The organism is Rhodovulum kholense, assembly GCF_003053725.1.
GTDB lineage: Bacteria > Pseudomonadota > Alphaproteobacteria > Rhodobacterales > Rhodobacteraceae > Rhodovulum > Rhodovulum kholense.
Genome location: NZ_QAYC01000010.1, coordinates 111,787 through 166,761, shown reverse-complemented (window position 1 = coordinate 166,761; position 54,975 = coordinate 111,787). Strand labels below are relative to the sequence as shown.

57 protein-coding genes and 1 pseudogene (2 of these 58 cut by a window edge) are annotated in these 54,975 nt (G+C 68.3%); 24 read left to right on the top strand and 34 right to left on the bottom strand.

Translation table 11 applies throughout. The features are described 5' to 3' along the window. The 4 genes from C8N38_RS14130 to C8N38_RS14115 all read left to right on the top strand — a co-directional run. Positions 1-289, top strand: the end of a protein-coding gene (locus tag C8N38_RS14130; protein ID WP_108027811.1) for a glycosyltransferase family 92 protein. 599 nt of this gene lie to the left of the window's left edge; only the last 289 of its 888 coding nucleotides appear in the window; its start codon lies off the left edge, out of view; it ends in the stop codon at positions 287-289. A gap of 95 nt (positions 290-384) precedes the next feature. Continuing rightward, positions 385-1,329, top strand: coding sequence for an ACP S-malonyltransferase (fabD, locus tag C8N38_RS14125; RefSeq protein WP_108027810.1), 945 nt, complete (start codon positions 385-387; stop codon positions 1,327-1,329). 30 nt (positions 1,330-1,359) lie between these two features. Then, the gene (gene fabG / locus C8N38_RS14120; protein WP_108027809.1) at positions 1,360-2,097 is read left to right on the top strand and encodes a 3-oxoacyl-[acyl-carrier-protein] reductase; all 738 of its coding nucleotides are present in this window, start codon (positions 1,360-1,362) and stop codon (positions 2,095-2,097) included. Positions 2,098-2,279: 182 nt separating this feature from the next. Continuing rightward, positions 2,280-2,513 (top strand): acyl carrier protein, encoded by a 234-nt coding sequence (locus C8N38_RS14115; RefSeq protein ID WP_075786557.1) that lies wholly within the window; start codon positions 2,280-2,282, stop codon positions 2,511-2,513. An 886-nt stretch (positions 2,514-3,399) separates the two neighbouring features. On the opposite strand, the gene C8N38_RS14110 is transcribed toward C8N38_RS14115, so the two are convergent. Beyond that, positions 3,400-4,665 carry a PilZ domain-containing protein gene (locus tag C8N38_RS14110; protein WP_146176280.1) on the bottom strand — a complete coding sequence of 422 codons (1,266 nt, stop codon included), beginning with the start codon at positions 4,663-4,665 and terminating at the stop codon, positions 3,400-3,402. 189 nt (positions 4,666-4,854) lie between these two features. Here C8N38_RS14110 and fabF point away from each other — a divergent pair, with 189 nt between their 5' ends. Beyond that, entirely contained in the window at positions 4,855-6,117 is a 1,263-nt protein-coding gene (gene fabF, locus C8N38_RS14105) for a beta-ketoacyl-ACP synthase II (RefSeq protein WP_108027807.1), read from the top strand. Continuing rightward, positions 6,117-7,271, top strand: coding sequence for an endolytic transglycosylase MltG (gene mltG / locus C8N38_RS14100; RefSeq protein ID WP_108027806.1), 1,155 nt, complete (start codon positions 6,117-6,119; stop codon positions 7,269-7,271). Before fabF ends, mltG begins: the two co-directional genes overlap by 1 nt. Positions 7,272-7,341: 70 nt before the next feature. On the opposite strand, the gene recN is transcribed toward mltG, so the two are convergent. The 15 genes from recN to C8N38_RS14025 form a co-directional block, all read right to left on the bottom strand. Continuing rightward, positions 7,342-8,994: a DNA repair protein RecN gene (gene recN, locus C8N38_RS14095; RefSeq protein WP_108027805.1), complete on the bottom strand. Its 1,653-nt coding sequence runs from the start codon at positions 8,992-8,994 to the stop codon at positions 7,342-7,344. Positions 8,995-9,016: 22 nt separating this feature from the next. After that, positions 9,017-9,862 (bottom strand): outer membrane protein assembly factor BamD, encoded by an 846-nt coding sequence (locus C8N38_RS14090; protein WP_108027804.1) that lies wholly within the window; start codon positions 9,860-9,862, stop codon positions 9,017-9,019. Positions 9,863-9,990: 128 nt separating this feature from the next. Further along, the gene (gene lpxC / locus C8N38_RS14085) at positions 9,991-10,908 is read right to left on the bottom strand and encodes a UDP-3-O-acyl-N-acetylglucosamine deacetylase (protein ID WP_108027803.1); all 918 of its coding nucleotides are present in this window, start codon (positions 10,906-10,908) and stop codon (positions 9,991-9,993) included. A gap of 316 nt (positions 10,909-11,224) precedes the next feature. Continuing rightward, entirely contained in the window at positions 11,225-12,841 is a 1,617-nt protein-coding gene (gene ftsZ, locus C8N38_RS14080) for a cell division protein FtsZ (RefSeq protein WP_108027802.1), read from the bottom strand. Positions 12,842-13,017: 176 nt separating this feature from the next. After that, entirely contained in the window at positions 13,018-14,352 is a 1,335-nt protein-coding gene (gene ftsA, locus C8N38_RS14075) for a cell division protein FtsA (protein WP_108027801.1), read from the bottom strand. Beyond that, entirely contained in the window at positions 14,352-15,230 is an 879-nt protein-coding gene (locus tag C8N38_RS14070; protein WP_108027800.1) for a cell division protein FtsQ/DivIB, read from the bottom strand. Before C8N38_RS14070 ends, ftsA begins: the two co-directional genes overlap by 1 nt. After that, a complete protein-coding gene (locus C8N38_RS14065; protein ID WP_245895756.1) occupies positions 15,218-16,096 on the bottom strand; it encodes a D-alanine--D-alanine ligase in 879 nt (292 codons plus the stop codon). The genes C8N38_RS14070 and C8N38_RS14065 overlap by 13 nt, the downstream gene beginning before the upstream one ends. 87 nt (positions 16,097-16,183) lie before the next feature. Then, positions 16,184-17,116 carry a UDP-N-acetylmuramate dehydrogenase gene (gene murB / locus C8N38_RS14060; RefSeq protein ID WP_108027798.1) on the bottom strand — a complete coding sequence of 311 codons (933 nt, stop codon included), beginning with the start codon at positions 17,114-17,116 and terminating at the stop codon, positions 16,184-16,186. Continuing rightward, positions 17,113-17,397 carry a hypothetical protein gene (locus C8N38_RS14055; RefSeq protein WP_108027797.1) on the bottom strand — a complete coding sequence of 95 codons (285 nt, stop codon included), beginning with the start codon at positions 17,395-17,397 and terminating at the stop codon, positions 17,113-17,115. Before C8N38_RS14055 ends, murB begins: the two co-directional genes overlap by 4 nt. Beyond that, positions 17,394-17,651 (bottom strand): DUF2484 family protein, encoded by a 258-nt coding sequence (locus tag C8N38_RS14050; protein ID WP_108027796.1) that lies wholly within the window; start codon positions 17,649-17,651, stop codon positions 17,394-17,396. Before C8N38_RS14050 ends, C8N38_RS14055 begins: the two co-directional genes overlap by 4 nt. A 190-nt stretch (positions 17,652-17,841) precedes the next feature. Further along, positions 17,842-18,129, bottom strand: a complete 288-nt coding sequence (locus C8N38_RS14045) for a hypothetical protein (RefSeq protein WP_108027795.1) — start codon at positions 18,127-18,129, stop codon at positions 17,842-17,844. Beyond that, positions 18,126-19,544, bottom strand: a complete 1,419-nt coding sequence (gene murC / locus C8N38_RS14040) for a UDP-N-acetylmuramate--L-alanine ligase (RefSeq protein ID WP_108027794.1) — start codon at positions 19,542-19,544, stop codon at positions 18,126-18,128. The genes C8N38_RS14045 and murC overlap by 4 nt, the downstream gene beginning before the upstream one ends. Continuing rightward, entirely contained in the window at positions 19,544-20,638 is a 1,095-nt protein-coding gene (locus tag C8N38_RS14035; RefSeq protein WP_108027793.1) for a UDP-N-acetylglucosamine--N-acetylmuramyl-(pentapeptide) pyrophosphoryl-undecaprenol N-acetylglucosamine transferase, read from the bottom strand. Before C8N38_RS14035 ends, murC begins: the two co-directional genes overlap by 1 nt. Then, the gene (locus C8N38_RS14030) at positions 20,635-21,804 is read right to left on the bottom strand and encodes a peptidoglycan glycosyltransferase FtsW (RefSeq protein WP_108027792.1); all 1,170 of its coding nucleotides are present in this window, start codon (positions 21,802-21,804) and stop codon (positions 20,635-20,637) included. The genes C8N38_RS14035 and C8N38_RS14030 overlap by 4 nt, the downstream gene beginning before the upstream one ends. Positions 21,805-22,044: 240 nt before the next feature. Then, positions 22,045-23,418: an FAD-binding oxidoreductase gene (locus C8N38_RS14025; RefSeq protein ID WP_108027791.1), complete on the bottom strand. Its 1,374-nt coding sequence runs from the start codon at positions 23,416-23,418 to the stop codon at positions 22,045-22,047. A 168-nt stretch (positions 23,419-23,586) separates the two neighbouring features. On the opposite strand from C8N38_RS14025, the gene C8N38_RS14020 reads away from it, so the two are divergent. After that, positions 23,587-25,206 (top strand): chloride channel protein, encoded by a 1,620-nt coding sequence (locus C8N38_RS14020; RefSeq protein WP_108027790.1) that lies wholly within the window; start codon positions 23,587-23,589, stop codon positions 25,204-25,206. 28 nt (positions 25,207-25,234) lie between these two features. Here the strand turns inward: C8N38_RS14020 and C8N38_RS14015 are convergent, their stop codons facing one another. The 7 genes from C8N38_RS14015 to cobS form a co-directional block, all read right to left on the bottom strand. Continuing rightward, positions 25,235-25,576, bottom strand: a complete 342-nt coding sequence (locus C8N38_RS14015; RefSeq protein WP_075786538.1) for a DUF427 domain-containing protein — start codon at positions 25,574-25,576, stop codon at positions 25,235-25,237. Between the two features lie 143 nt (positions 25,577-25,719). Beyond that, positions 25,720-27,525, bottom strand: a complete 1,806-nt coding sequence (locus C8N38_RS14010) for an aminopeptidase P family protein (protein WP_108027789.1) — start codon at positions 27,523-27,525, stop codon at positions 25,720-25,722. Continuing rightward, positions 27,526-29,400, bottom strand: a complete 1,875-nt coding sequence (gene cobT, locus C8N38_RS14005) for a cobaltochelatase subunit CobT (RefSeq protein WP_108027788.1) — start codon at positions 29,398-29,400, stop codon at positions 27,526-27,528. Positions 29,401-29,491: 91 nt separating this feature from the next. Further along, positions 29,492-29,914, bottom strand: a complete 423-nt coding sequence (locus C8N38_RS14000; RefSeq protein WP_108027787.1) for a hypothetical protein — start codon at positions 29,912-29,914, stop codon at positions 29,492-29,494. 109 nt (positions 29,915-30,023) lie between these two features. After that, positions 30,024-30,401, bottom strand: coding sequence for a hypothetical protein (locus tag C8N38_RS13995; protein ID WP_146176279.1), 378 nt, complete (start codon positions 30,399-30,401; stop codon positions 30,024-30,026). 31 nt (positions 30,402-30,432) lie between these two features. Continuing rightward, the gene (locus tag C8N38_RS13990) at positions 30,433-31,128 is read right to left on the bottom strand and encodes an aspartate/glutamate racemase family protein (protein WP_108027785.1); all 696 of its coding nucleotides are present in this window, start codon (positions 31,126-31,128) and stop codon (positions 30,433-30,435) included. Positions 31,129-31,132: 4 nt separating this feature from the next. Continuing rightward, on the bottom strand, positions 31,133-32,104 hold the full coding sequence (cobS, locus tag C8N38_RS13985) for a cobaltochelatase subunit CobS (RefSeq protein ID WP_108027784.1): 972 nt from the start codon (positions 32,102-32,104) through the stop codon (positions 31,133-31,135). Between the two features lie 209 nt (positions 32,105-32,313). Here cobS and msrB point away from each other — a divergent pair, with 209 nt between their 5' ends. After that, the gene (msrB, locus tag C8N38_RS13980; RefSeq protein ID WP_108027783.1) at positions 32,314-32,787 is read left to right on the top strand and encodes a peptide-methionine (R)-S-oxide reductase MsrB; all 474 of its coding nucleotides are present in this window, start codon (positions 32,314-32,316) and stop codon (positions 32,785-32,787) included. Here msrB and C8N38_RS13975 read toward each other — a convergent pair. After that, positions 32,784-33,410, bottom strand: coding sequence for a J domain-containing protein (locus C8N38_RS13975; protein WP_108027782.1), 627 nt, complete (start codon positions 33,408-33,410; stop codon positions 32,784-32,786). The two genes, msrB and C8N38_RS13975, sit on opposite strands and share 4 nt — an antisense overlap. Positions 33,411-33,483: 73 nt before the next feature. Here C8N38_RS13975 and C8N38_RS13970 point away from each other — a divergent pair, with 73 nt between their 5' ends. Beyond that, complete coding sequence (locus C8N38_RS13970; protein ID WP_108027781.1) at positions 33,484-33,741, top strand: BolA family protein; 258 nt, start codon at positions 33,484-33,486, stop codon at positions 33,739-33,741. Positions 33,742-33,775: 34 nt separating this feature from the next. Here the strand turns inward: C8N38_RS13970 and C8N38_RS13965 are convergent, their stop codons facing one another. Next, complete coding sequence (locus C8N38_RS13965; protein ID WP_108027780.1) at positions 33,776-34,201, bottom strand: DUF4177 domain-containing protein; 426 nt, start codon at positions 34,199-34,201, stop codon at positions 33,776-33,778. 3 nt (positions 34,202-34,204) lie between these two features. Further along, positions 34,205-35,713, bottom strand: a complete 1,509-nt coding sequence (gatB, locus tag C8N38_RS13960) for an Asp-tRNA(Asn)/Glu-tRNA(Gln) amidotransferase subunit GatB (protein ID WP_108027779.1) — start codon at positions 35,711-35,713, stop codon at positions 34,205-34,207. Positions 35,714-35,946: 233 nt separating this feature from the next. On the opposite strand from gatB, the gene C8N38_RS13955 reads away from it, so the two are divergent. The 3 genes from C8N38_RS13955 to C8N38_RS13945 all read left to right on the top strand — a co-directional run bounded on the left by C8N38_RS13955 (position 35,947) and on the right by C8N38_RS13945 (position 38,469). Then, the gene (locus C8N38_RS13955; protein WP_108027778.1) at positions 35,947-36,588 is read left to right on the top strand and encodes a DJ-1/PfpI family protein; all 642 of its coding nucleotides are present in this window, start codon (positions 35,947-35,949) and stop codon (positions 36,586-36,588) included. A gap of 27 nt (positions 36,589-36,615) precedes the next feature. Continuing rightward, the gene (locus tag C8N38_RS13950; protein WP_108027777.1) at positions 36,616-37,194 is read left to right on the top strand and encodes a transglycosylase SLT domain-containing protein; all 579 of its coding nucleotides are present in this window, start codon (positions 36,616-36,618) and stop codon (positions 37,192-37,194) included. A 183-nt stretch (positions 37,195-37,377) separates the two neighbouring features. Beyond that, on the top strand, positions 37,378-38,469 hold the full coding sequence (locus C8N38_RS13945) for an ABC transporter ATP-binding protein (RefSeq protein WP_108027776.1): 1,092 nt from the start codon (positions 37,378-37,380) through the stop codon (positions 38,467-38,469). A 46-nt stretch (positions 38,470-38,515) separates the two neighbouring features. On the opposite strand, the gene C8N38_RS13940 is transcribed toward C8N38_RS13945, so the two are convergent. Beyond that, on the bottom strand, positions 38,516-38,902 hold the full coding sequence (locus C8N38_RS13940; protein WP_108027775.1) for a rhodanese-like domain-containing protein: 387 nt from the start codon (positions 38,900-38,902) through the stop codon (positions 38,516-38,518). A 233-nt stretch (positions 38,903-39,135) separates the two neighbouring features. Here C8N38_RS13940 and tatA point away from each other — a divergent pair, with 233 nt between their 5' ends. Genes tatA through C8N38_RS13920 form a run of 4 tightly spaced genes read left to right on the top strand, consistent with a single transcriptional unit; the run spans position 39,136 to position 41,578 of the window. Then, positions 39,136-39,348, top strand: a complete 213-nt coding sequence (tatA, locus tag C8N38_RS13935; protein WP_108027774.1) for a twin-arginine translocase TatA/TatE family subunit — start codon at positions 39,136-39,138, stop codon at positions 39,346-39,348. Positions 39,349-39,372: 24 nt separating this feature from the next. Continuing rightward, complete coding sequence (gene tatB / locus C8N38_RS13930) at positions 39,373-39,852, top strand: Sec-independent protein translocase protein TatB (RefSeq protein WP_108027773.1); 480 nt, start codon at positions 39,373-39,375, stop codon at positions 39,850-39,852. After that, complete coding sequence (gene tatC, locus C8N38_RS13925; RefSeq protein WP_108027772.1) at positions 39,849-40,721, top strand: twin-arginine translocase subunit TatC; 873 nt, start codon at positions 39,849-39,851, stop codon at positions 40,719-40,721. The genes tatB and tatC overlap by 4 nt, the downstream gene beginning before the upstream one ends. Continuing rightward, positions 40,718-41,578 carry an ATP-binding protein gene (locus tag C8N38_RS13920; protein ID WP_245895754.1) on the top strand — a complete coding sequence of 287 codons (861 nt, stop codon included), beginning with the start codon at positions 40,718-40,720 and terminating at the stop codon, positions 41,576-41,578. The genes tatC and C8N38_RS13920 overlap by 4 nt, the downstream gene beginning before the upstream one ends. Positions 41,579-41,705: 127 nt before the next feature. Here the strand turns inward: C8N38_RS13920 and C8N38_RS13915 are convergent, their stop codons facing one another. The 7 genes from C8N38_RS13915 to radA form a co-directional block, all read right to left on the bottom strand. Next, positions 41,706-42,905 (bottom strand): LysM peptidoglycan-binding domain-containing M23 family metallopeptidase, encoded by a 1,200-nt coding sequence (locus C8N38_RS13915; protein ID WP_108027771.1) that lies wholly within the window; start codon positions 42,903-42,905, stop codon positions 41,706-41,708. 139 nt (positions 42,906-43,044) lie between these two features. Continuing rightward, a complete protein-coding gene (locus C8N38_RS13910; RefSeq protein ID WP_108027770.1) occupies positions 43,045-43,695 on the bottom strand; it encodes a protein-L-isoaspartate(D-aspartate) O-methyltransferase in 651 nt (216 codons plus the stop codon). Continuing rightward, a complete protein-coding gene (gene surE, locus C8N38_RS13905) occupies positions 43,692-44,477 on the bottom strand; it encodes a 5'/3'-nucleotidase SurE (RefSeq protein ID WP_108027769.1) in 786 nt (261 codons plus the stop codon). Before surE ends, C8N38_RS13910 begins: the two co-directional genes overlap by 4 nt. A 165-nt stretch (positions 44,478-44,642) precedes the next feature. Next, on the bottom strand, positions 44,643-45,305 hold the full coding sequence (locus tag C8N38_RS13900) for an SDR family NAD(P)-dependent oxidoreductase (RefSeq protein WP_108027768.1): 663 nt from the start codon (positions 45,303-45,305) through the stop codon (positions 44,643-44,645). Positions 45,306-45,390: 85 nt separating this feature from the next. After that, positions 45,391-46,848 (bottom strand): amidophosphoribosyltransferase, encoded by a 1,458-nt coding sequence (purF, locus tag C8N38_RS13895; protein ID WP_108027825.1) that lies wholly within the window; start codon positions 46,846-46,848, stop codon positions 45,391-45,393. Positions 46,849-47,020: 172 nt separating this feature from the next. Next, complete coding sequence (locus tag C8N38_RS13890; RefSeq protein WP_108027767.1) at positions 47,021-47,581, bottom strand: CvpA family protein; 561 nt, start codon at positions 47,579-47,581, stop codon at positions 47,021-47,023. Positions 47,582-47,601: 20 nt separating this feature from the next. After that, positions 47,602-48,969: a DNA repair protein RadA gene (radA, locus tag C8N38_RS13885; RefSeq protein WP_108027766.1), complete on the bottom strand. Its 1,368-nt coding sequence runs from the start codon at positions 48,967-48,969 to the stop codon at positions 47,602-47,604. Positions 48,970-49,084: 115 nt separating this feature from the next. Between radA and C8N38_RS13880 the strand changes: the two genes are divergently transcribed. The 8 genes and pseudogenes from C8N38_RS13880 to C8N38_RS13845 form a co-directional block, all read left to right on the top strand. Then, positions 49,085-49,879 carry a crotonase/enoyl-CoA hydratase family protein gene (locus C8N38_RS13880; protein WP_108027765.1) on the top strand — a complete coding sequence of 265 codons (795 nt, stop codon included), beginning with the start codon at positions 49,085-49,087 and terminating at the stop codon, positions 49,877-49,879. 308 nt (positions 49,880-50,187) lie between these two features. Next, positions 50,188-50,505 (top strand): NADH-quinone oxidoreductase subunit A, encoded by a 318-nt coding sequence (locus C8N38_RS13875; protein WP_237399721.1) that lies wholly within the window; start codon positions 50,188-50,190, stop codon positions 50,503-50,505. Next, complete coding sequence (locus C8N38_RS13870; protein ID WP_215731153.1) at positions 50,496-51,029, top strand: NuoB/complex I 20 kDa subunit family protein; 534 nt, start codon at positions 50,496-50,498, stop codon at positions 51,027-51,029. The genes C8N38_RS13875 and C8N38_RS13870 overlap by 10 nt, the downstream gene beginning before the upstream one ends. 3 nt (positions 51,030-51,032) lie before the next feature. Further along, complete coding sequence (locus C8N38_RS13865; RefSeq protein ID WP_108027764.1) at positions 51,033-51,635, top strand: NADH-quinone oxidoreductase subunit C; 603 nt, start codon at positions 51,033-51,035, stop codon at positions 51,633-51,635. Continuing rightward, on the top strand, positions 51,635-52,486 hold the full coding sequence (locus C8N38_RS13860) for a sulfotransferase (RefSeq protein ID WP_108027763.1): 852 nt from the start codon (positions 51,635-51,637) through the stop codon (positions 52,484-52,486). Before C8N38_RS13865 ends, C8N38_RS13860 begins: the two co-directional genes overlap by 1 nt. 1 nt (position 52,487) lies before the next feature. Next, positions 52,488-53,699: an NADH-quinone oxidoreductase subunit D gene (locus C8N38_RS13855; protein WP_108027762.1), complete on the top strand. Its 1,212-nt coding sequence runs from the start codon at positions 52,488-52,490 to the stop codon at positions 53,697-53,699. 43 nt (positions 53,700-53,742) lie between these two features. Beyond that, positions 53,743-54,450 (top strand): annotated as a pseudogene (gene nuoE / locus C8N38_RS13850) (NADH-quinone oxidoreductase subunit NuoE); the annotation flags it as partial. An 85-nt stretch (positions 54,451-54,535) separates the two neighbouring features. After that, positions 54,536-54,975 carry the 5' portion of a hypothetical protein gene (locus C8N38_RS13845; protein WP_108027760.1) on the top strand. The gene runs 244 nt beyond the window's last position, so 440 of the gene's 684 nt are visible here — the first part of the coding sequence; its start codon is at positions 54,536-54,538; the stop codon falls past the right edge of the window.

Genomic DNA, 54,975 nt, shown 5'->3' with positions numbered 1-54,975 from the left:
GGTGCACAGCGTCTGGATCGGCGGGAAAGCCGTCACCTGGAACGACCGGGGCGAGCAGACCGACCACAAGGGCCGCGCCGATCCGGCCTTCTATTCGGCCGATCACCTGCAGCTCAATCACTACTATACGCGTTCGGAACAGGAACTGGCGGCCAAGATCGCGCGCGGCTCGAACCAGTCGGTCGAGGCCCGCCGCCACGCCGCCCGGGTCCGGCGCAACGTCGCCAATATCGAGGCCCGCGAGGTCGAGGATCTGTGCGGCCCCGACTTCCTTGCCCGCCGCGGCTGATCGGCGCGAGGCGCCCTCGCGGTCCGCGCGCGCTTGGCAAGCCCGGTCCAAGCCGTTAGATCGACGCCCAGACAAGTGAGGGCAAGGGGCATTCGATGCGTGCATTCGTATTTCCGGGCCAGGGGGCGCAGACGATCGGCATGGGCAAGGCCCTGGCCGACGCCTATCCGCAGGCCCGGGCCGTGTTCGAAGAGGTCGACGAGGCACTGGGCGAAAGCCTCTCGGCGCTGATCTGGCAGGGCGATCAGGCCGAGTTGACGCTGACCCGCAATGCGCAACCGGCGTTGATGGCGACCTCGATGGCGGCGATGGCGGCGCTTGGTGCCGAGGGCGTGTCGGTGACGGCCGCGTCCTTCGTGGCGGGCCATTCGCTGGGCGAATATTCGGCGCTGTGCGCGGCGGGCGCGATCAGCCTCGCGGATACCGCGCGGCTTCTGCGGCTGCGCGGCGAGGCGATGCAGGCGGCGGTGCCGGTCGGCGAGGGCGCGATGGCGGCGCTGCTGGGGCTCGATCTGGCTGCGGTGCGCGAGATCGCGGCCGAGGCGGCGGCGGGGCAGGTGGTGCAGGCCGCCAATGACAACGACCCGGCCCAGGTGGTGATTTCGGGCCATGCGGCGGCGGTCGAGCGTGCGGTCGAGCTGGCCAAGGCGCGCGGCGCCAAGCGTGCGGTGATGCTGCCGGTCTCGGCGCCCTTCCACTGCGCGCTGATGGCGCCGGCGGCGACCGCCATGGCCGAGGCGCTGGACGATGTCGAGATCGAGACCCCGCTGGTGCCGGTCGTGGCCAATGTGCGCGCCTGCGGCGAGACCGATCCGGCGATGATCCGGGCGCTGCTGGTCGAGCAGGTGACCGGCGCCGTCCGCTGGCGCGAATCCGTCGCCTGGATGGCCGGGCAGGGCGTCACGGACATCTGGGAAATCGGCGCGGGCAAGGCGCTGTCGGGCATGGTCAAGCGCATCGCGCGCGAGGTCGCGACCCGGCAGGTCGGCTCGCCCGAAGAGGTGACCGCGGCCGTCGACAGCATGAACGCGGCGGCTTGAACGCCGCGGCCTGAACGGAGGAAAGACCACATGTTCGATCTGACCGGAAAGACCGCGCTGGTGACCGGCGCCTCGGGCGGCATCGGCGGCGCCATCGCGCGCGCGCTGCATGCCCAGGGCGCGACCGTTGGCCTGTCGGGCACCCGCGAGGCACCGCTGGCCGAGCTGGCGGCCGATCTCGGCGAGCGCGCCCATGTGCTGCCCTGCAACCTCTCGGACCCCGAGGCCGTCGAGGCGTTGCCGAAGGCCGCCGCCGAGGCCATGGGCGGGCTCGACATCCTTGTGAACAATGCCGGCATCACCCGCGACATGCTGTTCATGCGGCTCAAGGACGAGGACTGGCAGTCGGTGCTGGACGTCAACCTGACGGCGGCGATGCGGCTGTGCCGGGGCGCGATGCGCGGCATGATGAAGGCGCGCTGGGGCCGGATCGTCAACATCACCTCGGTCGTCGGCACCACCGGCAATCCGGGGCAGGCGAACTACTGCGCGGCCAAGGCCGGTCTTGTGGGCCTGTCGAAGTCGCTGGCGCACGAGCTGGCCTCGCGCGGGGTCACGGTCAACTGCGTGGCGCCCGGCTTCATCGAGACCGCGATGACCGACAAGCTGACCGACGAGCAGAAGTCGGGAATCCTCGGCGCGGTGCCGATGGGACGCATGGGCACCCCCGAAGAGATTGCCGCCGCCGTGGTCTATCTGGCCAGCCCCGAGGCGGGCTATGTCACCGGCGCGACAGTTCATGTGAATGGCGGGATGGTGATGGTCTGACCCCGCCGCCGCCTGCGACGCGAAAGCGTTTGCGTCGTGTAAACGATGTGTTATAGGCGGCGCAGTTTTTGCCGGGGGGCACCCCGCGCGTTGCATCTCCCGCGCCCGCGCGGGGAAAAGGGCCTCTCCTGGCCAACAGCATCAAGACGGGCTCGCTGCCTGAGCAAATGTGAGGAATGGAAATGAGCGACATCGCGGACCGCGTGAAAAAGATCGTCGTCGAGCATCTGGGCGTCGAGGAAGACAAGGTGACCGAGAACGCCTCGTTCATCGACGATCTGGGCGCGGACAGCCTTGACACCGTGGAACTGGTCATGGCCTTCGAGGAAGAATTCGGGATCGAGATCCCGGACGACGCGGCCGAAACCATCCAGACCTTCGGCGACGCGGTGAAGTTCATCCAGGACGCCGCCTGAGCGGCTCCGATCCTCTGACGGATCAGAAGGCGGTGCCCCCGGGGCGCCGCCTTTTTCATGTGAGACAGACCGCGATCTGTCCGCCCCTGTATGCCCGGGCGCGGCATTTCGCCGGGGCAGATCCGGGGCCTCCGTCCGGCGTGACCTCTGCGGCCGGGCGGCCGCCCCGGGGGAAGGTTTCTTCGCAATCTCGTCCTGGCATGCGGCATCCGCCGACCTCGCGGTTGCACGTCCGTCAAAGCCGGGGCGGTGGTCTGGCCGGTTTGGCGGTCTCCCTGCAAGGCCCGTCCGGCCACAGGCGCGTGAGGCGGCTCGAGGGCCGGAACGACGTCCCCCAGACCGAATCCGGACTTTCGGCGACGGCCCTTCCGATCGAACGGATCGGACCGAGTAAGGGGGCTGTCCGGTCGCGAGCCTGGATCGGGTCGCCCCCGGAAGGCCGGTGGGCAGGCTCGGCAGTGACGGGGCCGGGCCGTTGGGCCGGTGCCGGGATGGCTTCCGGCAGGCCCGACCCGTCTCTGCCCAAGCGAAAGCGCGGCGGCCGCCATGCGACGCCGGGCGCTCTTCGCGAAGACCGTCCGTCACGGCGCCTTTGCCGGACAGGGTGGGTCGTTGGTCGGCGGCAGAGCCAGGACAGGCCACCCCAGGACCTCCGGGACGGTCTCCGCAGGGAACTCGGCTGACAGAGAACGTCCCGTTCGGCGCCTTCGGGGCGCGCGTGACGGTACGGCTGAGCGGCCGGAGTGGGGCCCTCCCTTCGGAGTGCGACGCCTGGCCCTGGCCCGGCCCAAATCCCCGGAGCGCCAATCCTGACGATGGTTCTTCCGGCGGACCAGCGGGTGGCCGGTCGATGCTTTGTCGGCGGCAAGGAAGGCGGCCGAGATGCCTATGCCTTGAGCGGACGGCCGCCCCCGGCGGAACCCGTCGCGGCGGCCGGGGCACCGCCAGGCGATCTGGCCGGCGCTTCGGCGCGCGTCGGGGTCTTTGCCTGACCCGGCTTGTCGGTTTCAATGGCATTGTCCCAGCGGTGCCAGTGCAACAGGGTTTCGAACTCGGCCTTCTCAAGAGTGCGCAGAAAGACCAGCCCGACGAAGAAATGAGTCGACCAGGCGATGCGGCAAGGCACCTCGACACCGCTGAGTTCCAGCGTGCCCCGCAAGCCGGGTTCGGGTTCGGTCGTGAGATTGAGCTTGGCACCGTTCGGGCTGATGTCGACGGCAACGGTCGGGCAACGGCTGTCGGGCAGGCGCAGCACCGCGTTCATGTGGCAGGCCGTGCGCGGTGCCTTGCGTCGAAGCCGGGCGCGCAGCACCAGCACCGTTCCGGCTATCGCGGCCAGAATGGCGAGCCCGACGCCGCCCATCAGGAACCAGCGCAACGGCCCGGCGGCCGCGGGCTGTTTCAGCATCGACGGCAGACGAGTGCCGACCTGACCGTCGCTGATGGCGTCTTCGGAGAAGCCGGGCTTGGCTTTCAGGGCCTCGGTGCTGGTGGCGGCACCGCCACGGGAGGCGGACGGAGCCTCCAGTTCGTTGTCAGGAGACGTCTCGGGTGGCGTCGCGGGCTCGGCCCCCTGCGCAGAATGCTCTGGCGTGGCCGCCACGGCATGCGCCGCGGACGGGGCGTCCTCGGCATCGGGTGCGCCCTCCGCGCCTTCGGACAGCACGCCGGCCGCTTGCACCGGCCGGGCTTCGGTCCCGGGCGGGCCGGTCTCGGGCAGGGTCAGATCGGCCCGCCAGCCGGGATCGGCCCCGCACCGCAGGTCCTGCAGATAGCCCTGCATGCGCTGCGCCACCTCCTGGGTGTCCGGTTCGGGAGGCGCGAAGCTCAGCCGCTGACCCACCAGCCCGACATAATCGGCGACCACCGGCAACCCGTCGTCCAGACCGACCTTGCCCATCAGGCGCGACAGGCGTTCGGTATCGGCGCTTTTGACCGCCCCGGACAGCTTCAGCGCGTGATCCAGCCGGATCAGCCCGGCTCCGTCGCGGCCGAGGGTTTCGCCTTCGACATAGATCCAGACCAGCCAGTCATGCATCGGGCAGGGCGGCGCCGCGCGCAGCGCGCTGCCGCCGGTCAGACCCCCGGTCAGCAGGAAAAGCGCGGTCAGCGCGATGAGCGGCAAGACAGACATGGCGCGACCGGGTCCCATGGCGCGTGTCATCCTTTGTCGGCGAGCAGAGCGAAGTATTGCGGCAATCCGTTGACGAATGTTTGCCATCGCCGCGGTGGCTTGCCGAAAACGCCGCTGGGACAGCCGCTCCCTTGCCCATTACGCCCAAACCGCTGTATCAGATCGCCGGAATGGGCCTGGGCCGGGGCCAAGAGCGAGGAGAGGCATATGCGTCGTGTGGTTGTCACCGGGCTGGGGATGGTGTCCCCGCTGGCCTGTGGGGTTGAGGAAACCTGGAAGCGCCTGCTGGCGGGACAGTCGGGCATCGGCCCGATCACTCGCTTCGATGCAAGCCGCGTGGTCACGACCTATGCCGCCGAGATCCCGTTCGGCGACGGCTCGAACGGCACCTTCAACCCCGATGAATGGATGGAGCCGAAAGAGCGTCGGAAGGTCGACGATTTCATCCTTTATGCGATGGCCGCGGCGACCCAGGCGGTGGCCGATTCCGGCTGGGCGCCCGAGACCGACGCCGAGCGCGAGCGCACGGGCGTGATGATCGGCTCGGGCATCGGCGGGCTCAACGCCATCGCCGATACGGCCGTGCTGATTCAGGAAAAGGGGCCGCGCCGGGTGTCGCCCTTCTTCATTCCCTCGGCGCTGATCAACCTCGCTTCGGGTCAGGTCTCGATCCGCTTCGGTTTCAAGGGGCCGAACCACGCGGTGGTGACCGCCTGCTCGACCGGGGCGCATGCCATCGGCGACGCTGCGCGTCTGATCCAGTGGGGGGATGCCGACGTGATGGTCGCGGGCGGCACCGAAAGCCCGATTTCCGAGATCGGCATCGCGGGCTTCAACGCCTGCAAGGCGCTGTCGACCAAGCGCGCCGATGCGCCCGAGACCGCCTCGCGGCCCTGGGACGCCGAGCGCGACGGCTTCGTGATGGGCGAGGGCGCTGGCGTGGTGATCCTCGAGGAGATGGAACACGCGAAGGCGCGCGGCGCGAAGATCTATGCCGAGGTGCTGGGCTACGGGCTGTCGGGCGATGCCTATCACATCACCGCGCCGGCGGAGGATGGCGATGGCGGCTTCCGCTCGATGCAGGCGGCTCTGAAACGCGCAGGGCTGAACCCGGCCGATATCGACTACATCAACGCCCATGGCACCTCGACCATGGCCGACACCATCGAGCTGGGCGCTGTCGAGCGGCTGCTGGGCGAGACGGCAGGGGCCACCACCATGTCCTCGACCAAATCCTCGATCGGCCACCTGCTGGGGGCCGCGGGCGCGGTCGAGGCGATCTTCTGCATCCTCGCGCTGCGCGACCAGGTGGCGCCGCCCACGCTGAACCTCGACACGCCGCCCGAGGGGGCGCGGATCGACCTTGCGCCCAAGGCGGCGGTCCGGCGCGAGATCGGCGTCGCGCTGTCGAATTCCTTCGGCTTCGGCGGCACGAATGCGTCGCTCGTGATGGGCCGCGGGGACCGCTGATGTGGAAGGCTGTCGCCTCGAACGCGCTGACGCTGTTCATCGTGGTGCTGCTGCTGGCGGGCGGCCTGGTGATCTGGGCCAAGCAGAAATATGCCGCGCCGGGACCGCTTGAGACCGCGATCTGCCTGCGGGTCGAGCCGGGCTCGACCATGGCCGGGGTGTCGCGCGATCTGGGCGGCGAGGGGGCCGTCAGCCATCCGCTGATCTTCCGGCTCGGGGCGCGCTATGCGGGCAAGGATGCCGAATTGAAGGCCGGCAGCTTCCTGCTGCCGGCCCAGTCCTCGATGGAAGAGATCGTCGATCTGGTGACCCGCGCGGGCCGCTCGACCTGCGGCACGGATGTCAATTTCCGGATCGGCATCGCCAGCGCCGAGCTGCAGGTCCGGACGCTTGATCCGGCGACCGGGCGCTATGAGGAGGTGCTGGCCTTCGACCCCCGGGCGGGCGAGGTGCCCGAGGGCTATGACGCGCTGATGGCCGAACCCGATCTGCGCTACCGGGTGACGCTGGCCGAGGGCGTGACCAGCTGGCAGGTGGTCGAGGAACTGAAACAGGCGGCGTTTCTCAAGGGCGAGATTGCCGAGCTTCCGGCAGAGGGCAGCCTTGCCCCGGACAGCTACGAGGTGACGCCCGGGATGGACCGGGGGACCCTTCTGGTCGAGATGGCGGAGCGGCAAAGCGCGCTTCTGGACCGGCTCTGGGAGACGCGCGCCGAGGGGCTGCCGCTGGCCAGCAAGGAAGAGGCGCTGGTTCTGGCCTCGATCGTCGAGAAGGAGACCGGCGTGCCGGACGAGCGCCGCCGGGTCGCGAGTGTCTTCGTGAACCGGCTGGAACGGGGCATCCGGCTGCAGACCGATCCGACCGTGATCTACGGGCTGACGGACGGCAAGGCCCCGCTCGGCCGCGGCATCCGGCAAAGCGAACTGGCGCGGCAGACACCTTACAATACCTATCTGATCGACGGCCTGCCGCCGACGCCCATCGCCAATCCGGGCCGCGCCTCGATCGAGGCCACTCTGAACCCGGAAACCACGGACTATCTCTATTTCGTGGCCGACGGGACGGGCGGCCATGCCTTCGCCCAGACCCTCGACGAGCATAATCGCAACGTCGCGCGCTGGCGCAAGATCGAGGCCGGGCAGGGCGGTAACTGACCGCACGCGCCCGCGCGCCCTGGCCCCGATTTTTCGCAGAAAAATCGCGCCTGGCCCGGGCCTTTGACTCTCAAGAGGACAAAAGCGCCCGCGCCGCGGCCCGCGCCGCATCGGTCACGGTGTCGCCCGACATCATCCGGGCGATTTCATCGACCCGCGCCGCGGCATCGAGGGGCGTCACGGTCGACAGCGTCACGTTCCCCTCGACACGCTTTTCCACACGCCAGTGATGATCGCCTTGCGCGGCGACCTGGGGCGAATGGGTCACGACCAGCACCTGGGCCGAGCCCGCCAGGGCTGCCAGCCTCCGGCCAACCGCATCGGCCGTGGCCCCGCCGACACCGCGGTCGATCTCGTCGAAGATAAGCGTCAGCGGGCTTGCCCCCCGCACGAGGCAGACCTTCAGCGCCAGCAGGAACCGGGACAGCTCGCCCCCGGACGCGATCCGGTTCAGCGGTCCCGCAGGGGCGCCCGGATTGGTCGCCACGGTGAAGGCCACCGCATCGCGACCCTCCGGGCCGGGCTCGGCCTCGGCGATCCCGGTCGAAAAGATGGCCCGTTCCATTTTGAGCGGCGCAAGCTCGCCCGCCATCGCCGCGTCGAGCCGCACCGCCGCCGCGCGGCGGGCCTCGCTCAGCGCCGCCGCCGCCGCGTCAAAGGCCGCCCGCGCGGTTTCTGCGGCCCGTCGCAGCCCGGCCAGATCGCCCTCGCCGGCATCGAGCGCCGTCAACCGGGTCTGAAGGTCCTCGGCCAGACGGCCCAGATCGTCGGGCAGAACGCCATGCTTGCGCGCCAGCGCCCGGATCGCGAAAAGCCGCTCTTCCGTCGTTTCCAGCGCGCCCGGATCGAACTCGAGCGCCTCGAGGCAGTCCTCCACCCCCTGCACCGCCTCGCCAAGCTCGATCAGCGCGCGCGAGAGCGCGGCCAGCGGCGCCTCGAGCCGTCCTTCGGCCCGGTCCGCCGCCCCCTCGAGCCAGCGCAGCGCGTCGCCCATCCGCCCCTCGGCGCCCTCGCCGGTGCCGAGGGCGGCATGGGCGCGGGCGATATCCTCGCGGATGCGCTCGGCCGCCTGCATGGTCCGGCGGCGGGCGTCGAGTTCGGCCTCTTCGCCGGGCTCGGGCGCCAAAGCGGTCATCTCGGCGACCGCGTGGCGCAGGAAATCCTCTTCGGCGCGGAGCGCGGCTAGCCGCGCTTCGGCCTCGGCGACCGCGCGGTCGGCACGGGAGCGGGCGCGCCAGGCGGCCCGCACGGCGTCAAGCTGGGCGTCGAGTCCGCCGAAGGCATCCAGCAGCTGACGGTGGCCGCGCGGATTGAGAAGCCCGCGGTCATCCTGCTGGCCGTGCAATTCCACAAGCGTGTCCGACAGTGCCCGCAGAACCTCGCCCGAGACCCGTCGGTCGTTGACCCAGGCGGTCTTGCGGCCTTCGGCGCTGTTGACCCGGCGCAGGATCAGCTCGTCCCCGGCCTCGAGCCCGACCTCGGCCAGAACCGCGCGGGCCGGGTGTCCGGCGGGCAGCTCGAACACTGCCACGACCTCGCCCTGGGCGGCGCCGGTGCGCACCAGATCGGCGCGGCCGCGCCAGCCCAGAACGAAGCCCAGGGAATCGAGAAGGATCGACTTGCCAGCGCCGGTCTCGCCGGTCAGCACGTTCAGCCCCGGCCGGAACGCAAGCTCCAGCCGGTCGATGATCAGCATGTCCCGGATGTCGAGACTGCGCAGCATCACCCCAGGTCCCGCGCTCGGATCAGAGCCACTCGCCCTTGATCATCTGCCGGTAGATCGTGCTGAGCCAGCCGTCGCCCTTGGCCTCGGGTTCCAGACCCTTGGCCTGCAGCAGCTTGTAGCCGTCCGCGTACCAGTCGGTGCTCTGGAAGTTGTGACCGAGGATCGCGCCGGCCGTCTGCGCTTCGCTGTCGAGCCCCAGCGCCAGATAGGCCTCGATCAGCCGGTACAGCGCCTCGGCGGTGTGGGTGGTGGTCTGGAAGTCCTCGACCACGACCCGGAACCGGTTGACCGCCGCCGCATAGTTCTTTCTTTTCAGATAGAACCGGCCGACTTCCATCTCTTTCGCCGCCAGATGGTTGAAGGCGAGGTCGAACTTGAGGATCGCGGACTGGGCATATTCGCTGTCCGGATAGCGCTCGATCACGGTCCGAAGCGCCTGCAGCGCCTGGAAGGTCAGGCCCTGGTCGCGGCCCACGAGGTCGATCTGGTCATAATAGCTCAGCGCCAGCAGATACTGGGCATAGGCCGCATCCTCGTCGGCCGGATAGAAGTCGATATAGCGCTGCGCCGAGGCGCGGGCGTTCTCGTAATCCTTGGCCTGATGATAGGTATAGGCCTGCATGATGAGAGCGCGCTTAGCCCATTCCGAATAGGGATAAAGCCGTTCGACCTCGCCATAAAGGCGCGCGGCCTCCTCGAGGTCGCGATCCTTCTCCAGCTTGGTCTCGGCCATCTGGAAGATGGTGGGCGCATCGTAGGATTCGAGCGGCGGCGGCTTGCGCGACCCGATCGGGTCGCAGGCCGCCGTGAGCGAAAGCACCAAGATTGCCGCTACCGCTCCGATGCGCCTGCTGCCTGTCGCCATCTGCCCGTTACCCCGTCCTCAAACGCTGCCCGCGACCGGTGCTTGATGCGCACTCCTTCCGGGCCTTGGGGCTGTCCTAGCACAGAAAAATCCGGTGCAAAACGCCTTTGGCGCGGAAACTGCAGCGCTCAGGCAACGGCCTTCAGATCGGCGGAATTGACGCCGAAGCCGGGCAGGACCGCGCCCTGGTCGGGCGAACAGGTTTCCAGCCGGAACGCCCCGGGCTGCGAAAAAAGCGCGCGCAGCAGACGGTTGGTCAGCGCATGCCCAGCGCGTTCGCCGCGATAACGCCCCAGGATCGGGGCGCCGGCGAGCGCCAGATCGCCCAGCGCATCCAGCATCTTGTGGCGCACGGGTTCGTCGCGGTGACGCAGCCCGCCGGGGCTCAGGACCTTGTCGCCATCGAACACGACGGCATTGTCGAAGGTGCCGCCCAGCGCCAGACCGGCCGCACGCATCGCCTCGACATCGGCGTTGCGGCAGAAGGTGCGGCTGTCGCACAGCTCGCGCACGAAGGCGCCGTTGGCCATGTTCAGCCGCCGGGCCTGATGGCCGATGGCGGTATCGGCGAAGGTGATCTCGAAGTCGATCTCGAACGTCTCGGCCGGGCCGAGGCTGGCGCGGGCGTCGCCCTCGGCGACTTCGACATGTTCGAGGATGCGCAGCACGCGGACAGGGGCCGCGAGGCGGCGCAGGCCGCGCGACAGGATGCCCTGCACGAAGGGCGCGGAGGATCCGTCCATCACCGGCACTTCGGGGCCGTCGATCTCGATCAGCGCGTTATGCACGCCGCAGCCGGCAAGCGCCGCCATCAGGTGTTCGACCGTCATCACCGAGGCCCGCCCATTGGCCAGCTTGGTGCACAGCCGCGACGGCTCGACCGCATCCCAGCGCGCCGGGATCAGCGCATCGGGCCCGTCGATATCGGTGCGGCGGAACCACAATCCGTATTCGGCAGAGGCAGGATGGATCGTCAGGCGCACCGGACGCCCGGTGTGAAGGCCGGTGCCCGTGAAGGTGATCGGGGATTTCAGCGTCGTCTGCATTTCGGACCTGCTCTCGGTTGATCCGGGCTTCGCACGTCCCGGCATCTTGGATGTAGAGGCCCGCCCCGGTCTGCTCAATTCAAACATTGCAACGGTCTGAAACAACGGCCCGGCCTGGTCGGCGAGAACTCGCCTGCCTTGCAGGGACTTGAAATGAAATGGAAAATTCTGCACCCCTGATGGCGTGCCTCAATCCGACGTAGCGTCACTTCCGCACGAACACGCGAGGGGGCGAAACGAAAACGGGGCCGGCGAACCGGCCCCTGTCTCGCAATCTGCCGAGCTGCGCCCATGGCGCCCCCCGGGCGGGCGGCGGTCAGTTGGCCTGACGCCGCAGGAAGGCCGGGATCTCGATCCGTTCCTGATCGGGGTCCAGATCCTCTTCTTCCTGATAGGCCGCCGGCCCGCGGCTATAAAGCGGCGGCTGCTGGCGGTAGGTGTGGGGGCTCCGCTCGGGTTGCTCCGGCGCATGGCCCGACATCCGGTTGATGAGCGACCCGATGCCGAACCGGCCCTTGTCACCCCGCTGATCGTCCGGCTGCCCGGCCGTCATCGTCGCCTGAACCGGCTGGCGGGCCGGGGTCTTGGCGACGGCCGCGCGCAGGCGGGCCAGCGTCTCGGGGGTCGGCTCGCCCGGAGACCGCGGACGCGGCGCGACGAAGCTTTCGGCTTCGGGCTCCTCGGCCGGCTGGTAGGCGGGCGGGGGCAGATCGGCGCCGCCGCGGGCCGTCTCGACCAGATCCTCGGCGTTCGGCCCGGCATTGGCCGGATCGAAGCTCGAGAAGAGCGAGGGTTCCTCGACCGGCTCCTGAACCACCGGCTCGCGCACGGCGGCAACGGCGGCGGGACGCTGGGCCGGGGCCTGCACATGTGCGGGCTGGGCGGCGGCCGGGGCGTCCTGCACCTCGGCGCGGCGCAGCGGCTCGCGCATCGGGCGGCGCGGCAGCGGAATGTCCTCGGTCCGCGCGGCGGCGTCGATGCCGGTCGCCACGACCGACACGCGCATCCGCCCGTCCATGTCCGGATCGAGGGTCGAGCCGACGATGATGTTGGCATCGGGATCGACCACGTCGCGGATGCGGTTCGCGGCCTCGTCCAGTTCGAACAGCGTCAGGTCGTAGCCGCCGGTGATGTTGATCAGCACGCCCTTGGCGCCGTTGAGGCTGATTTCGTCCAGCAGCGGGTTGGCGATCGCCGCCTCGGCGGCCTGGATCGCGCGATCCTCGCCATCGGCCTCGCCGGTGCCCATCATCGCCTTGCCCATCTCGTCCATCACCGCGCGCACGTCGGCGAAGTCGAGGTTGATCAGGCCCGGACGGACCATCAGGTCGGTCACGCCCTTCACGCCCTGATAAAGCACGTCATCGGCCATCGAGAAGGCCTCGGTGAAGGTGGTCTTCTCGTTGGCCAGCCGGAACAGGTTCTGGTTGGGGATGATGATCAGCGTGTCGACGACCTTTTGCAGGTTCTCGACGCCGTCCTCGGCCTGACGCATCCGCTTGGAGCCCTCGAACTGGAAGGGCTTGGTCACCACGCCGACGGTCAGAACCCCCAGCTCGCGCGCCGCCTGGGCGATGATCGGAGCAGCCCCGGTGCCGGTGCCGCCGCCCATCCCGGCGGTGATGAAGCACATATGCGCGCCCGCCAGATGATCGACGATCTGCTCGATCGATTCCTCGGCCGCAGCCGCGCCCACCGTCGGACGGGCCCCGGCGCCGAGACCCTCGGTCACCTTCACGCCCATCTGGATCCGGGCCTGCGCATTCGATTGCTGAAGCGCCTGGGCATCGGTGTTCGCCACCACGAACTCGACGCCTTCCAGACGCTTCTCGATCATGTTGTTGACGGCGTTGCCCCCGGCGCCACCGACGCCGAACACCGTGATCCGCGGCTTGAGCTCTTCCTGCTCAGGCATGGTGAGGTTTAGTGCCATAGGTTTGGTCCGCCTGCTGTTTTCTTTGTGGCCCGGGGGCCGTTCTACGCAAAATCTAGTCTTATCCTACGCAACTAGTGCGTGATCGTCACGGAAAAAACGCTTTAATACCACAAAATCCATATGCGGCTTGACAGCTGTCCGCGAGATTTTGCCGATCACCCGATATCTTGCGTTCACCAGTTTTCCTTGAACCATCTGACGGCCCTTTTCAGCGATCGGGCCGGATACCGATCCATCGGCATCTCGAAATCCCACCATTCGTCCTGCGGCTGCGCGGCGAAAAGGCACAAGCCCACCAGCGCCGCGAATCCGGGGCCGGTCGCCGATTGCGGCAGCCCGTGCACCCGAAGCGGCCGGCCGAGCCGGACCTGGTTGCCGAGGATTCGCGCGGCCAGTCCGTCAAGTCCCGGGATCTGGCTGCCGCCCCCGGTCAAGACGATCCGCTGGCTCGGCAGATGCTCGAAGCCCGCGGCGTCGAGACGCGCGCGCACCTCTTCGAGGATCTCCTCGACCCGGGGGCGCATGATCCCGATCAGCTCGGCCCGGCTGACCGAGCGGCTGTCGGTCTCGTAATCGCCGCTGTCGCCGCCCAGATCGATCATCTCGCGGTCGTCCATGCCGGTCGCGACCACGCCGCCATAAAGCGTCTTGATCCGCTCGGCGGTCGACAGCGGCACATGCAGCCCCTTCGAAATGTCCGAGGTCACATGTTCGCCGCCCATCCGCACGCTGTCGGCATAGATCATGTGCTTCTTGATGAAGATCGAGATCCCGGTCGCGCCGCCGCCCAGGTCGATGCAGGCCGCACCCAGTTCCTGTTCGTCCTCGACCAGCGCCGAGATGCCTGCGGCATAGGCCGACGAGGCCAGCCCCGCCGGTTCCAGATCGCAGCGCTTGATGCAATGGACGAGGTTCTGCACCGCGCCGCCATCGACCGTCAGCATATGCATGTCGCAGGCCAGCCGGTGGCCGACCTGACCGCGCGGATCGACAAGGCCCGAACGGTGGTCGAGCGCGAAATTCACCGGCTGGGCATGCAGCACCTCGCGGTTCGCGCCGATCTCGGGCATGTCGCAGGCAGCCAAGACCCGGGCGACGTCCTGTTCGGCGACCGCATCGTCCAGCACCGTGACCTGACCGTCGAGACCGTAGGAGCGAGGCTCGCCGCCCGAGAAGCAGGCGATCACCTGATCGACGCGCACCTGCGCCATCTTCTGGGCTGCCTGCAGCGCCGTGCGGATCGCGCGTTCGGCCTCGTTCATGCCGTGGATCTCGCCAAAGCGGATCCCGCGCGAGCGGGTTGTGGCGGCACCGATCACCCGGAACCGCGACTGCCCGGCCAGCGCGCCCATCTGCTCGACCCCGCCGCGCGGCGCGATGCCGTCGAAGCGCAGCACCAGACAGGCGACTTTCGAGCTGCCCACGTCGAGGATGGCGATCACGCCCCGGTCCATCGCCAGCTTGCGCATCCGCCGCATCGCCCGCTGCGAGTGATAGAGGTCCGTCATCAATTCACCGCTCCTGCCTGTGTTGTCTGGATTTTCCGGAAGTCTTCGATGGCGGCCGGTGCCAGCCTCAGCGTCGGCCGCGACGGGTTGCGCAGGTCGACCGCGACGATGTCGCGCGCCAGCATGCCCGACACGTCCTCAAGCGCGATCACCCGTTCCAGCGCCGCGACCGCGCCGGTTTCGGGCAGAAGGATGCGCTGGTCGCGGTCCAGAACCACGTCCCAGCGGCGTTCGCCCATGCGCACGAGCCCGCGCACCCGTTCGGAGATCGGTGCGGCGGCGGCGAACAGCGCCATCGCCTCGGGCGCGGCCGTTTCGGCACCATCGCCCGCGATCAGGGGCAGGTCGGCGCGGGATTCGCGGCTGTCGAGCGCGGCAACGCGGCGGCCTTCGGCATCGAGCAGGCTCAGCCCGTCGCGGCTGCGCCAGACAAGCGCCGCCTCGCGCTGCTGGATCTTCATTTCCAGCACGCCGCCGGACCGGATCCGCAGCTCGGCCGATTTCACGGCATCGAGCGCGGTGACCGCCTGCCGCATCGCCTCGAGGTCCAGATCGAAGGACGAGGCGGGCAGGTTCAGCGGCACGGTGGCGCGGATCTCGCGGTCGATCGGCGCCGAGGCGCCCTCGATGACCAGAAGCTTGACCATGAATTCGGGCCGGGTCTCGATGTCCCGGCGGAACTCGGCAAGGCTGTCGCCGATGGCGGCGCGGCGGTCGGCATCGGCCAGCCAGATCGCCGGGATCGCGGCCAGCACCACCAGCGGCAGCCCCTTCAGCACCGCCTTGCGGACGAAGGGCGTCAGCCACAGCCGCTGGGCGCGATAGGCCCAGCGCGACGGCGCGGGATCGCGGAACGAGGGCGGGCTCAGCGGTCGCATGAGGCGTCCTCCACCAGCCAGCGGCAGAGCTGGCCGAAGGAAATCCCGCACTGCGCGGCCTGTTCGGGCGCCAGCGAGGTGGGGGTCATCCCGGGTTGGGTATTGGTTTCCAGCAGGATCAGCCCGTCGAGCCCGCGGCTGTCGTCCCAGCGGAAATCGGTCCGGCTGACGCCCCGGCAGCCCAGCGCGTCATGGGCGCGCAGCGCGAAGTCGAGGCAGGCCTCGAAGATCTCGCCGGGCAGATCGGCGGGCACCACATGGCGCGAGCCGCCCTGCGCGTATTTGGCGTGATAGTCATACCAGCCGTCTGTCAGGATGTCGGTCACGGTCAGCGCCCGGTCGCCCATCACCGTGGTCGTCAGCTCGCGGCCCGGCGCATAGGTTTCGACCATGACGATCTCGGGCATCTCGGCGCCAAGCTGGGGCGGGGTGTTGGCGGCCTCATGGACGATATGGATGCCGACCGACGAGCCCTCGTTGTTGGGCTTGACCACATAGGGGGGCGCGATGACATGGCGCGCCGAGACCTCGGCCTTGCAGGCCAGACGGCTTTCGACCACCGGCAGCCCGGCGGAGCGATAGGCCTCTTTCGACCGCTGCTTGTCCATCGCCAGGGCCGAGGCCAGCACGCCCGAATGGGTATAGGGAAGGCGCAGCCATTCCAGCAGGCCCTGGACGCAGCCATCCTCGCCCCAGCGGCCATGCAATGCATTGAAGACGACATCGGGCGCGACCACGCGCAGCTGCTCGGGCAGGTCCTGCCCGGCATCCACCTCGATCACGTCGAAGCCTTCCCCTCGCAGGGCGATGGCGCATTCGCGCCCGGACGACAGCGACACCTCGCGTTCCGACGAGGGGCCACCCATCAATACCGCCACACGGGGGGCTGTCCTGCTCGACTCGCCCGCCACTGGTGCTGCCTCGTGTTGCGCGGGCCTTTTCGCTCCGCGCGCTTATGGTTCGACCGGGGCCGGTTCGCCGACCCTCAGTACCTCCCATTCTAGCTGTATTCCCGAGGATTGAAAAACCCTTTTTCGGACGTCCTCGCCAAGCCCTTCCAGATCCGCCGCCGTTGCGCCGCCAGTGTTGATCAGGAAATTCGAATGCTTTTCAGATATTTGCGCGCCGCCCTTGCGAAGCCCCCTTAAGCCCGCAGCATCGATCAGGCTCCAGGCTTTCAGCTCGTGGGTGTCATCTGCCGCACCGGTCGAGCTGTGGCCAACCGGGTTGCGGAAGGTCGATCCGGCGGTTCGCTCTTTGGTGGGCTGCGAGGCGTCGCGGCGCGCCAGCTGGTCCGCCATTCGCGCCGCCAGCGCCTCGGGATCGCCCGGGGGCCCGGCCAGCACGGCTTCGGCGATGACCCAGCCCTCGGGCAGGTCGGTCTGCCGGTAGCGGAAGTTCAGGTCTTCGGCCGTCAGCGTCACGATCTCGCCCTGGCGCGTGACCGCGCGGGCCGAGACGAAGACATCTGCGAGATAGCGCCCATAGCAGCCCGCATTCATCCGCACCGCGCCGCCGATGGCGCCCGGAATGGTGCGCAGGAAGCTCAGGTCGACCCCCGCCGCCGCCGCCTGACGCGCCACGAAGGAATCGAGCGCCGCAGCCCCGGCCGTCACCTGCCCACCCGCGACCGAGATCGCGTTGAAGCCGCGGCCGAGCCGGATCACGACCCCCCTTAGCCCGCCGTCGCGCACGATCAGGTTCGAGCCAACGCCCATCGGAAAGACCGGGATCTCGGGCGGCAGGGCGGCAAGGAAGGCGGCCAGATCCTCGATATCGGCGGGCTGGAACAGCCAGTCGGCCGGGCCGCCGACGCGCAGCCAAGTCAGGTCGGCCAGGCTCCGGCCGGGGGTGAGCGTGCCGCGGGTCGCGGGCATTGGGGTCATTCGCCGTCTCCGATCCATGCGCCGAGCGCATATAACAGCGCTGACAGCACCGCAACGCCCCCCCAGGGCGCCAGCACCGCGATGGGGGCGAGACCGCCGCCGCCGTCGGCCTTCTGAAGCTGCAAGCCGCCCCAGATCAGCCAGACGGCGGTGGTGTAAAGGCCGAAGAGCACGGTGAACCCGATGGCGCTGCGCTTGAGCCCGTGGCCGAGTGCTGCATAGGCCACGACGGGACCGACGGCCCAACTGGCATAGGCCAGAAGGAGCGTCGGCCCGGTCATTCGCCGGTATGGCTGCGCCTGCGCTTGGTCAGGCTGCGGCCCAGATAGATCAGCGGCCAGCGCAAGATGGACACCCCCGCCGCCAGGGCGATGAGGCCCCAGACCGGGCCGCTCTGGTAGGTCACGAAGCCCACCAGCGGGATGCCGGTGGCGATCAGGGCATAGGCGCCTGGCCAGTGGAGCTTTTCGGGCAAAAGGCCGACCGCGGTCGCGACCAGCACCCAGAGACAGGCGAGAATCAGCGAGAGGGTCATTTCGGGGCCTTTCGGACCGAGGTGGCGGGACTGTCGGGCCGTGCCCGGTGGCGAGGACTGGCGGGGCGACTGGCGGATGGCGTGCCGCCGGTCGCGCGTACGGCCAGAGGCGGGGCGGACGGAGGCGGGGCGGACGGAGGCGGGGCGGACGGGCGGGCCGGGACGGTGTGGCCCCTGACCCTGCGCGCGATCATTCTGCGCCGCCTTCGGACCGGTTGTCGCCCGAGAGTGCCCCGAGCGCGCCGCCGATGCCCGCGGGCAGGTCGATCAGCAACGTGGCGGATTCGCGGAACGGCCCGGCCAAGGCGGCCTCGGGGCCGAAGAGATCGCCGGTCGGAACCAGCGAGACCGCGACCACCGCCGCCGTCAGCAGGACCGCCGCGGTGATCGAGGGCGAGGTGCGTCTCAGCGCCCGCAGGCCCAGCACGCCCGCCACCAGCGCCGCACCGCAGATTGCTATGACCAGATAGGGAATCATGCCGCTCCGTCCGCTCCCTTATCCCTCAGCCGCGCGGGCAGGTTGTTGGCCCAGGCGCTGATCGTGCCCGCGCCGAGGCAGACCACCATGTCGCCCGGCCCGGCCTGCTCGCGCACCAGCCGTTCAAGATCGTCTTCGCAAAGGATGGCCCGGGCATGGCGATGGCCGTGCCGGATCAGCCCGGCGACCAGATCGTCGCGGGTCGCGCCCGGGATCGGGTCCTCGCCCGCGCCATAGACTTCGGCAATGCCCACCACATCGGCCTCGTTGAAACAGGTGCAGAAATCGTCGAACAGCGAATGCAGCCGCGTGTAGCGGTGCGGTTGATGTACGGCGATGACGCGCCCTTCCGTCGCTTGCCGCGCGGCTTTCAGCACGGCGGCGATTTCCACCGGGTGGTGGCCGTAATCGTCGATGATGGCGATCCCGTTGGCCTCGCCCACCTTGGTAAAGCGCCGGTTGACCCCGCCGAAGGCCGCCAACGCGCCGCGGATCTCGTCGGCCTTCAGCCCCAGATGGCGGGCGACCGCCACCGCGCCGAGCGCGTTCGAGACGTTGTGATCGCCGGGCATCGGCAGGGTGCAGCCCTCGATCAGCATGTCTTCGGTCTGCAGCGCGATGTCGAATTCGGCCTGGCCCGCGCGATAGCGCAGGTTCACCGCGCGCACATCGGCCTGGGCGTTGAAGCCGAAGGTCACCACCTTGCGGTCGGTCACCCGGCCGACCAGCGCTTGCACCTCGGGATGATCGGTGCAGCAGACCGCAAGCCCGTAGAACGGGATGTTCGACACGAAGTCGTAAAAGCCCTGCCGCAGTGCCTCGAAACTGCCCCAGTGCTCCATGTGTTCGGGGTCGATATTGGTCACGACCGCGATGGTCGCGGGCAGCCGGTTGAAGGTGCCGTCGGATTCGTCGGCCTCGACCACCATCCATTCGCCTGCGCCCATCCGGGCGTTCGAGCCATAGGCATGGATGATGCCGCCGTTGATGACGGTGGGATCGAGCCCGCCCGCATCGAGAAGCGTCGCCACCATCGTCGTCGTGGTGGTCTTGCCATGGGTGCCCGCGATCGCGACGTTCGATTTCAGCCGCATCAGCTCGGCCAGCATCTCGGCCCGGCGCACGATGGGCAGGCCGCGCCGCCGCGCCGCGTCAAGCTCGGGGTTGCCGGGCTTGATGGCCGAGGAAATCACCACGACCTCGGCGTTTTCCAGGTTTTCCTCGCGCTGGCCCTCGAAGACGGTCGCGCCAAGGCCCGCCAGCCGGTCGGTGATCTTGCTCGATTTCAGGTCCGAGCCCTGCACCCGGTAGCCGAGGTTCAACAGCACCTCGGCAATGCCCGACATGCCGATGCCTCCGATCCCGACGAAATGGATCGGCCCCACATCGGTCGGCAGCTTTGTCGCCGCGTTCATCATTTTCCTTCTCCGCCCAGTGCCTCGACGATCTCGGCCAGCCCGTCGACGGCATCGGGTTTGCCGCAGCGCATCGCCGCCACGGCCATCTGCATCGCCCCCTTGGGCTGGCCCAGAACCGTGGCGATCTGGTCTGAAAGCGCGGCCGGGTCAAGGGCGGATTCGGGGATCAGGATCGCGGCCCCCGCCGCGACCAGGCCACGCGCATTGGCGGTCTGGTGATCGCCCGCGGCATGCGGGTAGGGGATCAGGATCGCGGGCCGCCCGATGGCGGCTATATCGGCCACCGACGACGCGCCCGAGCGGCTGATCACCAGCTGCGCCTCGGCCAGCCGGGCGGGAATGTCGTCGAAAAAGGGCCGGACCTCGGCCGTGACGCCCGCGGCGTCATAGGCCGCGATCACGCGGTCCAGATCCTCCTCGCGGGCCTGATGCGACACCCTGAGATAGCCGCGCATCTCGGCGGGCAGGGCGGCGATGGCTGCGGGCACGCTGTCCGACAGCGCCCGTGCGCCCTGGCTGCCGCCGATGGCAACGAGGCTCATCGGATAGTCGCCGGGCGGGATATAGGGGGCGCCCGCGCGTTCGCGCACGGCGGCCCGGATCGGGTTGCCGGTATGGAAGGCCTCGACCCCCTCGGGCAGCTCGGTCGGCCAGACCCCGCAGGCGACCGCATGGACCTTGGGCGCGAACAGCCGGTTGACCTTGCCCAGCACGCCGTTCTGTTCGTGGATCATCCGAGGCCGCTTGAGCAGCGTCGCCGCCGTCAGGGCCGGGAAGGAGGGATAGCCGCCGAAGCCCGCGACGACGGCCGGCTTGTCGCGCAGCATCCGCCACAGCATCGCGGCGACGCCAGCGCCCAGCCGAATGGGCGAGGCCGCGCGTGCCACAAGACCGCCCCGGTCGGGGCTGTCGGCGGCGATGGTCTCGATCTCGACCGCGTCGGGAAAGCCGCCCGCATAGCGCGCGCCGCGCGCATCGGTCGACAGCTTCACGCGCCAGCCGCGCGCCAGCATCGTCTCGGCTAGTGCCTGGGCCGGGAACATGTGCCCGCCGGTGCCCCCGGCGGCGATGACCAGAAGCGGGGCGCTCATTCGCGGGTCCTCCGGCGCAGAAGGTCGGTGATCTCACCCTGGGGCCGGTTCCGGGTCAGGGCCAGCAGCATGCCGACCATGATACCGCCCGCGATCAGCGACGAGCCGCCATAGCTGACGAAGGGCAGGGTCATGCCCTTGGCGGGCAACAACTTGACGGCGACGCCCATGTTGATCAGCGCCTGCACGCCGAAGGTGCAGGCAAGCCCGGTGCCCGCGATCCGGATGAAGGGATCGCGCTCTTTCAGCAGCCGGAAGAGCGACCGGATCACGATGGCGCAGTACAGCGCGATGATGACAGCGACCAGCACGAGGCCGTATTCCTCGGCCGCGACCGCGATGATGAAGTCGGTATGCGCATCGGGCAGAGACCATTTCACCTGGCCTTCGCCCACGCCGACCCCGAAGAAGCCGCCCTCGCGGATCGCGTTGGTGGCATAGCCAAGCTGGGTGCGCGGGTCGATCTCGGGGTTCAGGAAGCCGTCGATCCGGCGCGCGAAGTGGTCTGAATTCTCATAGGCGATGGTGCCTGCGAAGACGACGCCGCCAGCCACCGCCACCAGGATCATGAAAGGGGCGCCCGCCACGAAATACATCACCCCCCAGGCAAAGAGGATCAGCGCCGCCTGTCCGAAATCGGGCTGCAGGGCCAGAAAGCTCACGACGACCACGGCCAGCGCCAGCGACATGGTCTTGCCGGGCGGGCCCTCGACCTCCTGCGCCGCCGCCATCAGCCAGGCGGTCAGGATTATGAAGCCGGGCTTGAGGAATTCCGAAGGCTGGACCGAACCGAATCCCAGCGAATACCAGCGCACCGCGCCCTTGCCGAAATCGGTGCCGAAGACCGGCAGGAACACCAGCGCCAGCAGCGCCGCACCGCAGCCGATGACCCCGAGCCGCCGCACCTGTGTCGGCGAGAACATCGAGACGATCAGCATCGTGCAGAGCGCGAGCCCGCCATAGACCGCCTGACGTTCCACGTAATAGAAGGGAGGAAAGCCGTTTTTCTCGGCCAGCGGCGGCGAGGCCGCAAGGCCCAGCAACATGCCCACGCCGAACAGCAACAGCACGCAGGACATCGCCCACTTGTCTACCGTCCGCCACCAGCGCGGCAGGACGGGTTCACCCGCCCGTATGGGCGCGGTGCCATAGACCATCTCCGTCATGGGCCACTGCCTCGATCAGCCTCTGTCAATGCCCGTTTTCCGGGTCTGGTGGGCAGTGTAGCGGCAAAACCTCATCGGCACCAGTGCGGAAAGGCGGATCGCTGCGTTTCGCAAGGCCATCCGGGCGGGGCACCGCCTGCCATCGGGGCCTGTCTGTCCGTTGCGCCGGGGGCCGCGCAAGGGGCGGCCCCGCGCCTGCGGGCGGCGGGAACCGGACCTGGCTGCCCGAAGGTCAGCTGGTCAGTTCCCGGGCACCATCTTGCCGGGGTTCATCAGCGCCGAGGGGTCGAGGACGCGCTTGATCTGGCCCATCACCTCCCAGGCCTGGCCGTGTTCTTCTTCCATGTAGCCGAGCTTGCCCATGCCGATGCCATGTTCGCCGGTGACCGTGCCGCCCAGGCGCAGCGCCCGCTCGACCATGCGGTGGGCCAGCGCCTTGGCCTCGGCCAGTTCGGCCGCGTTGCCGGGCTCGACCAGCAGGATCGCGTGGAAGTTGCCGTCGCCCACATGGCCGAGGATCGGCCCGGGGATCGAGGACCGGGCGATGTCGGCGCGGGTCTCTTCGACCGCCTCGGCCAGCCGCGAGATCGGCACGCACATGTCGGTGACCAGCGCGGTCGCGCCGGGGCGCAGCCCCAGACAGGCGTAATAGGCGTTGTGGCGCATGGTCCAGAGGGCCGTGCGGTCCTCGGGACGCGACGACCAGCTGAACCCGTCGCCGCCATTGTCGGCAACGATCTGTCCGAAGCTTTCGGCCTGTTCCGCCACCGCCGAGGCCGACCCGTGAAACTCGATCATCAGATGCGGTTTCTCGGGCATCTCTGCGCCCGCATAGGAATTGAAGGCGGCGGCGGTCGCGGCATCGACGAACTCGATCCGGGCCATCGGGATGCCCAGCTGGATGGTCTGGATCACGGTATCGACGGCCGGGCCGATTTCGTCGAAGGCGCAGACCGCGGCCGAAATCGCCTCGGGCTGACCATGCAGTTTCAGCGTCAGTTCGGTGATGAGCCCCAGCGTGCCTTCCGAGCCCACGAACAGCCCGGTCAGATCATAACCCGCCGCCGATTTCCGCGCCCGCGTCCCGGTGCGGATCACCCGCCCGTCCGCCAGCACGACCTCAAGCCCCAGGACGTTCTCGCGCATGGTGCCGTAGCGCACCGCCGTGGTGCCCGAGGCCCGGGTCGAGGCCATGCCGCCCAGCGAGGCATTGGCGCCGGGATCGACCGGGAAGAAAAGCCCGGTCGCGCGCAGCTCGCGGTTCAGCTCCTCGCGGGTCAGCCCGGGCTGAACCACCACGTCCATATCCTCGGGATGGACCTTCAGCACCCGGTTCATCCGGCTGAAATCGACCGAAATCCCGCCCTTCAGCGCCAGCGCGTGCCCTTCCAGCGACGTGCCCCGGCCCCAGCCGGTCAGCGGCACCCCGTGCGCCGCGCAGATCCGCACGATCTTTGCGACCTCTTCGGTCGTCTCGGGATAGACGACGGCCTCGGGCGGCAGGAAGGGGAAATAGGTCTCGTTCCGCCCGTGAAGATCCAGATCGGACTTGGAGCGGCTGAAGCGATCGCCTAGCATTTCCCCGAGTTCGGTGAGGGCGTCCGGTTTCGACATCGGGGTACTCCATACGGTTCCAGCGGCGGGCACCCTAGGCGAGAGCGGCGGCCGGGAAAAGCCTCGGCAAATCTACGCGGCCAAAAGAGGCGAAATGCCGGGCAGGACGGGGTGAAAAGGCGGAAATCGACAACTCTCGGTGGCTTTTTCCGCCTGTTGAATGACGCAATGCGTGTGCTGCGCGTCCATGGGCCGACCCAGGTCCAATTCTGGTTCATTGCTGCGGCCATCGGTGTGGCGGCGGGATTCGCGGCGCTTGGCTTTCGTCTGGGGATCGATGCGCTGCAGGGCGCGCTTTACGGCGTCGAGGACCCGCACCGGCTGCACAGCTTTGCCGAGACCGTGCACTGGGCCTGGATCCTGCTGATCCCGGCCTGCGGCGGCCTGGTGGTCGGGCTGGTGCTGCACCGCTTTACCCCCGATGCGCGGGTGCGCTCGGTTGCCGACGTCATCGAGGGCGCCGCGCTGAACGAGGGCCGGGTCGAGGTCAAGGCGGGGATCGCCTCGGCGCTGGCCTCGCTGATCACGCTGTCCTCGGGCGGCTCGACCGGGCGCGAGGGGCCGGTGGTGCATATGGCGGGCGTGGTCGCGACCTGGGTGTCGAACCGCATCCATGCCGACGGCATCACCGGGCGCGACCTTCTGGGCTGCGCCGTCGCGGCCGCCGTCTCGGCCTCGTTCAACGCGCCGATCGCGGGCACGCTCTTCGCGCTCGAGGTCGTCTTGCGGCATTTCGCGGTCCATGCCTTCGCGCCCATCACCGTGGCGGCGGTGGCGGGCACGGTCATCAACCGGCTTGAATTCGGCGGCGTGCCGGAATTCACCCTGCCGCAGGACGACCGGCTGGCCTTTTATGGCGAACTGCCCGCCTTTCTGCTGCTGGGGCTGGTCTGCGGTCTGGTCGCGGTGATCCTGATGCGGTCGATCTTCTGGGCCGAGGGGATCGGCGACGCGGTCCAGCGCAAGACCCGGATGCCGCGCTGGCTGCGGCCTGCGGTCTCGGGGCTGGGCCTCGGCGCGATGGCGATCTGGTTTCCGCATATCATCGGCGTCGGGTACGAGACCACCTCGGCCGCGCTGACGGGCACGCTGATCTTTCACGAGGCGGTGGTGTTCTGCCTGCTGAAATGCGTGGCCGTGTCGCTGACCATGGCCGGACGGATGGGCGGCGGCGTGTTCTCGCCCTCGCTGATGGTGGGGGCGCTGACCGGGCTCGCCTTCGGTTATGTCGCGACCGCGGCCTTTCCCAATGTCTCGGGGGCCGAGACGCTGTATGCGCTGGCGGGCATGGGGGCGGTCGCGGCGGCGGTGCTGGGCGCGCCGATCTCGACCACGATGATCGTCTTCGAGATGACGGGCGACTGGCAGACGGGGCTGGCGGTCATGGTGGCGGTCTCGCTGTCGACCGCTTTGGCCAGCCGCCTCGTCAACCGGTCCTTCTTCCTGACCCAGCTGGAACGGCGCGGCAAGCGGCTGGCGGCGGGGCCGCAATCCTATCTGCTGGCTGCCTTTACCGCAGGCGTGCTGATGCGCGCGAAGGACAGCGCCGGCGCGCCGTCAGAGGCGGCCTGCGCGGAACTGATCGGGCAGGGGGTGATGTTCGAGGCGGACGCGACCCTGGTCGAGGCGCTGCCGGTCTTCGAGAAATGGGGCCACGGCTTCGTGCCGGTGGTGGCCCGCCCCGCCGACGGGGGCGAGCCTGCGCTGTTGGGCGCGCTTTTCCATGTCGATGCGCTGCGCGCCTATTCGCGGGCGCTGGCGATGACCGCCGCCGAGGAGCATTCCTGAGCGGCAGGTGTCCCTGTGGCGAACGGGCCTAAAGCTGTTCGACCGTCACCTTGTCGGCATAGAAGGCCAGATGCCCCGCGATGCGTTCGAGGCCCGGTTTCGGATCCTCGTAGGACCAGGCCGCGTCCTCGATGTCGTAGCTTTTTGCGCGCAGGGTGAAATAGCTGGCCACGCCCTTGTGCGGGCAGGTGGTCCGGCTGTCCGAGCGGTCGAGGAAGGCCATCGCCACATCCTCGCGCGGGAAGTAGATGACGGGCTTCAGGCTGCCCTCGGACAGTTCCAGTGCGTTCCGGCTTTCGGCGATCACCGCGCCTCCGGCCCGGACCACCCAGGCCCCCTCGGCCTTGTGGATCGTGATATGGTCGGACATGCGTGTTCTCCCTCGGTCCTGTCGGATGCCTCACGGCGGCAGGTTTTGCGCCGCCGTTCTGTCATGCTTGGCTTTGTCTTGTCCAGTTCCGCCCGGGCCCGCGGTCTCTTCGACCGGTCGGACGGGGCCGGTCGGGCCGCCGGTCAGATCGGCAGCGTCGCCCCGGTCAGCCAGGCCCGCGCCCGGTCCGAGAGATCCGGCCCGGCCCGGTGCGCGACCTCGGCGTGATAGGCGTCGAGCCAGGCGCGCTCGCCCGCATCCAGCATCTCGGGGGCGATCAGCCGACGGTCGATGGGCACCCAGGTCAGCGTCTCGAAGGACAGCATCCGCCGGTCGTCGCCGCCCGACAGCGCCGGGGCCTCCTCGACCGCGATCAGGTTCTCGATCCGGATGCCGAAGGCGCCCTCGCGGTAATAGCCAGGTTCGTTCGACAGGATCATCCCGGGCTCCAGCGGCACGGTCGAGATCCGGGCGATGCGCTGCGGCCCTTCATGGACGCACAGATAGGCGCCGACGCCATGGCCGGTGCCATGGTCGTAATCCTGCCCGGCCTGCCAGAGCGCATTGCGCGCCAGCGCATCGAGATCGCGGCCCGCGAGCCCCTTGGGGAACCGCGCCCGCGAGATCGCGATCATGCCCTTCAGCACCCTGGTAAAGGGCGCCTTCGCATCTTCGGGCACCGGGCCCACGGCCACGGTGCGGGTGATGTCGGTGGTCCCGTCGAGATATTGCCCGCCCGAATCGACCAGCAGCAGATCGCCGGGCGCGACGCGGCGGTTGGTGGCCTCGGTCACCCGGTAATGCACGATGGCGCCATTCGGCCCCGCGCCCGCGATGGTCTCGAAGCTGATGTCGCGAAGCTTGCCGGTCGCGGCGCGGAACTCTTCCAGCCCGCGCACCACGTCGATCTCGGTCAGCCCGCCCTTGGGCGCCTCGGCGTCGATCCAGGCCAGGAACTCGATCATCGCGACGGCGTCGCGGGCATGGGCGGCGCGCGCGCCCGCCAGCTCGGCGGCGGTCTTGCGCGCCTTGGGCAGGATACAGGGATCTTCGGCCAGCGCGACCTCTACGCCCGCATCCTCGAGCTGGCGCAGCACCCACAGCGGCGCCGAAGCCGGATCGACCCGGACCTTGCCCGGAAGGCTGCGCAGACCCGGCCCGAAGGCGCCTGCGGGGCGCAAAGTGATCTCGGGGCCCAGATGGACCTTCAGCGCGTCGGTCACCTTGGCCGGGTCGGCATAAAGCGTCACCCGCCCGTCGTCATGCAGGATCGCGAAGGCATGGGGCACCGGGTTGCGCGGAATGTCCGCGCCGCGCACGTTCAGCAGCCAGGCGATGGAATCGGGCAGGGTCAGCACGGCCGCACTCTGCCCTGCCTCGGCCAGCAGCCGCCCGATCCGGGCGCGCTTGTCGGCGTGGGATTCGCCCGCCAGATCCTCGGGATAGGGCGCGATCGGGCCTTGCGGCGGGGCGGGCTGGTCGGCCCAGATCCGGTCGACCAGATTGGGCGTCTCGCGGATCGAGACCTGGGTGCCCGCCAGCGCCTCGGTCAGCGCGTCCAGCTCTTTCGGCGTGTGCAGCCAGGGGTCGATCCCGACCGCGCCGCCCTGCGGCAGCGCCGCCTTCAGCCAGTCGCCGGGTTTCGTCTCGGGCCAGGGCACCGGCGTGAAATGCGCCAGATCGACCTGCGCCTTGACCTGTACCCGATAGCGCCCGTCGATGAAGACACCGGCGCGGTCCATCAGGATGCAGGCGATCCCGGCCGAGCCGGTGAAGCCCGTCAGCCAGGCCAGACGGTCGTCATGGGGCGCCACATATTCGCCCTGATGGGCATCGGCGCGGGGCACCAGAAAACCCGTCAGCCCCTCGCGGGCCATTTCCTCGCGCAGGCGGGCCAGCCGGACCGGGCCGTCCTCGGGACGGGTGCTGCTGTCGAAGCTCTGGAACATCTAGCTTGCCTTCCTGATCCCGAACATCCGCGCGCGGGCGCGGGGGTCCTTGTCGAACAGCGCGGCCAGCTGTTCGGTCATCGCGCCCGCCAGCTGTTCGACATCGGTGATGGTCACGGCGCGCTGATAATAGCGCGTCACGTCATGGCCGATGCCGATGGCGATCAGCTCGACCGCCTTGCGGCGTTCGACCATGGCGATCACGTCGCGCAGGTGCTTTTCAAGGTAATTGGCGGCATTGACCGACAGGGTCGAATCGTCCACCGGCGCGCCGTCCGAGATCACCATCAGGATCTTGCGCGCCTCGGGCCGCACCAGCATCCGCCTGTGCGCCCATTCCAGCGCCTCGCCGTCGATATTTTCCTTCAGCAGGCCCTCTTTCATCATCAGACCCAGATTTTCGCGCGCCCGCCGCCAGGGCGCATCGGCATTCTTGTAGACGATGTGGCGCAGGTCGTTCAGGCGGCCCGGGCCTTGCGGACGGCCCTCGGCCAGCCATTGTTCGCGCGATTGCCCGCCCTTCCAGGCGCGGGTGGTAAAGCCAAGGATCTCGACCTTGACCTGACAGCGTTCAAGCGTGCGCGCCAGCACATCGGCGCAGATCGCGGCGATCGAGATCGGCCGCCCGCGCATCGAGCCCGAATTGTCCAGAAGCAGCGTCACCACGGTATCGCGGAACTCGGTATCCTTCTCGACCTTGAAGCTGAGCGGCGTCGTCGGGTTCGCCACGACGCGGGCCAGCCGTCCGGCATCGAGAATGCCTTCCTCGCGGTCGAATTCCCAGCTGCGGTTCTGCTGGGCTTGCAGCCGCCGCTGCAGCTTGTTGGCAAGACGGCCGACCGCGCCCTTCAGCGGGTCGAGCTGTTGATCCAGATAGGCGCGCAGCCGTTCCAGCTCGGCCGGTTCCGCCAGATCCTGGGCGCCGATCTCTTCGTCGAAGGCGGCGGTGAAGACCTTGTATTCGGGATCGGCCTCGGAATGGGGCGCGGGCGGCGGAGGTTCCAGCGGCGCCTCGCCCTCGGGCAGCTCGGTCTCTTCGCCCATCTCCATGTCACTGACATCGTCAGGATTGACATGGGCCTGGGCGGCGTCCTGCAGGTCGTCCTGGGACTGCTCGGGGCTGGCATCGGCCTCGTCGCTGTCCTGGCTTTCCTCCTCGCCATATTCCTCGGGCGCGTCTTCCTCGGTCTCGGCCGAACTGTCCTCGTCGTCGTTCTGATCGGCGTCGGGGTCGTCGCCCAGCTGATCGGCATAGCCCAGATCGGCGATCACCTTGCGGGACAGCCGCGCAAAGGCCGCCTGATCGGCCAGCGCATGGTCGAGCCCGTCCAGCGCCGCGCCGGCCTGCTCCTCGATGAACCCGCGCCACAGTTCCATGGCCTGATCGGCGCCCTTGGGCAGCGGGCGGCCGGTCGCCAGATGGCGCACCATATAGGCCGCCGCGACCGGCAGCGGCACTTCGCTTGCCTCGCGGGCCTGGGCATAGCCCTTCTTCGCGGCCTCGGCGCCGATCATCGCGTCGATATTGCTGGCGGTGCCGGGCATGACGCGCGCGCCCACCGCCTCGCAGCGGGCCATCTCCATCGCCTCGTAGAGATCCCGCGCCATCTGCCCCGAGGGGCGATAGCGCGAATGGGTGGCGCTGTCGTGATACTTGTGGCGCAGCGCAAAGGCGTCGGCCGTGCCGCGCGCCAGCAGCACCTCGTCGCGGGTCATTCGGCGCGAGACCTGCGGCAGCCGCACCGCGTCGTCGGTCAGCCCCGGCGGGTCCACCGAATAGCTGATGCCAAGATCGGGGTCGTCGGCCATGACCTTGGTGGCCTCGGCCAGCGCCTTCTTGAACGGATCGGCGGGATTGTCGGTGGGTTTGGTCATGGGGCAGGGTCCGCGTGGCTTGCGGAGGTCAATCTAGAAAGGTTGACCGGAATTGGCCAGTGGCCGCGCGGGGAAAGACGGTCGTTCCGGCTCAGCCGCCCAGAAGCAGCCCGGTGCAATCCGACATCCGGTCGGCCAGCGCCGCGCGTGCCCGGTCGGCGCGGCCGCTGTCGAAGCTGTAGGCGATATCGGCCAGAAGGCCCGCCATCTCGGTCCAGCCGGCCGAGCGCCACAGCACGGGTTCGTCCTTCGGCACGCCGAAGCGGATCGCCTCGGGCAGGGTCGCCTCGAGCATCAGGTTGAACATGTCGCGCTGGTCCATCGTGCGGGGCCAGGCCGGATCGTCGACCGCCTGCTGGCGCGCCGACACGGCCGCAAGGCGGCCCGAGCAGGTGGCGAACAGCTCGGCCCGCTTCCAGGGGGTGCCGGGCGTCGCGGGGCGGGCAGCCGCGGCGGTGGCCGCCAGCGCCAGAATTAGGGCGATTCCCGCTATGCGTGTGCCTGCCTTTTCCATATGACAATGGTATGACAGATCGACGCTGCGTCAAGATGTATATACGAGTGATGTAAACATGCTGTCATGGCCCGGGGCCATCCGCCTTGTCGGCAAGGGACGGGCCGGCCTATCGGTCCGGAACCCGGTGGCCGGGCAGGGCCTTCTCGCGGCCGAAATCGTCGCAGAGGCCCGACAGGCGGACATACTGGTCGCGTGCGCGGCGATTCCCGTCCAGGATGTATCGCCTCATCAGCAGCAGGTAGATCGGGCGCAGCTTGTCGATGCGCGCATCGACTGCCGCCTCCGGGTCGTCCGTAAGCGCGACGCCCGCGTCGCGAAAGGCGCGGGCCATGGCGCGGGCCTCGTCAGGCGACCCTTCGGCCAGCGCGTAGCGGGCGCGGAAATCGGCGGTGGCGTACCAGAGCGCGGCACAGTCGATAGCGGGAAAGGCCGGGTCGGCGGTCCGGGCCGGGGCAGGGGCGACGGCGGCGAGACAGGCGGTCAACGCCGCCGCCGCGATGCGAAGCGGGCGCGGCTCAGGCCGCCACATCGGACAGCGCGACAGCACCCGCCGCAAGCTGCGCCAGCAGCGCCACATGCACGTCGAGCGCGTCGATCACCGGATAGCCCGGATCGGTGCCGTCGAAGGCGAGGTTGAGATCGGTGCCCGCCAGCACGATGGCCTCGGCGCCCAGATCCTCGACCATGCGCCGCCCGGCGTCCAGCAGCACCCGGCGCCGGTCGGGATCGCACTGCCCCGCGACCGCGATCTCGCGATAGGTCCGGCCCAGCGCCTCGGCCTCGGCATCGAGCGCGACGGCCTCGGTGCGGCGCAACTGGCCGTAAAGCCGGGTCTCCATCACCACCTGCGTGCCCAGAAGACCCACCCGGCGCAGCCCCCGCGCCGCGAACTCGTCGTCAAGCGGCGCGACGCCCGACACCAGCGGCAGCACACCCCGCTGGTTCAACTCGTCAAAGCAGAAATGCGCGCCTAGCGAGGTCAGCGCGGCACAGTCGCAGCCCGCGCCCTTCAGCCCGGCCAGCCGGTCCGCGAAGATCGCGGCCTGAGCCTCGCGCGCATCGTCCAGATTGTTGCGGATCAGGCTGTGGATGTCGCCATGGCTGATGGTCAGCCGCAGGGGCACCCCGAGCCGGTCGGCGGCGGCGGTCAGGCGCTGGTAGTAGACCACCGTCGCCGCGACACCGATCCCGCCGATCAGCCCGATATGCACGGTCTTACCCCAGGCTCATGCTCGCGGCACTTTCGGGCAGTTCCTCGTCGAACAGGCGCTGATAGAACTCGGCCACGGTCTGGCGTTCAAGCTCGTCGCATTTGTTCAGGAAGGTCACCCGGAAGGCAAAGCCCACGCTGCGGAAGATCTCGGCGTTCTGCGCCCAGGCGATCACCGTCCGCGGGCTCATCACCGTCGAGAGATCGCCGTTCATGAAGGCGGTCCGGGTCAGATCGGCCACGGTCACCATATGGCCGATCTGCTTGCGGCCCTTGTCGGTGTTGTAATGCGGGCATTTGGCCAGAACGATCGCGGTCTCGGCGTCATGGGACAGGTAGTTCAGCGTTGCGACCAGCGACCAGCGGTCCATCTGGCCCTGGTTGATCTGCTGGGTGCCGTGATAAAGCCCGGTCGTGTCGCCCAGCCCCACGGTGTTCGCCGTCGCGAACAGCCGGAAATAGGGGTGGGGGGTGATCACCTGGTTCTGGTCCAGAAGCGTCAGCTTGCCGTCGACCTCCAGCACCCGCTGGATCACGAACATCACATCGGCGCGGCCGGCGTCGTATTCGTCGAAGACGATGGCGCAGGGATTGCGCAGCGCCCAGGGCAGGATGCCCTCCTGGAACTCGGTGACCTGGACCCCGTCCTTGAGCTTGATCGCATCCTTGCCGATCAGGTCGATCCGGCTGATATGGCTGTCGAGGTTGACCCGCACGCAGGGCCAGTTCAGCCGCGCCGCGACCTGCTCGATATGGGTCGACTTGCCGGTGCCGTGATAGCCCTGGATCATCACCCGGCGGTTATGGGTAAAGCCCGCAAGGATCGCCAGCGTGGTGTCGGGATCGAACTTGTAGGTCGGGTCGAGATCGGGCACCCGGTCGGTCGGCGTCTCGAACCCCTTCACGATCATGTCGGTGTCGATGCCGAAGACCTCGCGAACCGAGATCTCTTCGGTGGGTTTCACTGCACTGGTCATCCTGGCCCCGTCGGATTGGCGTCGTCTCCCGCCGTCTTGGAACATATCTCGGGGGGGTGCAAGGGGCAGGACCCCATGGCCGCCCGGACCGCAGGCCGGATCGGGGGCTGCGCCGGGCCGCCGATCGTGACTTCTCTTGAGCTTGCCCCGCGCGGCGGCCGCGCCAGCTATGCCAGGGGACGTTGGACGAACACCAAGGGGAGGAAAGGATGTTCCGCCGCCTATTTCTGGGCCGGGTTCTGCTGGGCGCCGCCGGGGCGGCGCTGGTTCGCCCGGCCGCCGCCGCCGAAGAGCGGTTCGAGGTGATGCGCAGCGAGGCCGAGTGGCGGGCACGGCTCGGCCCGCTCGAATACAGGGTGATGCGCGAGGAGGGCACCGAGCGCGCCTTCACCAGCCCGCTGAACGACGAACACCGCGACGGAGTCTTCCACTGCAAGGGCTGCGATCTGCCGCTTTATGCATCAAAGGACAAGTTCGACAGCGGCACCGGCTGGCCGAGCTTCACCCGGTCCTTGCCAGACGCCGTCCGCACCCGGCCGGACCGCAGCTTCTTCATGGTCCGGACCGAGGTCCATTGCCGCCGCTGCGGCAGCCATCTGGGGCATGTCTTCGATGACGGGCCGCCGCCCACCGGCAAGCGGCACTGCATCAACGGGGTCAGCCTGACCTTCGCGCCTGCCTAGCGGAAACTGCGGCTGTCCTTGATCTGGTCCCAGGCCCAGACGACCTCTTGCAGGCGTTCCTCGTCGGCGCGGTTGCCGCCGTTCATGTCGGGGTGCAGGTCCTTGACCAGCGACTTGTACTGCTTGCGGATCTCGGCCTTGGTCCAGCTGTCCTGCGCCTCGAGGATTTCCAGCGCCTTGCGCTCGGTCGGCGGCAGCCGCCGGGTCGTGGTGCCGGTCTTGCCGGGGTTGCGGGTCGCGTTCTCGCCCAGCACCTGATGCGGGTCGTCGACCCCGAGCCGCGCCCAGGCGCGCTGTTCGTCGCGATTGCCGAAGGGCTGGGTCTCGCGCTCCCAGACCCGGTCCTTGTCGATCTGGGCGTCGAATTCCTCTTCGGTGGCGCCGTTGAAGAAGTTCCACTTGAGGTTGTATTCGCGCACATGGTCCTTGCAGAACCAGAAATACTCGTCGAGCTGGTCGGGCGATTTCGGCGCGCGGTACTGGCCGTCGAGGTCGCAGCCGGGATGCTCGCATTTGCGCCGTGAGGTCTCGAAGGCGCCCGACATGCCCCGGCGGCCCCGGGTGCGCCGCTTCTTGTCGGCCGATACGGAAATGTCGAACCCGAAGGGATCGGTCTTGGTCATGGCAGCACCTTTTCGACTCGGACCCGAGAGTTTAGTCACTTGAAGATGAGAATGAAGGGGGCGATGGAGAAAAATGGGCCGAGCCGATCAAATCCGCGACAGCCTGGAACGCGCGTTCCAGCCGACGCAGCTTGAAGTGCTGGACGAAAGCGAACGCCACCGCCATCACGCGGGGTATCAGGAGGGCGGCGAAAGCCATTTCCGCGTGAAGATCGCGGCCCCGGCCTTCGCGCCGATGTCGCGCGTGGCGCGGGAACGCGCGGTCCACAAGGCGCTTGGCCCCGATCTGATGGGCCGGATCCACGCGCTGGCGCTGGAAATCGCCGTCTAGACGCGGCGTCCCGGTCTTTCCCGACACAAGGGGCTCAGTCCTCGTCGTTCCAGGGCCGGGCGCCGCCAAGCGGCCGGTCGGGCCGGGGCACCGGCCCGCGCGAAGGCGCGCCGAGCGGCGGGTAGGTCCGTTCCGGCAGGGCGTGGACCGAGGCGGCCGCGGCCGTCGCGATCTCTTCGGGGCTGCCATGGCGGAAGGCTGCGTCCTGTCCCGCGCCCGCGCCGCGCGGGCGTCGGAAGACCAGCACGTTGCGCACGGTCCGGCTGCTGCCGCTGAAAAGCCCCTGGCGTTCTTCCGAGGGCAGGCTTTCGGCCCGGACATATTCCCAGCCCTCGGCCGCCATCTCGTTCATGGCGTCTTCCAGGGCATGGGCAAAGCGTTCTGCCGGGCCCTTGGCGCCCCGCACGCGGCGGCCGCGCTCGGGGGCCGGAAGGACCCGGTACTCATAAAGGACGGGCATGGATCACCCCAGTTTCCGGGCCACGATCTCGTTCACGGCCTGAGGGTTGGCCTTGCCCCCGGTGGCCTTCAGCACCTGACCGACGAACCAGCCCGCGAGTTTCGGGTTGGCCTTGGCCTTCTCGACCTGGGCGGGGTTCGCGGCGATGATTTCGTCGACGGCCTTCTCGATGGCGCCCAGATCGGTGACCTGCTTCATCCCGCGCGCCGCCACGATCTCGGCCGGGTCGCCGCCTTCGGTATAGACGATCTCGAACAGGTCCTTGGCGATCTTGCCCGAGATGTCGCCCGCCGCGATCAGATCGAGGATGCCGCCCAGCTGGGCCGGGCTGACCGGGCTGTCGGTGATGTCGCGGTCGTCCTTCTTCAGGCGGCCGAACAGTTCGTTGATGACCCAGTTGGCGGCCGCCTTGCCGTCGCGGCCCTGCGCAACCGCCTCGAAATAGGCGGCGGATTCGACCTCGGCCGTCAGCACGCTGGCATCGTATTCGGTCAGCCCGAATTCGGTGACGAAACGCGCCTTCTTGGCGTCGGGCAGCTCGGGCAGCGAGGCCGCGATCTCGTCGACCCAGGCCTGCTCGATTTCCAGCGGCAGCAGGTCGGGGCAGGGGAAGTAGCGGTAGTCATGCGCCTCTTCCTTCGAGCGCATCGAGCGCGTCTCGCCCTTGTCGGGATCGTAAAGCCGGGTTTCCTGATCGACGGTGCCGCCATCCTCGACGATGGCGATCTGGCGCCGGGCCTCGTACTCGATCGCGGCCTGGATGAAGCGCATCGAGTTCATGTTCTTGATCTCGCAGCGCGTGCCCAGAAACGACGGATCGCCGGTCTCGCGGAATTTCTCGTAGGCGCCGGGCTGGCAGATCGAGACGTTCACATCGGCGCGCAGGTTGCCGTTCTGCATGTTGCCGTCGCAGGTGCCCAGATAGCGCAGGATCTGGCGCAGCTTGCCGACATAGGCGGCCGCCTCTTCGGGGCCTCGGATATCGGGGCGCGAGACGATCTCCATCAGCGCGACGCCGGTCCGGTTCAGGTCGACGAAGGACATGTTCGGGTCCATGTCGTGGATCGACTTGCCCGCGTCCTGTTCCAGATGGATGCGTTCGATCCGCACCCGGCGGGCGATGCCCGGCCCCATGTCGACGATCACCTCGCCCTCGCCCACGATGGGGTGGTAAAGCTGGCTGATCTGATAGCCCTGCGGCAGGTCGGGATAGAAGTAGTTCTTGCGGTCGAATGCCGAAAAGAGATTGATCTCGGCCTTCAGCCCCAGCCCCGTGCGCACCGCCTGCGCCACGCAGAATTCGTTGATCACGGGCAGCATGCCCGGCATCGCCGCGTCGACGAAGGCGACATGCGAATTCGGCTCGGCGCCGAAGCCGGTCGAGGCGCCCGAAAACAGCTTGGAGTTCGAGGCCACCTGGGCATGGACCTCGAGGCCGATCACCAGTTCCCATTCGGCCTTGGCGCCGGAAATCACCTTGGGTTTGGGGGGCTCGAAGGTCAGGTCAAGCATGGCGGCATCCTCATCTGCGGCAGGGCGCATGTTTAGGGCAGGGGACGGGCGCGGGCAAGGGGATGATCCGGCCGCCCGGCCGCAGCAGGCGGGCGATTTAAAGTGATAGGCTCTGGTCCGTCGCGAGGGTTACGCTACGTTAACCTATGTGCTAGATTGGCGCACTGGTCGTTTTGGCCACCGGGTGTCGCGCGTGCCGCCGACCGGACCTCTTTAACCGACAGGAGAATACAATGAAATCGGCCGCAGTGCTCGTCCTCGCCACCGACGGGGTCGAGCACGGGGAACTGGAAGCGGCGGTGACCGGCTTGCGCGACATGGGCGCGCGGGTCGATATTGCGACCCCCGGAGGGGCCAGCGTCACCAGCTGGAGAGACGGCAACTGGTTTGCTGAAATCGAGGCAACGATGCCGCTGACCCATGTCGACGCCGACGAGTACGACGGCCTCGTCCTGCCCGGCGGTCAGCTCAATTCCGGGGCGCTGCGGACGAGTTTCGCGGCGGTGCGGCTGGTGAACCAGTTCCTGTCCGGCGGCCGGATGGTCGCCGCGATCTGCCATGCGCCCTGGCTGCTGGTCGAGGTTGGGGCCATCTCGGGCGTCGCGGTGACCTCCCATCCCGCGATCCGGACCGATCTTGAAAATGCCGGGGCCAGATGGACCGGACGCCCGGTCATGCGTAGTGGCGGGATCATCACCGCGCGGTCCCTGGAGGATCTCGACAGCTTCATCGAGGAGATCGCGCGAGAGCTGGAGAGCCGGGGGAAATGGCTCCGGCGGCGGGAACTCGCCACTGTTTCGGCGGGCATCCGCGCAGATTATGCCCAATTTGTTGCCCCGCAGGACGATCCCGAGGATAAGGAAACGCCGGACTGAAGGACCGGCGTATCCTCCGGAGTTCCGATGCGTCTGTTCCTGCTTGTGTGCCTTCTCGCGCTGACCGCCGCCTGTGATCAGTCCGATATCGCGGACCGGGGGCGCAGTCTCCCCTCGATGCGGTGGGACCACATGCCGGAAGCGACGGACTGGACACGGGCAAGCCTCGACGCGCTGACGCTGTATGGCGGCGGGCTGACCGAGACCGTTCCCGCCGATATCGATGCCTGGTGCCCGGCCTATGCCAAGGCCCGTCCGGCGCAGCGCCGCGCCTTCTGGGCGGGGCTCTTCTCGGCGCTGGCCAAGCATGAAAGCACCTGGAACGAGGCCGCGGTCGGCGGCGGCGGCCGCTGGTTCGGGCTCTTGCAGATCTCGCCCGCGACCGCGCGCTATCATGGCTGCGCCGCGACCAGCGGGTCCGCCCTGACCGATGGCGAGGCCAATCTGCGCTGTGCCGTGCGGATCGCCGCCAGCGCGGTCGCCCGCGACGGCGTGGTCGCCGCCTCCGGCCGCGGTGTCGCCGCCGACTGGGGGCCGATGGCGGTCTCGTCCAAGCGCGAGGAAATCGCCGCCTGGACCCGGTCGCAATCCTACTGCCGCGGCTGAGCGCGCGGCGCATTTCGGTCCGCCGACACCTTCGCCGACAGCGATCCGGCCCGCACGCGGCCCTTTGACCAATCCGGGCATTGCCAGCACAGGGGCAAATCCGATAGTTTCCATCGGAAATAGCGCGAGGCCCCTGTGACGCTGCAGACCGCCCGTCCGACCCCGGACCCGAACCCGACAAATATGATCCCGAGGCTCGATATCCGCCGCATCGACCGTGTCTTCGGCGGGCGCAAGGTGGTCGACGATGTCAGTCTGACTGTGCTGCCGGGGCAGGTCACCTGCCTTCTGGGGCCCTCGGGCTGCGGCAAGTCGACGACGCTGCGGATCATCGCGGGCGTCGACCGGCAGGACGCGGGCGAGATCCGGATCGACGGGCAACTGGTCTGCGACACCGTCTTTCGCCTGCCGCCCGAGCGCCGCTCGGTCGGGCTGATGTTCCAGGACTTCGCGCTCTTTCCGCATCTCAGCGTGGCCGAGAACGTGGCCTTCGGGCTGACCGGACCCAAGGCCGCGCGGCGGGCACGGGTTGAGGATCTGCTGGACCGGGTCGCGCTTGGCCGGTTCATCGACGCCTATCCGCACGAATTGTCGGGCGGCGAACAGCAGCGCGTGGCGCTGGCCCGCGCGCTGGCGCCCCGGCCCAAGATCATGCTGATGGACGAACCCTTTTCGGGGCTCGATAACCGGCTGCGCGACGAAATTCGCGACCAGACGCTGCAGGTGCTGAAGGACGAGGGCGCGGCGGTTCTTCTGGTCACCCACGAGCCCGACGAAGCGATGCGGATGGCCGACGAGATCGCGCTGATGCGCGGCGGGCGGATCGTCCAGCAGGGCGCGCCTTACAATATATACAACGCGCCCGTCGACCGGGCGGCGGCCGCCTTCTTCAGCGACATCAACGTGATCCGGGGGCGCGTCCAGAACCTTCTGACGGAAACGCCTTTCGGCAAGTTCCTGACCCCCGGCATGGCCGATGGCGCCGAGGTCGACATCATCATCCGGCCGCAGCATCTGCGGATCGACTTCGACCGCAACGGCCGCGGACCGAATCCCACCGCCGAAGAGGGGGTGGCGGCGCGCGCCTGCGTCGAACGCGCCCGTTTCATGGGGTCGGAAAGCCTGGTCGAGTTCCGCATGGACCATGACGGATCGGCGCTGCGCGCCACGGTGCCCGCGGTCTTCCTGCCGCAGCCCGGCACGCCCATGTGGCTGACGATCCGTCGCGACCGCTGTTTCGTCTTTCCCCGAGAGGGCGGGGGCCGTGCCGCCTGATGCCGGTCGGCCCCGGTGCCTGGGGTGTCGGGTTCTGCGGCCGGGCTCAGCCGGCCTTCACATTCACCGGTACCGGCGCGCCGGTGGCCATGTCGGTGCCGACATAGGGCTTGAGCGCGGCCTTCCAGGCGGCGAATCCGCCTTCCAGATGCGCGACTCGGTCATGACCCGCGGCCAGCCAGGCCTCGGCCACCTTGCGCGAGCGCACGCCCGAGCCGCAATGGAACACCAGCCGCTTGTCGCCGCCCTCGGGCAGGAAGGCCGGATCGAACCCCGACAGCGGCAGCAGCAGGGCGCCCTTGATATGTTCGAACATGTATTCCTGCGGCGTTCTCACATCGATCGTCACGACCTCGCCCGCGGCCATTGCCGCCTGCAGGTCGTCGCAGTTCCAGTGTTCCAGAACCTTGCCGTTCACGTCTTCGCTGTGCATCCGGTCGTCTCCATCCGCTTGCCGTGGGCCCCTCTGCCACGCCCGCGAGAGTGGAAGGATTCCCCGCTCGCCCGCAAGGGGGCCGACGCGCGCAGGTCCCTCTGGCATCGGAGACGGCGGGGGCAAATAATCGCGGCCAACCGGGCGAATGGGTCTTTGAACCGGCGGCAAGACTCAATAGATGTGTGACACCTGTGTCGCTGGAGGGGCGGTGCGCCCCGAGGGAGAAGACCATGCTGAATAATATCGGCCTTCCCGGCCTGCTTCTGATCGCCGTCGTCGTGCTGGTGCTGTTCGGGCGCGGCAAGATCTCGTCGCTGATGGGCGAGGTCGGCAAGGGCATCACAGCCTTCAAGAAGGGCGTCAAGGAAGAGACCGACGAGGCCCAGAAAAGCCTCGATTCCGCCCGTGACGTCACCCCCGAGACCGAAAGGGACAAGGCGTAATCCGCCTGTCGCGAGCCTGACCCCATGTTCGATATCGGCTGGACCGAACTGCTGCTGATCGGCATCGTGGCGCTGATCGTCGTGGGGCCGAAGGACCTGCCCGCGATGTTCCGCACGCTGGGCCGGTTTACCGCCAAGGCCCGCAACATGGCGCGCGAGTTTCAGCGCGCGATGGATGACGCGGCCGATCAGGCGGGCGTCAAGGATACGGTCAACGATCTCAAGGACATCGCCAATCCGCGCAAGCTGGGACTCGACCGCCTGAACGAGGCCGCCGACCGGTTCGAGAAATGGGAACCGAAGCTGCCCAAGGCCGGTGAGACCAAGGCTGGTGAGACCAACGCCGGTGAGGCGACCGCGCAGATGACCGAAGAGCGCGCCGCCCAGGCCGAGAAGATCCGCAAGGCGATGGCCGAGAAGGGCGCGGCCAACCGCGCCGCCGAAGGCGCGGCCGCCCCCGGAGACACGCCCGGGCCGACCCCCGACAAGACGAGCGACGCATGAGCAGCGATGACATCGACGATACCTCGGCGCCGCTGATCGAGCATCTGGCCGAGCTTCGCACCCGGCTGATCTATGCGCTGGCGGCCTTCGTCGCGGCGATGGTGGCCTGCTTCACGGTCTGGAATCCGATCTTCAACGTCCTGACCCATCCGATCTGTTCGGCACTGGCCGAGCGCGGGCAGGAATGCGGGCTTTACCTGATCAAGCTGCAGGAAGGCTTCTTCGTCGCGATCCAGATCTCGCTGGTGGGCGGCTTCGCGCTGGCCTTTCCGTTCATCGCCTTCCAGCTCTGGCGCTTCGTCGCGCCCGGGCTGTACCGCTCGGAAAAGCGCGCCTTCCTGCCCTTCCTGCTGGCCTCGCCCTTCATGTTCATCCTTGGCGGGGCCTTCGCCTATTTCATCATCACGCCGCTGGCCTTCGATTTCTTCCTGGGCTTCCAGCAGGTCGGCTCGCTCGGGGCCGAGGGCGGGGGCGCGTCGGAAACCGCGGGCATCACCTTCCACGGATCGGTGCAGGAGTATCTCTCGCTGACGATCAAGTTCATCCTGGCCTTCGGGCTCTGCTTCCAGCTGCCGGTGCTGCTGACGCTGATGGGCAAGGCCGAACTGGTCTCGGCCGCGGGGCTTTCGTCGGTGCGCAAATACGCGGTGGTGGGCATTCTGGTGCTGGCCGCCATCGTGACACCTCCCGACGTGATCACCCAGGTGATCCTCTTCACGGTGGTCTACGGGCTTTACGAGATTTCGATCCTTCTCGTGCGGCGCGGCGAGAAAGTCCGCGAAAAGGAGCTGCGCGCCCAGGGCCTCTGGTTTGACGATGACGAGGAAGAGGACGGGGCTGCGGTGCAGGACGGCGAGGGCCGGACGTGAGCGGCGCGCTCGGGCCCGATGCCGCGCAGAGCTTGCAGCGGATCGCCGAGGCGCTCGAGCGGCGCTATCCCGCCCCGGCTGCGGCGCCCGATTTCGCGGCCGCCGAGGCGTTTCTGTGGCAGGTCTCGCCCGACCGGCTGATGCCGGTGCCCGAGGTCAATCGGGTCGATCTGACGCTCTTGCAGGGGATCGACCGGTCGCGGGATACGCTGCTTGAGAATACCCGGCATTTCGCCCGCGGCCTGCCCGCCAACAACGCGCTTCTCTGGGGCGCACGCGGGATGGGCAAGTCGAGCCTCGTCAAGGCGGTCCATGCCGCGGTGGCGGCCGAAGGGCATCCGCTGAAGCTGGTCGAGGTCCAGCGCGAAGATCTGCCCTCGGTGGGACGGCTTCTGACGCTGCTGCGCGGGGCGTCCGAACGTTTCGTGCTGTTCTGCGATGACCTGTCGTTCAGCCATGATGACCAGCATTACAAGTCGCTGAAGGCGGTGCTTGACGGCGGGATCGAGGGGCGCCCGGCCAATGTCGTGTTCTACGCCACGTCGAACCGGCGCCACCTGATGCCCCGCGACATGATCGAGAACGAACGCTCGACCGCGATCAGCCCCTCGGAGGCGACGGAAGAGAAGGTGTCGCTTTCGGACCGGTTCGGGCTCTGGCTCGGGTTCCACCCCTGCAGCCAGGACGAGTACCTCGGGATGATCCGGGCCTATTGCGCGGCGCACGGCATCGAGATCGAACCCGAAACGCTGCGTGCCGAGGCGATCGAATGGCAGGCCACGCGCGGGGCGCGGTCGGGCCGTGTCGCCTGGCAGTATTTCACCGACCTCGCGGCACGCCGCGGCATTCGGATTTGACCGCGCCCTTCCGCTTCTTCTTGGTTCAAATACCCGAAACCCGGCGCCGCAGGCGCCGGGCCAAAAATCTTCTGCGAAGATTTTTTCGCCCGGAGGGCGCCCCCTTCCGGGGACGCCTCGCGGGCTCTTACGGCGTCAGATAGGGCATCGGGTCGACGCTCTCGAAGCCCTTGCGCAGTTCGAAATGCAGGAAGGCGGGGTTGCCGGAACGGACCTGCGCCACGGTCTGCCCACGGGTGACCTTCGCGCCCTTCTGAACCGCGATGCCGTCGATATTCGCATAGACCGACAGCATGTTGTCGGAATGACGCACGACGAGGATCGGCACCTGGTCGGTATCCCGGGTGATCGCGGCGACCGTGCCGTCGGCGGCGGCCTTGACCGCCGTTCCCGCCTTGGCCGAGATGTCGATCCCGTCGTTCTTGCCCTTCTGATAGCCGCGGATGATGCTGCCCGAAACCGGCATCGCGAAGCGCGCGGCGGGGGTGCTTTGTTCCTTGGCCATCTCCGGCGAGGCCGGCACCGCGGGCTTGGCCGAGGGTTCGGGCTTGGGCAGCGGGGTCGCTGCCGAGGGTGGCGCCGCCAGCGCCGAGCCCTGGCCCGGACGTTCGGTGGTCTGCGCGGTGGCGACCGCCGTGCCCGCGGCCGCCGCGCCCGAGGGCTGGCTTTGCTGTGCCGCGACCGGGATCAGCAGGTACTGCCCCTCGCGCACCGTCAGATCGGGCCCCAGCCCGTTCCAGTCCGCCAGCGAGCGGGGCGTCACGTTGTAGAGCCGCGCGATGGAATAGGCGGTCTCGCCGCGCACGACCTTGTGCCGGATCGGCTCCTGCCCGGCGGGCTGGCCGGCGGCCGGGGCGGTGCCGCCCGCGCGGTCGAGCGCGTTGCCCGCCAGCGTCGCGATGTCGACCTGGCCCGGGGCCGCGCCCGCGGGCGTGATCGTGCCGTTGCCCGGCGGCGCGGCGACGACACCGCCCGCATCCGCGACCCGGCGGGGCAGGGCGATCACCTCTCCATTGTTCAGCGTCGCATCGGCGGAGATGCCGTTATAGGAGGCGAGCTCGGAGGCGGGCAGGCCGACCCGCGCGGCCACATCCGAAAGGCGATCGCCGCGCCGCGCCACCGCGACCTGATAGGTCGGGTAGGAAATCACGCCGCGCTGATCGGGCTCGGGCCGGGGCGCGGCCTCGACCCGCGGCGGCTCGGGGTTGTTGCCGAGATTGCGGAAATCGTAGTCCCAGCCGCTCTCGCAGCCGGCGACCAGGGTCATCCCGAGGCCAAGGGCCAGAAGCCGGGCCGGAAACCGGCGGTCGGGGGAGGTGTGGGCCATCGCTCGATCCTCACTGCGTACGGGGCCCGTTCCGCCGGACCCTCGGGTCTCTCGTCTTGCGTCCGTCGGCTCCTGGAGTCGCCAACAAGTGCCTCAGGCGTCTCAGTCCTCAGTCCTCAGGCCTCAGTCGTCTTTCGTCTCAGTCCTGACCGAGCCCCTCGAGAAGCGGCACGAACCGGACCTGCCGAAGCTCTTCATAGTCGAACCCGGTCTCGCCGCGGGTGACCTTGATCAGCCGCTGCACCGTGTCCGACTGTCCGACCGGCACGATCATGATACCGCCAACCCGCAACTGGGCCAATAGGGGGCCGGGCGGGTCTTCGGCGGCGGCGGTCACAAGAATGCGGTCGAAGGGCGCCTGATCGGGCAGCCCGCGCGATCCGTCGGCGGCCATCGCGGTGACATTGGTCAGCCCCAGCGCCTCGAACCGCTTCTGCGCCTCGGCGGCAAGCCTGCGGTGACGCTCGACGGTATAGACGCGGCGCGACAGCCGCGACAGCACCGCCGCCTGATAGCCCGAGCCGGTGCCGATTTCGAGCACCTTGTTGCGCGGCTGCAGGTTCAGCGCCTGGGTCATGATCGCCACCACCGAGGGCTGGCTTATGGTCTGGCCGCAGGCGATGGGCAGCGGCGTGTCGTCATAGGCATGCCGCGCGAAATGGCCGGTGACGAACTGGCCCCGGTCGATCTCTTCCATCGCGGTCAGCACCCGCTTGTCGGTCACGCCCTTCGACCGCAGCGCGAACAGGAACTGCATCTTGCGTTCTGCCGTCGCGTCGTCTCCGGTCATTCCAGTCGGGCCTTCACGTCGGCGATGCAGTCATGGGCGGTCAGATCGGCGCGCAGCGGCGTCACCGCGATATAGCCGTCGAGGTTCAGCGCCGCGTCCGACCCGGGCGCGGTCGGCAGGTTCTGCGCGCCGCCCCGGATCCAGAGAAACCTGCGCCCCGAGGGCGACAGATGCGGCTCGACCCCGAAAGAGGCGTCGCGGCGGTAGCCCTGCGGCCCGACCCTCAGCCCCTTGACCTGATCGGCCGGGACGGGCGGGAAATTCACGTTGTAGAACAGCCGGTAATCGGCGCCGTCCCAGGACCCCCGGTCAAGCAGCGCATTGACCGTCGCCGCGCCATGGGCCGCAGCCGCCGCGAATTGCAGATCCTCGTCGTAATTCAGCGGCCCCAGATATTGCGACAGCGCGATCGCGGGCAGGCCCTGCAGCGCGGCCTCCATCGCCCCGCCGATGGTGCCCGAATACAGAACGTTCTCGGCGGCGTTGTTGCCGCGATTGACGCCGGACAGCACCAGATCGGGCCGGGCCTCGGTCATCACGTCGTAAAGCCCGGCCAGCACGCAATCGGCGGGCGAGCCCTCGGCCGCGAAGCGGCGCGGCCCCAGCTCTGCGATCATCATCGGACGGGTATAGGAAATCATGTGGCCGACGCCCGACTGCTCGAAGGCGGGCGCGACCACCCAGACCTCGCCGGTCGGGCCCGCGACCTCGGCCGCGATGGCCTCGAGCACCGCCAGCCCGGGGGCGTTGATCCCGTCGTCATTCGTGATGAGAATGCGCATCTGCTCAACCTTGCCTTATGGCCCTTCCATAGTGGAGCGGGCCCGAGGCGTAAAGGCGATGCCGGGGCCCGGGACCGGAAACCTTGCGGGAGGGTGGGACCGACATCCCGCCCCGGAGAACGCGGGCGCTCTCCGGGCTCCGGTCGCGCAAGCGGCGCGGTGCGGTCAGGCCAGGCCGAGATCGGCGGCCAGACGGCGCGCCTCGTCGGCCGGGCGCGCCAGCGTCTCGGTGTTTTCGCCGGGATACAGCCGGTTGCGGTGATTGGTGGCCATCGGCGCGGGCACGAAGCGGCGGACATGCACGTCCTGCAGCCGCGCCTGTTCCGCCTCCCAGGCCGCGAACAGGGCGCGCTGCGCGGCCTTGCAGGCGGCATAGGCGCCGAGGAAGGGGCCTTCGGCCAGATCGTCGATCAGGACCGCGCTGCCGCCGCCCGGCGCAACCCGCAGCAAGGGCGCGACGAAGGACACCAGCACCCCCAGCGCCTCGACATCGGCCTTGACGGCCTTGGTCCAGAACGGCAGGTCGATCTGCTCGGCCGGGCTGAAGGGCGGCGACTGGATCGCGGCATGGACCCACAGATCGACATGGCCCCAGCGGTCGTAGATGCCCCGGCACAGCGTCCGCATCGCGTCGGTTTCGGTGATGTCCATGGGCGCCAGCGTGGCGCTGCCGCCCAGAGCCTTGATCCGGTCGTCAAGCTCTTCGAGCGCACCGGTGGTGCGGCCGACGGCGACGACGTGATAGCCCGCGCGGGCCAGTTCTTCGGCCACCGCCGCGCCGAATCCGCGCGAGGCGCCAGTCACAAGGGCGAGTTTCTGGTCTGTCATGGACGGTCCTTGGAATACCTGAGCGATGGCGTCAAGATCTCGGTCCCGGGCGGGACCGGCCGGGCGACAATCCGGCGCAGGCGGCCTATTCGGCCGCCTTGGTCTGGAAGCCCTTCTGGATCATGTCGCTGGGCGCCACCGGGTATTCGCCCGAGAAGCAGGCGTCGCAATATTGCGGGCAGCGGTTGTTGCGGCCTTCGACCTCGCCCACGGCGCGATAAAGCCCGTCGAGCGAGATGAACTTGAGGCTGTCGACGCCCAGATAGTCGCGCATCTCGTCCTCGGACATGTGGCTGGCGAGAAGCTTGTCGCGCTGGGGCGTGTCGACCCCGTAAAAGCAGGGCCAGGCGGTGGGCGGGCTGGCGATCCGGAAATGGACCTCGGCCGCACCCGCATCCAGAATCATCTCGCGGATCTTGCGACTGGTGGTGCCGCGCACGACGCTGTCGTCGACCAGAATGATCCGCTTGCCCGCGATCAGGGCGCGGTTGACGTTCAGCTTGAGCCGCACGCCCATGTTGCGGATCTGTTCGGTCGGCTCGATGAAGGTCCGGCCCATATACTGGTTGCGGATGATCCCCATCCCGTAGGGGATGCCGCTTTCATGGCTGAAGCCGATGGCGGCGGGGGTGCCGCTGTCGGGCACCGGGCAGACCAGATCGGCCTCTACCGGCGCCTCGCGGGCCAGTTCGATCCCGATCTGGCGCCGGGTCTCGTAGACCGAGCGGCCGCCCAGGATCGAGTCGGGGCGCGAGAAATAGACATGCTCGAAGATGCAGAAGCGCGAGGCGCGGCGCTCGAAGGGGTGAAAGCTCTCGACGCCCTTCTCGGGCGAGATCAGCACCATTTCCCCCGGCGCCACCTCGCGCACGAATTCGGCCCCGATGATGTCGAGCGCGCAGGTTTCCGAACTCAGGACCCAGCCGTCGCCGATCCGGCCCAGCACCAGCGGGCGCACCCCCAGCGGGTCGCGCACGCCAATGAGCTTGGTGCGGGTCATCGCGACGACCGAAAAGGCGCCCTCGACCCGGCGCAGCGCGTCCTTCATGCGTTCGGGAATGGTCTTCTGGAACGAGCGCGCCATCAGATGGATGATGCATTCGCTGTCCGACGAGCTCTGGAAGATCGAGCCATGCTCGATCAGCTCGCGGCGCAGTGCCTCGGCATTGGTGATGTTGCCGTTATGGGCGATGGCCGCGCCGCCCATCGAGAATTCGCCGAAGAAGGGTTGCACGTCGCGGATGGCGGTCTGACCCTTGGACCCGGCGGTCGAATAGCGCACATGGCCGATGGCCAGCGACCCGGGCAGGGTCTCCATCAGGCTGGCCTTGGTAAAGTTGTCGCGCACATAGCCGAAGCGGCGGGCCGACTGGAAGCCGGTGACCGGGTCGTAAGAGACGATCCCGCCTGCCTCCTGGCCGCGATGCTGAAGGGCGTGCAGGCCGAGGGCCACGAAATTGGCGGCATCCGCCAGGCCGATCACGCCGAAGACCCCGCATTCCTCCTTGAGCTTGTCGTCGTCAAAGGGATGCGCAGGGGGCATGGTGCGGAAGGATTGCTGGCGCATGGGCAGCGGGGCTCCGAATCCGTCTGAAGGAAGTTGGCCCTTCTCTAGTCCCTCCGGCGTCCGGTGTCACGAAAGGATCATTAAGAAAGGTTCACGCCCGCGCGACTCGGCTGTGCGCGGGGCAGCGAAGGGGAAAGCGGCGCGGGGCTTATTGCGGCGCGCCGCAGGTGCCCACGAGCTGTTCGTACTGGGTCGTCAGCCAGCCAAGCGCCTGGTCGGGATTGGTCTCGGCGATCTTGGCGGTCAGCGACGCGAAGACCGCGGACGAGCGCGAGTTTTCAACCGCCGGGAAGCTGTGATCGGTGATGACCATGCCGTAGACGAAGAAGGCGACGGCCACCAGAAGCGCGCCGCGCACCGCGCCGAAGAGAAACCCGAGGCTCTGGTCGACGCCCCCCAGCACCGAGCCCTGGATCATCGAGGACAGAAGCGGCGTGAACAGCGACACCACGACCAGCGCTGCAGCGAACACCGCCGCGAAGGAGGCCAGGATCGCGATTTCGCAGGAGCTTCCGATGAAATCGCCCAGGTACGGGATCTCGCGCACCAGCGGCTCGGCCTGCGGCGCGAAGGTGAAGGCGACGATTGCCGCGATGATCCAGCCCGCTATGGCCATGACCTCGCGCACCACGCCGCGCGAATAGGCAAGCACGGCCGAGACCAGGATCACGGCGGCAACGATGCCGTCAACGACGGTGAATGAGTCCATGGATCAGGTCCCTCCTCGGGCTAGCCGGCGCCGAATATTTCCCCGACGAAGGCGGTCAGGTCGGGCATTTGCCGGACCTTCATGCCGCCGGGTGCGCCGAGCTTGCTGCGTTCGGGCGCGATCGCGCTGGAAAAACCAAGTTTCAGCGCCTCTTTCAACCGGTTTTCGGTCTGGGCCACGGGCCGCAGCGCCCCGGACAGGGAAATTTCGCCGAAAAGGACACAGTCGGGGGGCAGGGCGACATCTTCGCGCGCCGACAGCAAGGCGGCCGCGACCGCCAGATCGGCGGCGGGTTCGGTGACCTTCAGCCCGCCGGCCACGTTCAGATAGACGTCGAAGCCGGCAAAGGGGATGCCGCAGCGCGCCTCCAGCACCGCCAGCGTCGTCGAGAGCCGCCCGGCATCGAGCCCGACAGCACTTCGCCGCGGTGTACCCAGCGGCGAGGGCGCGACCAGCGCCTGGATTTCGGTCAGCACCGGCCGGGTGCCCTCGATGCCCGCGAAGACGGCCGCGCCCGGGGCAGGGGTGCCGCGTTCGGACAGGAACAGCGCCGAAGGATTCGCCACCTCGGCCAGCCCGCCGCTGGTCATCTCGAAGACGCCGATTTCGTCGGCCGGGCCGAAGCGGTTCTTGACGCTGCGCAGGATGCGGAACTGGTGGCCGCGCTCGCCCTCGAAATAAAGCACCGTGTCGACCATGTGCTCGACGACACGGGGGCCAGCGATCTGGCCTTCCTTGGTGACATGGCCGACCAGCATCACCGCGGTGCCGTGGCGCTTGGCGAAGACGGTCAGTTCATGCGCCGAGGCGCGCACCTGCGCGACCGAGCCCGGCGCGCTGTCGACCATGTCGGCCCAGAGCGTCTGGATCGAGTCGATGATGGCCAGGTCGGGCTTTTCGGCCTCGAGCGTGGTCAGGATCGCGCGGAGGTCGGTTTCGGTGGCCAGCTTCACCGGCGCCTCGGCCAGCCCCAGCCGCCGCGCCCGCATCCGCACCTGCGCGCTGGCCTCCTCGCCCGAGATGTAAAGGCATTTGAGCCCCTGATTGGCGAAGGCCGCCGCCGCCTGCAGCAACAGTGTCGACTTGCCGATGCCCGGATCGCCGCCGACCAGAATCGCCGAGGCCGGGACCAGCCCGCCGCCCAGCACCCGGTCGAATTCGCCCAGGCCCGAGGCCGCGCGGGGCGGTTCGGGTTCCGACGTCGCCAGATCGCTGAGCGCCAGCCGCCGCCCGCGCGCGGGTCCCAACGACTTCTTCGCCGGGCCCGCGCTCAGCGGCACGTCCTCGACGATGGTGTTCCAGGCGCCGCAGGCCTCGCAGCGCCCGGACCATTTGGTCTGGGTCGCGCCGCAAGCGGTGCAGGTGAAGACGGTGCTGGGTTTGGCCATGCCTCTAGCTGCCCGAGGCCGGGCGGCGTTGCAAGGCCGCTTCGGCGGGCCGGCTTGCCCCCGGGCCGGGGCCGCGGCTAGGCTTTGGCCCGAAACCGCCAACGGGAGGGGCAGGATGCAGGACGGGCTTGAGATCGGGATCGACGGGCGCGGCGTCGCGCGGGTCACGCTGCGGCGCGAGGACAAGCATAATGCGCTGTCCTCGGACCTGATCGCGGCGCTGACCGGGGCCGCCGAGGCTCTGGGCGCCGATCCGGCGGTCCGTGCGGTGGTGCTGACCGGGGCGGGCGAAAGCTTTTGCGCGGGCGGCGATCTGGGCTGGATGAAGGAACAGATGCAGGCCGATGCCGCCACCCGCGCGGCCGAGGCGCGCAAGCTGGCCGGGATGCTGCGCGCGCTGAACGAGATGCCGAAACCGCTGATCGGCCGGGTCCAAGGACAGGCCTTCGGCGGCGGCATCGGGCTGATTTCCGTCTGCGACGTGGCCATCGGCGTCGAGACCGCCCGGTTCGCGCTGACCGAGACCCGGCTGGGGCTGATTCCCGCCACCATCGGCCCCTATGTCGTGGCGCGGCTGGGCGAGGCCCGTGCCCGGCGGGTGTTCATGTCGGGGCGGCGCTTCGACGCGGCCGAGGCGGTGGCGCTTGGCCTGCTGGCCCGCGCGGTGCCCGCCGCCGGTCTGGACGACGCGGTCGAGGCCGAGATCGCGCCCTATCTGGCCTGCGCGCCGGAGGCGGTCGCGCGGGCCAAGGCGCAGGTGCTGAGCCTCGGGCCGCGGATCGACGACGTGGTCATCGAGGCCAGCATCGCCCGGCTGGTCGCGGCCTGGGAAACCCCCGAAGCGGCTGAGGGAATCGCGGCCTTCTTCGACCGCCGCAAACCCGGCTGGGCGCTGCCGTCCGACCGGTGAGCCACCTGCGTTTCGGCACGTAAACCGACCGAAACCAAGGCGGAAAACCCTTTTTAACATGGCTTTGACGGCAAAAGCCGGATCGTCGCATTTTCAATGCGCACGACTGTATACATTTCTGCTGCGGCACTGTAACAGAGTGGCGCGGATCGCGGGGCGGGGCGGTTGACCCTCTGCCGTGGCCCCGACTAACGTCATGGTCGGAAAACCAGTGCGCACGGCACCGGGCCGCGCGCGGCACGCAAGACAGGGAGACCGAGGTGGACCAGCTCCTGAGCAACTACCTTCCCATCGCGATATTTTTCGGCATGGCCATTGGGCTTGGTTTGATCCTGATGCTGTCGGCGGTGATCGTTGCGGTTCGCCATCCCGACCCCGAAAAGCTGTCGGCCTATGAATGCGGGTTCAACGCCTTCGACGACGCGCGCATGACCTTCGACGTGCGGTTCTACCTGGTGGCGATCCTTTTCATCATCTTCGACCTCGAGATTGCATTTCTCTTTCCCTGGGCCGTCGCTTTCGGCACCATCGGGCTTGTCGGGTTCTGGTCGATGATGGTTTTCCTGGCCGTTCTGACGATCGGCTTTGCCTATGAATGGAAGAAGGGGGCGCTCGAATGGGCGTGATGACTGGCCCCAACACCGCCGGGGGCGATCCCGAAACGGCGACCCAGGCCTTGAATGCCGAGCTGCAGGACCGGGGCTTCCTGGTCACCTCGACGGCCGACATCATCAACTGGGCGCGGACCGGGTCGCTGCACTGGATGACCTTCGGGCTGGCCTGCTGCGCGGTCGAGATGATGCAGACCTCGATGCCGCGCTACGATCTGGAACGCTTCGGCACCGCGCCGCGCGCCAGCCCGCGCCAGTCCGACCTGATGATCGTCGCGGGCACGCTGACCAACAAGATGGCGCCCGCGCTGCGCAAGGTCTACGACCAGATGCCCGAGCCGCGCTATGTGATCTCGATGGGCTCCTGCGCCAATGGTGGCGGCTATTACCACTATTCCTATTCGGTGGTGCGCGGCTGCGACCGCGTGGTGCCGGTCGACATCTACGTGCCGGGCTGTCCGCCCACCGCCGAGGCGCTGCTGTACGGCATCCTGCAATTGCAGCGCAAGATCCGCCGCACCGGGACCATCGTGAGGTAAGCCATGGACGAGACGCTGAAAGAACTCGGCGCCCTGATCGCGGCCAAGCGCCCCGATTGCGTGATCGGCTGGGAGGTCGCGCATGGCGAGCTGAACATCGACGCCGCCCCGGCCGCGATCGTGGCCTTCACCGAATTCCTGCGCTCGGATGCGGGCTGCCGGTTCTCGTCGCTGGTCGACATCACCGCGGTCGACCACCCCGAACGCGATGCCCGCTTTGTCGTCGTCTATCACTTCCTGTCTATGTACCAGAACCAGCGGGTCCGCATTCGCTGTGCGGTGCGCGAGGACGAGATGATCCCGTCGATCGTGTCGGTCCACCCCTCGGCCAACTGGTTCGAGCGCGAGGTGTTCGACATGTTCGGGATCGTCTTCTCGGGCCATCCCGACCTGAGGCGGCTGCTGACCGATTACGGCTTCCGCGGCCATCCGCTGCGCAAGGACTTCCCGACCACCGGCTATACCGAGGTCCGCTATGACGAGGCGCAGAAACGCGTCGTCTACGAACCCGTCAAGCTGGTGCAGGAATTCCGCCAGTTCGACTTCATGTCGCCCTGGGAAGGCGCCGACTACATCCTGCCCGGCGACGAGAAGGCCAAGGCCTGATGGCAGTCGCGCGTATCCTCTTCGGTCTCGGGGCCCCCAAGGCGGGGACCAGCTGGCTTGGCCGCTATCTGGCGGACCATCCCGACTGTCACATGCGGTCGGTGAAAGAGCTGCATTTCTTCGATGCCCTGGAAGAGGGCCGACTGGAACGGGAACGGACCCTGCTGGAAGAGAAGGCCGCCGGGCTGGCCGGGCGCCGTCCGGTGCCGCGCGGCACGCGTCTTGCCGATCTGCGCGATCTGGCGGGAGTGATGGCCAGCGGGGACGAGGCCGCCTATCTGGCCTATCTCGAAAAGGGTCGCGGCGCGCGGCCGCTGGTGGCCGACATCACGCCCGCCTATGGCCTGCTGCCCGAGGCGCGGCTGCACCGGATGGCCGGGCTCGCCGCCGATGTGCGCTTTGTCTACCTGCTGCGCGACCCGGTCGAGCGGCTCTGGAGCCATGTGCGGATGATCGCGCGGCGCCGGGCGGCCGAGGGCGAGGCGCTGGGGCCGCGCGCCGGGCGTATCCTGGCGCGCGTGCTGAAGGGGGGCGAGGACCACATTGCGCGGCGCGGCGATTATCGCGCTGTGCTGGGCCGGGTCCGGGCAGCCATCGATCCGGCGCGGCTCTGGCTGGCCTTCTACGAAGAGCTGTTCTCGGACGAGACCGTCGATCGGCTGTGCCGGTTTCTGGGGATCGCGCCAAGGCCGGCGCAACTGGCGCTGCGGGTCCATGCTGGCCCCGAATTGCCGATGACCGACGATCAGCGCGATGCCGCCGCCCGGTGGCTGGCGCCGCAATACGATTACGTGGCCGACCGGCTGGGGCGGGTGCCCGCAGCCTGGCAAGCTCACCGGATGGGGGTCTGACATGAAGGACAACGCCTTCCAGGACGTGCGGACCGACGAACAGAAGATCCGCAACTTCAACATCAACTTCGGCCCGCAACACCCTGCGGCGCACGGGGTTCTGCGTCTTGTGCTGGAGCTTGACGGCGAGATCGTCGAGCGCGCCGACCCGCATATCGGGCTTTTGCATCGCGGCACCGAGAAGCTGATGGAAAGCCGCACCTATCTGCAGAACCTGCCCTATCTCGACCGGCTCGATTACGTGGCCCCGATGAACCAGGAACATGCCTGGTGCCTGGCCATCGAGAAACTGACCGGGATCGAGGTGCCGCGCCGGGCGCAGCTGATCCGGGTGCTGTTCTGCGAAATCGGGCGGGTGTTGAACCACCTGCTGAACGTCACGACTCAGGCGATGGATGTGGGCGCGCTGACGCCCCCTCTCTGGGGCTTCGAAGAGCGCGAGAAGCTGATGGTCTTCTACGAGCGCGCCTGCGGGGCCCGGCTTCACGCCGCCTATTTCCGCCCCGGCGGCGTGCATCAGGACCTGCCGCCCCAGCTGATCGAGGATATCGACGCCTGGGCCGTGGACTTCCCGCGGGTGCTTGACGATCTGAACGGGCTTCTGACCGAGAACCGGATCTTCAAGCAGCGCAACGTCGATATCGGCATCGTCAGCGAACAGGACATCCTCGACTGGGGCTACTCGGGCGTGATGGTGCGCGGCTCGGGTCTGGCGTGGGATTTGCGCCGGGCGCAGCCCTATGAATGCTACAGCGAGTTCGATTTCGAGATCCCGGTCGGCAAGAACGGCGACTGTTACGACCGCTATCTGGTCCGCATGGAAGAGATGCGCCAGTCGACTCACATCATCCGCCAGGCCTGCGCCAAGCTGCGCAAGGAACCGGGCGAGGTGCTGGCGCGCGGCAAGATCACGCCGCCGAAACGGTCCGACATGAAGACCTCGATGGAAGCGCTGATCCATCACTTCAAGCTGTACACCGAGGGTTTCCACGTGCCCGCAGGCGAGGTCTATGCCGCGGTCGAGGCGCCGAAGGGCGAATTCGGGGTCTATCTCGTGGCCGACGGCACCAACAAGCCCTACCGGGCCAAGCTGCGTGCGCCGGGCTTCCTGCACATGCAGTCCATGGATCATATCTCGAAAGGCCACATGCTGGCCGACGTGGCGGCCATCATCGGCACGCTCGACATCGTCTTCGGCGAGGTCGACCGATGATATGCGGCGCCCAATCCCCTGAATACCAAGAGTTTTCCGACCGATGCTGAGACGCCTCCACCCCCACCAGCCCGACAGCTTCGCCTTCACGCCCGAGAATCGCAAATGGGCCGAGGCGCAGCTGACGAAATATCCCGAAGGCCGCCAGGCCTCGGCGATCATTCCGCTGCTGTGGCGCGCGCAAGAGCAGGAAGGCTGGCTGACCCGCCCGGCCATCGAATATGTCGCCGACATGCTGGGCATGCCCTATATCCGGGCGCTCGAGGTCGCGACCTTCTATTTCATGTTCCAGCTGGTGCCGACCGGCTCGGTCGCCCATGTGCAGATCTGCGGCACCACGTCTTGCCTGATCTGCGGCGCCGAGGACCTGATCGCGATCTGCAAGGACAAGATCGCGCCGACCCCGCACACGCTGTCGGCCGACGGCAAGTTCAGCTGGGAAGAGGTCGAATGCCTCGGCGCCTGCTCGAACGCGCCGATGATGCAGGTCGGCAAGGACTATTACGAAGACCTCACCGCCGACCGGCTGGCCGAGATCCTCGATGCGCTGGCGAAGGGCGACGTCCCGGTGCCGGGGCCGCAGAACGGCCGGTTCGCCTCGGAACCCAAGGGGGCGCTGTCCAGCCTGACCGGCGGCGAGAAGGTCAACGCCCACAATGCGTCCGCGGCGCGGGCGCTCGATATCGGCGATACGGTCAAGCGGATCGATGGAACCGAAGTGCCGCTGCTGACGTCCTGGCGTCGGGCGGGGGCTGCGGCGGAAGACGTCAAGACAGGCGGAAGCTAAGGCGTTACAAATGGCTTCGGAAGAAAAACCGTCGTAGCGGAGAGAACGCATGAACATTTCTCGCACAGAAGCAAGACTCAAGTTTGCCATCTTCTGGTGGCTGGTCGCCGCGCTTTGCGGTCTGACCGTGGCCACCATCGGCTATGCCATCGGCCTCTGGGCCCTCGGCGCCTTCATTGGTGGCGTTGGCACCTTCTTTGTGGCTGGCGCCGTCCTGACCTGGGGCTTCTGCCACACCGATGCCGAATTCTCGGCCATGGTCGCCAAGAAGCGCGAGGCGATGGCCGCGATGAAGCCCTATCGCGATGCCAATGCCGCAATCGTGATCCCGAACCGTCCGAAGCCCGGCGGTCCGAAAGTGGCCCCCACTGTGCCGAAATCGGCGCCGAAGGCCGCGCCTGCCCCCAAGGCGGCGCCCAAGGCTCCGGTGATGGAGACCGCGTCCCCAAAGCCTGAAGCGGCGCCCACTGCCGCTGAAGAAAAGGTGGG

Coding starts and splice junctions, on each gene's coding strand:
- fabD (WP_108027810.1), top strand. CDS start 385: ATGCGTGCATTCGTATTTCCGGGCCAGGGGGCGCAGACGATCGGCATG.
- fabG (WP_108027809.1), top strand. CDS start 1,360: ATGTTCGATCTGACCGGAAAGACCGCGCTGGTGACCGGCGCCTCGGGC.
- C8N38_RS14115 (WP_075786557.1), top strand. CDS start 2,280: ATGAGCGACATCGCGGACCGCGTGAAAAAGATCGTCGTCGAGCATCTG.
- C8N38_RS14110 (WP_146176280.1), bottom strand. CDS start 4,665: ATGGGACCCGGTCGCGCCATGTCTGTCTTGCCGCTCATCGCGCTGACC.
- fabF (WP_108027807.1), top strand. CDS start 4,855: ATGCGTCGTGTGGTTGTCACCGGGCTGGGGATGGTGTCCCCGCTGGCC.
- mltG (WP_108027806.1), top strand. CDS start 6,117: ATGTGGAAGGCTGTCGCCTCGAACGCGCTGACGCTGTTCATCGTGGTG.
- recN (WP_108027805.1), bottom strand. CDS start 8,994: ATGCTGCGCAGTCTCGACATCCGGGACATGCTGATCATCGACCGGCTG.
- C8N38_RS14090 (WP_108027804.1), bottom strand. CDS start 9,862: ATGGCGACAGGCAGCAGGCGCATCGGAGCGGTAGCGGCAATCTTGGTG.
- lpxC (WP_108027803.1), bottom strand. CDS start 10,908: ATGCAGACGACGCTGAAATCCCCGATCACCTTCACGGGCACCGGCCTT.
- ftsZ (WP_108027802.1), bottom strand. CDS start 12,841: ATGGCACTAAACCTCACCATGCCTGAGCAGGAAGAGCTCAAGCCGCGG.
- ftsA (WP_108027801.1), bottom strand. CDS start 14,352: ATGACGGACCTCTATCACTCGCAGCGGGCGATGCGGCGGATGCGCAAG.
- C8N38_RS14070 (WP_108027800.1), bottom strand. CDS start 15,230: ATGCGACCGCTGAGCCCGCCCTCGTTCCGCGATCCCGCGCCGTCGCGC.
- C8N38_RS14065 (WP_245895756.1), bottom strand. CDS start 16,096: ATGGGTGGCCCCTCGTCGGAACGCGAGGTGTCGCTGTCGTCCGGGCGC.
- murB (WP_108027798.1), bottom strand. CDS start 17,116: ATGACCCCAATGCCCGCGACCCGCGGCACGCTCACCCCCGGCCGGAGC.
- C8N38_RS14055 (WP_108027797.1), bottom strand. CDS start 17,397: ATGACCGGGCCGACGCTCCTTCTGGCCTATGCCAGTTGGGCCGTCGGT.
- C8N38_RS14050 (WP_108027796.1), bottom strand. CDS start 17,651: ATGACCCTCTCGCTGATTCTCGCCTGTCTCTGGGTGCTGGTCGCGACC.
- C8N38_RS14045 (WP_108027795.1), bottom strand. CDS start 18,129: ATGATTCCCTATCTGGTCATAGCAATCTGCGGTGCGGCGCTGGTGGCG.
- murC (WP_108027794.1), bottom strand. CDS start 19,544: ATGAACGCGGCGACAAAGCTGCCGACCGATGTGGGGCCGATCCATTTC.
- C8N38_RS14035 (WP_108027793.1), bottom strand. CDS start 20,638: ATGAGCGCCCCGCTTCTGGTCATCGCCGCCGGGGGCACCGGCGGGCAC.
- C8N38_RS14030 (WP_108027792.1), bottom strand. CDS start 21,804: ATGACGGAGATGGTCTATGGCACCGCGCCCATACGGGCGGGTGAACCC.
- C8N38_RS14025 (WP_108027791.1), bottom strand. CDS start 23,418: ATGTCGAAACCGGACGCCCTCACCGAACTCGGGGAAATGCTAGGCGAT.
- C8N38_RS14020 (WP_108027790.1), top strand. CDS start 23,587: ATGCGTGTGCTGCGCGTCCATGGGCCGACCCAGGTCCAATTCTGGTTC.
- C8N38_RS14015 (WP_075786538.1), bottom strand. CDS start 25,576: ATGTCCGACCATATCACGATCCACAAGGCCGAGGGGGCCTGGGTGGTC.
- C8N38_RS14010 (WP_108027789.1), bottom strand. CDS start 27,525: ATGTTCCAGAGCTTCGACAGCAGCACCCGTCCCGAGGACGGCCCGGTC.
- cobT (WP_108027788.1), bottom strand. CDS start 29,400: ATGACCAAACCCACCGACAATCCCGCCGATCCGTTCAAGAAGGCGCTG.
- C8N38_RS14000 (WP_108027787.1), bottom strand. CDS start 29,914: ATGGAAAAGGCAGGCACACGCATAGCGGGAATCGCCCTAATTCTGGCG.
- cobS (WP_108027784.1), bottom strand. CDS start 32,104: ATGACCAGTGCAGTGAAACCCACCGAAGAGATCTCGGTTCGCGAGGTC.
- msrB (WP_108027783.1), top strand. CDS start 32,314: ATGTTCCGCCGCCTATTTCTGGGCCGGGTTCTGCTGGGCGCCGCCGGG.
- C8N38_RS13975 (WP_108027782.1), bottom strand. CDS start 33,410: ATGACCAAGACCGATCCCTTCGGGTTCGACATTTCCGTATCGGCCGAC.
- C8N38_RS13970 (WP_108027781.1), top strand. CDS start 33,484: ATGGGCCGAGCCGATCAAATCCGCGACAGCCTGGAACGCGCGTTCCAG.
- C8N38_RS13965 (WP_108027780.1), bottom strand. CDS start 34,201: ATGCCCGTCCTTTATGAGTACCGGGTCCTTCCGGCCCCCGAGCGCGGC.
- gatB (WP_108027779.1), bottom strand. CDS start 35,713: ATGCTTGACCTGACCTTCGAGCCCCCCAAACCCAAGGTGATTTCCGGC.
- C8N38_RS13955 (WP_108027778.1), top strand. CDS start 35,947: ATGAAATCGGCCGCAGTGCTCGTCCTCGCCACCGACGGGGTCGAGCAC.
- C8N38_RS13950 (WP_108027777.1), top strand. CDS start 36,616: ATGCGTCTGTTCCTGCTTGTGTGCCTTCTCGCGCTGACCGCCGCCTGT.
- C8N38_RS13945 (WP_108027776.1), top strand. CDS start 37,378: ATGATCCCGAGGCTCGATATCCGCCGCATCGACCGTGTCTTCGGCGGG.
- C8N38_RS13940 (WP_108027775.1), bottom strand. CDS start 38,902: ATGCACAGCGAAGACGTGAACGGCAAGGTTCTGGAACACTGGAACTGC.
- tatA (WP_108027774.1), top strand. CDS start 39,136: ATGCTGAATAATATCGGCCTTCCCGGCCTGCTTCTGATCGCCGTCGTC.
- tatB (WP_108027773.1), top strand. CDS start 39,373: ATGTTCGATATCGGCTGGACCGAACTGCTGCTGATCGGCATCGTGGCG.
- tatC (WP_108027772.1), top strand. CDS start 39,849: ATGAGCAGCGATGACATCGACGATACCTCGGCGCCGCTGATCGAGCAT.
- C8N38_RS13915 (WP_108027771.1), bottom strand. CDS start 42,905: ATGGCCCACACCTCCCCCGACCGCCGGTTTCCGGCCCGGCTTCTGGCC.
- C8N38_RS13910 (WP_108027770.1), bottom strand. CDS start 43,695: ATGACCGGAGACGACGCGACGGCAGAACGCAAGATGCAGTTCCTGTTC.
- surE (WP_108027769.1), bottom strand. CDS start 44,477: ATGCGCATTCTCATCACGAATGACGACGGGATCAACGCCCCCGGGCTG.
- C8N38_RS13900 (WP_108027768.1), bottom strand. CDS start 45,305: ATGACAGACCAGAAACTCGCCCTTGTGACTGGCGCCTCGCGCGGATTC.
- purF (WP_108027825.1), bottom strand. CDS start 46,848: ATGCCCCCTGCGCATCCCTTTGACGACGACAAGCTCAAGGAGGAATGC.
- C8N38_RS13890 (WP_108027767.1), bottom strand. CDS start 47,581: ATGGACTCATTCACCGTCGTTGACGGCATCGTTGCCGCCGTGATCCTG.
- radA (WP_108027766.1), bottom strand. CDS start 48,969: ATGGCCAAACCCAGCACCGTCTTCACCTGCACCGCTTGCGGCGCGACC.
- C8N38_RS13880 (WP_108027765.1), top strand. CDS start 49,085: ATGCAGGACGGGCTTGAGATCGGGATCGACGGGCGCGGCGTCGCGCGG.
- C8N38_RS13875 (WP_237399721.1), top strand. CDS start 50,188: ATGGCCATTGGGCTTGGTTTGATCCTGATGCTGTCGGCGGTGATCGTT.
- C8N38_RS13870 (WP_215731153.1), top strand. CDS start 50,496: ATGGGCGTGATGACTGGCCCCAACACCGCCGGGGGCGATCCCGAAACG.
- C8N38_RS13865 (WP_108027764.1), top strand. CDS start 51,033: ATGGACGAGACGCTGAAAGAACTCGGCGCCCTGATCGCGGCCAAGCGC.
- C8N38_RS13860 (WP_108027763.1), top strand. CDS start 51,635: ATGGCAGTCGCGCGTATCCTCTTCGGTCTCGGGGCCCCCAAGGCGGGG.
- C8N38_RS13855 (WP_108027762.1), top strand. CDS start 52,488: ATGAAGGACAACGCCTTCCAGGACGTGCGGACCGACGAACAGAAGATC.